The 57,671-nt window shown below is 41.0% G+C and carries 49 protein-coding genes, 5 tRNA genes and 1 pseudogene (2 of these 55 running past the window's edge); 18 read left to right on the top strand and 37 right to left on the bottom strand.

Going from position 1 to position 57,671, the window contains the following annotated elements; translation table 11 throughout:
- The 4 genes from miaB to IHV77_RS09530 all read right to left on the bottom strand — a co-directional run.
- Positions 1 to 1,166 carry the 5' portion of a tRNA (N6-isopentenyl adenosine(37)-C2)-methylthiotransferase MiaB gene (gene miaB / locus IHV77_RS09545; RefSeq protein ID WP_194811728.1) on the bottom strand. The gene continues 259 nt to the left of window position 1, outside the view, so the window shows 1,166 of its 1,425 coding nt (coding positions 1-1,166); its start codon is at positions 1,164 to 1,166; the stop codon falls past the left edge of the window.
- 225 nt (positions 1,167 to 1,391) lie between these two features.
- Positions 1,392 to 2,711 (bottom strand): exodeoxyribonuclease VII large subunit, encoded by a 1,320-nt coding sequence (gene xseA, locus IHV77_RS09540; RefSeq protein WP_194811727.1) that lies wholly within the window; start codon positions 2,709 to 2,711, stop codon positions 1,392 to 1,394.
- A gap of 110 nt (positions 2,712 to 2,821) precedes the next feature.
- The gene (locus tag IHV77_RS09535; RefSeq protein ID WP_194811726.1) at positions 2,822 to 4,033 is read right to left on the bottom strand and encodes a ribosomal protein uL16 3-hydroxylase; all 1,212 of its coding nucleotides are present in this window, start codon (positions 4,031 to 4,033) and stop codon (positions 2,822 to 2,824) included.
- A complete protein-coding gene (locus IHV77_RS09530; protein ID WP_194813273.1) occupies positions 4,030 to 4,335 on the bottom strand; it encodes an RnfH family protein in 306 nt (101 codons plus the stop codon). Before IHV77_RS09530 ends, IHV77_RS09535 begins: the two co-directional genes overlap by 4 nt.
- 94 nt (positions 4,336 to 4,429) lie before the next feature.
- Here IHV77_RS09530 and IHV77_RS09525 point away from each other — a divergent pair, with 94 nt between their 5' ends.
- The 8 genes from IHV77_RS09525 to IHV77_RS09490 all read left to right on the top strand — a co-directional run bounded on the left by IHV77_RS09525 (position 4,430) and on the right by IHV77_RS09490 (position 13,022).
- Positions 4,430 to 4,846 carry an EamA family transporter gene (locus IHV77_RS09525; RefSeq protein ID WP_194811725.1) on the top strand — a complete coding sequence of 139 codons (417 nt, stop codon included), beginning with the start codon at positions 4,430 to 4,432 and terminating at the stop codon, positions 4,844 to 4,846.
- 60 nt (positions 4,847 to 4,906) lie between these two features.
- Positions 4,907 to 5,491, top strand: a complete 585-nt coding sequence (pth, locus tag IHV77_RS09520; protein ID WP_194811724.1) for an aminoacyl-tRNA hydrolase — start codon at positions 4,907 to 4,909, stop codon at positions 5,489 to 5,491.
- Positions 5,492 to 5,542: 51 nt separating this feature from the next.
- Entirely contained in the window at positions 5,543 to 6,634 is a 1,092-nt protein-coding gene (gene ychF / locus IHV77_RS09515) for a redox-regulated ATPase YchF (RefSeq protein ID WP_194811723.1), read from the top strand.
- A gap of 62 nt (positions 6,635 to 6,696) precedes the next feature.
- Positions 6,697 to 7,596: a homocysteine S-methyltransferase family protein gene (locus tag IHV77_RS09510; RefSeq protein ID WP_194811722.1), complete on the top strand. Its 900-nt coding sequence runs from the start codon at positions 6,697 to 6,699 to the stop codon at positions 7,594 to 7,596.
- 42 nt (positions 7,597 to 7,638) lie between these two features.
- The gene (locus IHV77_RS09505; protein ID WP_194811721.1) at positions 7,639 to 8,214 is read left to right on the top strand and encodes a uracil-DNA glycosylase family protein; all 576 of its coding nucleotides are present in this window, start codon (positions 7,639 to 7,641) and stop codon (positions 8,212 to 8,214) included.
- Positions 8,215 to 8,262: 48 nt separating this feature from the next.
- Positions 8,263 to 9,678, top strand: coding sequence for a basic amino acid/polyamine antiporter (locus IHV77_RS09500; RefSeq protein WP_194811720.1), 1,416 nt, complete (start codon positions 8,263 to 8,265; stop codon positions 9,676 to 9,678).
- Between the two features lie 326 nt (positions 9,679 to 10,004).
- Entirely contained in the window at positions 10,005 to 11,387 is a 1,383-nt protein-coding gene (locus IHV77_RS09495) for a DASS family sodium-coupled anion symporter (RefSeq protein ID WP_194813272.1), read from the top strand.
- Positions 11,388 to 11,714: 327 nt separating this feature from the next.
- Positions 11,715 to 13,022: a nucleobase:cation symporter-2 family protein gene (locus IHV77_RS09490; protein ID WP_194811719.1), complete on the top strand. Its 1,308-nt coding sequence runs from the start codon at positions 11,715 to 11,717 to the stop codon at positions 13,020 to 13,022.
- A gap of 143 nt (positions 13,023 to 13,165) precedes the next feature.
- On the opposite strand, the gene IHV77_RS09485 is transcribed toward IHV77_RS09490, so the two are convergent.
- Positions 13,166 to 15,436 (bottom strand): NADP-dependent malic enzyme, encoded by a 2,271-nt coding sequence (locus IHV77_RS09485; RefSeq protein ID WP_194811718.1) that lies wholly within the window; start codon positions 15,434 to 15,436, stop codon positions 13,166 to 13,168.
- Between the two features lie 190 nt (positions 15,437 to 15,626).
- On the opposite strand from IHV77_RS09485, the gene IHV77_RS09480 reads away from it, so the two are divergent.
- The 3 genes from IHV77_RS09480 to IHV77_RS09470 all read left to right on the top strand — a co-directional run bounded on the left by IHV77_RS09480 (position 15,627) and on the right by IHV77_RS09470 (position 18,287).
- Entirely contained in the window at positions 15,627 to 16,253 is a 627-nt protein-coding gene (locus IHV77_RS09480) for a DUF1919 domain-containing protein (RefSeq protein WP_408635266.1), read from the top strand.
- Positions 16,254 to 16,393: 140 nt separating this feature from the next.
- A complete protein-coding gene (rsuA, locus tag IHV77_RS09475) occupies positions 16,394 to 17,092 on the top strand; it encodes a 16S rRNA pseudouridine(516) synthase RsuA (protein ID WP_194811717.1) in 699 nt (232 codons plus the stop codon).
- Position 17,093: 1 nt separating this feature from the next.
- Entirely contained in the window at positions 17,094 to 18,287 is a 1,194-nt protein-coding gene (locus tag IHV77_RS09470) for a Bcr/CflA family multidrug efflux MFS transporter (RefSeq protein ID WP_194811716.1), read from the top strand.
- A gap of 817 nt (positions 18,288 to 19,104) precedes the next feature.
- Here the strand turns inward: IHV77_RS09470 and IHV77_RS09460 are convergent.
- Positions 19,105 to 19,287, bottom strand: coding sequence for a hypothetical protein (locus IHV77_RS09460; RefSeq protein ID WP_194811715.1), 183 nt, complete (start codon positions 19,285 to 19,287; stop codon positions 19,105 to 19,107).
- A gap of 465 nt (positions 19,288 to 19,752) precedes the next feature.
- Positions 19,753 to 21,984 (bottom strand): coiled-coil domain-containing protein, encoded by a 2,232-nt coding sequence (locus tag IHV77_RS09455; RefSeq protein ID WP_194811714.1) that lies wholly within the window; start codon positions 21,982 to 21,984, stop codon positions 19,753 to 19,755.
- 121 nt (positions 21,985 to 22,105) lie between these two features.
- Here IHV77_RS09455 and IHV77_RS09450 point away from each other — a divergent pair, with 121 nt between their 5' ends.
- Entirely contained in the window at positions 22,106 to 22,717 is a 612-nt protein-coding gene (locus IHV77_RS09450) for a YadA family autotransporter adhesin (protein ID WP_194813301.1), read from the top strand.
- Between the two features lie 88 nt (positions 22,718 to 22,805).
- The gene (locus IHV77_RS09445) at positions 22,806 to 23,945 is read left to right on the top strand and encodes a DUF2827 family protein (RefSeq protein WP_194811713.1); all 1,140 of its coding nucleotides are present in this window, start codon (positions 22,806 to 22,808) and stop codon (positions 23,943 to 23,945) included.
- 75 nt (positions 23,946 to 24,020) lie between these two features.
- Here IHV77_RS09445 and IHV77_RS09440 read toward each other — a convergent pair whose 3' ends face one another.
- The 3 genes from IHV77_RS09440 to IHV77_RS09430 all read right to left on the bottom strand — a co-directional run bounded on the left by IHV77_RS09440 (position 24,021) and on the right by IHV77_RS09430 (position 27,452).
- Entirely contained in the window at positions 24,021 to 25,454 is a 1,434-nt protein-coding gene (locus IHV77_RS09440; RefSeq protein WP_194811712.1) for an alanine/glycine:cation symporter family protein, read from the bottom strand.
- Between the two features lie 175 nt (positions 25,455 to 25,629).
- The gene (gene nagK, locus IHV77_RS09435; protein WP_194811711.1) at positions 25,630 to 26,544 is read right to left on the bottom strand and encodes an N-acetylglucosamine kinase; all 915 of its coding nucleotides are present in this window, start codon (positions 26,542 to 26,544) and stop codon (positions 25,630 to 25,632) included.
- A gap of 242 nt (positions 26,545 to 26,786) precedes the next feature.
- Positions 26,787 to 27,452 carry a phosphatase PAP2 family protein gene (locus IHV77_RS09430; protein ID WP_194811710.1) on the bottom strand — a complete coding sequence of 222 codons (666 nt, stop codon included), beginning with the start codon at positions 27,450 to 27,452 and terminating at the stop codon, positions 26,787 to 26,789.
- Positions 27,453 to 27,573: 121 nt separating this feature from the next.
- Here IHV77_RS09430 and ribA point away from each other — a divergent pair, with 121 nt between their 5' ends.
- A complete protein-coding gene (gene ribA / locus IHV77_RS09425; RefSeq protein WP_194811709.1) occupies positions 27,574 to 28,230 on the top strand; it encodes a GTP cyclohydrolase II in 657 nt (218 codons plus the stop codon).
- Between the two features lie 52 nt (positions 28,231 to 28,282).
- On the opposite strand, the gene argG is transcribed toward ribA, so the two are convergent.
- Both argG and IHV77_RS09415 read right to left on the bottom strand, forming a co-directional pair.
- The gene (gene argG / locus IHV77_RS09420; protein WP_194811708.1) at positions 28,283 to 29,617 is read right to left on the bottom strand and encodes an argininosuccinate synthase; all 1,335 of its coding nucleotides are present in this window, start codon (positions 29,615 to 29,617) and stop codon (positions 28,283 to 28,285) included.
- Positions 29,618 to 29,802: 185 nt separating this feature from the next.
- Positions 29,803 to 30,675, bottom strand: coding sequence for a phosphoribosylaminoimidazolesuccinocarboxamide synthase (locus tag IHV77_RS09415; protein ID WP_194811707.1), 873 nt, complete (start codon positions 30,673 to 30,675; stop codon positions 29,803 to 29,805).
- 177 nt (positions 30,676 to 30,852) lie between these two features.
- Here IHV77_RS09415 and prfC point away from each other — a divergent pair, with 177 nt between their 5' ends.
- Complete coding sequence (gene prfC, locus IHV77_RS09410) at positions 30,853 to 32,436, top strand: peptide chain release factor 3 (RefSeq protein ID WP_194811706.1); 1,584 nt, start codon at positions 30,853 to 30,855, stop codon at positions 32,434 to 32,436.
- Positions 32,437 to 32,481: 45 nt separating this feature from the next.
- On the opposite strand, the pseudogene IHV77_RS09405 reads toward prfC, so the two are convergent.
- From IHV77_RS09405 to gloB, 8 genes and pseudogenes are all read right to left on the bottom strand, one after another.
- Positions 32,482 to 32,973, bottom strand: a pseudogene (locus IHV77_RS09405) (IS3 family transposase); the annotation flags it as partial.
- A 170-nt stretch (positions 32,974 to 33,143) separates the two neighbouring features.
- Positions 33,144 to 33,218, bottom strand: a tRNA-Gln gene (locus IHV77_RS09400).
- A gap of 45 nt (positions 33,219 to 33,263) precedes the next feature.
- Positions 33,264 to 33,338 (bottom strand) — tRNA-Gln (locus tag IHV77_RS09395).
- A 29-nt stretch (positions 33,339 to 33,367) separates the two neighbouring features.
- A tRNA-Leu gene (locus tag IHV77_RS09390) sits at positions 33,368 to 33,452 on the bottom strand.
- Between the two features lie 3 nt (positions 33,453 to 33,455).
- Positions 33,456 to 33,532 (bottom strand) — tRNA-Met (locus IHV77_RS09385).
- A gap of 122 nt (positions 33,533 to 33,654) precedes the next feature.
- Positions 33,655 to 34,386, bottom strand: coding sequence for a phosphodiester glycosidase family protein (locus IHV77_RS09380; RefSeq protein WP_194811705.1), 732 nt, complete (start codon positions 34,384 to 34,386; stop codon positions 33,655 to 33,657).
- Positions 34,370 to 35,692: a glutamyl-tRNA reductase gene (gene hemA / locus IHV77_RS09375; RefSeq protein WP_194811704.1), complete on the bottom strand. Its 1,323-nt coding sequence runs from the start codon at positions 35,690 to 35,692 to the stop codon at positions 34,370 to 34,372. The genes IHV77_RS09380 and hemA overlap by 17 nt, the downstream gene beginning before the upstream one ends.
- Positions 35,693 to 35,821: 129 nt before the next feature.
- Complete coding sequence (gloB, locus tag IHV77_RS09370) at positions 35,822 to 36,523, bottom strand: hydroxyacylglutathione hydrolase (RefSeq protein WP_194811703.1); 702 nt, start codon at positions 36,521 to 36,523, stop codon at positions 35,822 to 35,824.
- Between the two features lie 26 nt (positions 36,524 to 36,549).
- Here gloB and IHV77_RS09365 point away from each other — a divergent pair, with 26 nt between their 5' ends.
- On the top strand, positions 36,550 to 37,254 hold the full coding sequence (locus tag IHV77_RS09365) for a class I SAM-dependent methyltransferase (protein WP_194811702.1): 705 nt from the start codon (positions 36,550 to 36,552) through the stop codon (positions 37,252 to 37,254).
- Between the two features lie 4 nt (positions 37,255 to 37,258).
- Here IHV77_RS09365 and IHV77_RS09360 read toward each other — a convergent pair whose 3' ends face one another.
- Positions 37,259 to 37,597, bottom strand: a complete 339-nt coding sequence (locus IHV77_RS09360) for a YegP family protein (protein ID WP_194811701.1) — start codon at positions 37,595 to 37,597, stop codon at positions 37,259 to 37,261.
- 171 nt (positions 37,598 to 37,768) lie between these two features.
- Here IHV77_RS09360 and ycaO point away from each other — a divergent pair, with 171 nt between their 5' ends.
- Positions 37,769 to 39,532, top strand: a complete 1,764-nt coding sequence (ycaO, locus tag IHV77_RS09355) for a 30S ribosomal protein S12 methylthiotransferase accessory factor YcaO (RefSeq protein ID WP_194811700.1) — start codon at positions 37,769 to 37,771, stop codon at positions 39,530 to 39,532.
- 111 nt (positions 39,533 to 39,643) lie between these two features.
- On the opposite strand, the gene IHV77_RS09350 is transcribed toward ycaO, so the two are convergent.
- The 14 genes from IHV77_RS09350 to IHV77_RS09285 all read right to left on the bottom strand — a co-directional run bounded on the left by IHV77_RS09350 (position 39,644) and on the right by IHV77_RS09285 (position 55,681).
- The gene (locus IHV77_RS09350) at positions 39,644 to 41,080 is read right to left on the bottom strand and encodes an HlyD family type I secretion periplasmic adaptor subunit (RefSeq protein WP_194811699.1); all 1,437 of its coding nucleotides are present in this window, start codon (positions 41,078 to 41,080) and stop codon (positions 39,644 to 39,646) included.
- A gap of 23 nt (positions 41,081 to 41,103) precedes the next feature.
- Positions 41,104 to 43,227 carry a type I secretion system permease/ATPase gene (locus IHV77_RS09345; RefSeq protein ID WP_194811698.1) on the bottom strand — a complete coding sequence of 708 codons (2,124 nt, stop codon included), beginning with the start codon at positions 43,225 to 43,227 and terminating at the stop codon, positions 41,104 to 41,106.
- A 67-nt stretch (positions 43,228 to 43,294) separates the two neighbouring features.
- On the bottom strand, positions 43,295 to 46,327 hold the full coding sequence (locus IHV77_RS09340) for an RTX family hemolysin (protein ID WP_194811697.1): 3,033 nt from the start codon (positions 46,325 to 46,327) through the stop codon (positions 43,295 to 43,297).
- A 3-nt stretch (positions 46,328 to 46,330) separates the two neighbouring features.
- Positions 46,331 to 46,861 carry a toxin-activating lysine-acyltransferase gene (locus IHV77_RS09335; RefSeq protein WP_194811696.1) on the bottom strand — a complete coding sequence of 177 codons (531 nt, stop codon included), beginning with the start codon at positions 46,859 to 46,861 and terminating at the stop codon, positions 46,331 to 46,333.
- An 809-nt stretch (positions 46,862 to 47,670) separates the two neighbouring features.
- Positions 47,671 to 47,746 (bottom strand) — tRNA-Lys (locus IHV77_RS09330).
- Positions 47,747 to 47,928: 182 nt separating this feature from the next.
- On the bottom strand, positions 47,929 to 48,399 hold the full coding sequence (pal, locus tag IHV77_RS09325) for a peptidoglycan-associated lipoprotein Pal (RefSeq protein WP_194811695.1): 471 nt from the start codon (positions 48,397 to 48,399) through the stop codon (positions 47,929 to 47,931).
- A 20-nt stretch (positions 48,400 to 48,419) separates the two neighbouring features.
- The gene (gene tolB, locus IHV77_RS09320; RefSeq protein WP_194811694.1) at positions 48,420 to 49,703 is read right to left on the bottom strand and encodes a Tol-Pal system beta propeller repeat protein TolB; all 1,284 of its coding nucleotides are present in this window, start codon (positions 49,701 to 49,703) and stop codon (positions 48,420 to 48,422) included.
- Between the two features lie 41 nt (positions 49,704 to 49,744).
- Positions 49,745 to 50,842 (bottom strand): cell envelope integrity protein TolA, encoded by a 1,098-nt coding sequence (gene tolA / locus IHV77_RS09315; protein ID WP_194811693.1) that lies wholly within the window; start codon positions 50,840 to 50,842, stop codon positions 49,745 to 49,747.
- Positions 50,843 to 50,857: 15 nt separating this feature from the next.
- The gene (tolR, locus tag IHV77_RS09310; RefSeq protein WP_194811692.1) at positions 50,858 to 51,277 is read right to left on the bottom strand and encodes a colicin uptake protein TolR; all 420 of its coding nucleotides are present in this window, start codon (positions 51,275 to 51,277) and stop codon (positions 50,858 to 50,860) included.
- Positions 51,278 to 51,354: 77 nt separating this feature from the next.
- Positions 51,355 to 52,047 (bottom strand): protein TolQ, encoded by a 693-nt coding sequence (tolQ, locus tag IHV77_RS09305; RefSeq protein WP_194811691.1) that lies wholly within the window; start codon positions 52,045 to 52,047, stop codon positions 51,355 to 51,357.
- Between the two features lie 18 nt (positions 52,048 to 52,065).
- The gene (ybgC, locus tag IHV77_RS09300; protein ID WP_194811690.1) at positions 52,066 to 52,476 is read right to left on the bottom strand and encodes a tol-pal system-associated acyl-CoA thioesterase; all 411 of its coding nucleotides are present in this window, start codon (positions 52,474 to 52,476) and stop codon (positions 52,066 to 52,068) included.
- A 93-nt stretch (positions 52,477 to 52,569) separates the two neighbouring features.
- Positions 52,570 to 52,854 carry a cyd operon protein YbgE gene (gene ybgE / locus IHV77_RS09295; protein ID WP_194811689.1) on the bottom strand — a complete coding sequence of 95 codons (285 nt, stop codon included), beginning with the start codon at positions 52,852 to 52,854 and terminating at the stop codon, positions 52,570 to 52,572.
- A 110-nt stretch (positions 52,855 to 52,964) separates the two neighbouring features.
- Positions 52,965 to 54,101, bottom strand: coding sequence for a cytochrome d ubiquinol oxidase subunit II (gene cydB / locus IHV77_RS09290; RefSeq protein ID WP_194811688.1), 1,137 nt, complete (start codon positions 54,099 to 54,101; stop codon positions 52,965 to 52,967).
- A 14-nt stretch (positions 54,102 to 54,115) separates the two neighbouring features.
- Positions 54,116 to 55,681 carry a cytochrome ubiquinol oxidase subunit I gene (locus tag IHV77_RS09285; protein ID WP_194811687.1) on the bottom strand — a complete coding sequence of 522 codons (1,566 nt, stop codon included), beginning with the start codon at positions 55,679 to 55,681 and terminating at the stop codon, positions 54,116 to 54,118.
- 435 nt (positions 55,682 to 56,116) lie between these two features.
- Between IHV77_RS09285 and IHV77_RS09280 the strand changes: the two genes are divergently transcribed.
- The gene (locus IHV77_RS09280; protein ID WP_194811686.1) at positions 56,117 to 56,428 is read left to right on the top strand and encodes a DUF5339 domain-containing protein; all 312 of its coding nucleotides are present in this window, start codon (positions 56,117 to 56,119) and stop codon (positions 56,426 to 56,428) included.
- A gap of 226 nt (positions 56,429 to 56,654) precedes the next feature.
- Here the strand turns inward: IHV77_RS09280 and rpoH are convergent, their stop codons facing one another.
- Positions 56,655 to 57,500, bottom strand: coding sequence for an RNA polymerase sigma factor RpoH (rpoH, locus tag IHV77_RS09275; protein ID WP_194811685.1), 846 nt, complete (start codon positions 57,498 to 57,500; stop codon positions 56,655 to 56,657).
- Positions 57,501 to 57,625: 125 nt separating this feature from the next.
- Positions 57,626 to 57,671: the end of a DUF2322 family protein gene (locus IHV77_RS09270; protein ID WP_194811684.1), read on the bottom strand. 269 nt of this gene lie beyond the right edge of the window; only the last 46 of its 315 coding nucleotides appear in the window; its start codon lies off the right edge, out of view — the gene reads right to left on this strand; its stop codon occupies positions 57,626 to 57,628.

Below are 57,671 nucleotides of genomic sequence, written 5' to 3'. Positions count from 1 at the left end.
ACCAACACGCGTTGTTCCGTACCTAACATACGACGACTGAATTGTGCCGCTTGTTGGTTGATTCGTTCTTGCAACACATATAGACGTTGTTTTTTCTCTTCTTCCGTGACGTCATCCGGCATATCTGCCGCCGGTGTGCCGGGACGCGCCGAATAAACAAAACTGAAGCTCATATCAAAATTTACTTGAGCAATTAAATTCATCGTTTGCTCGAAATCTTCTGCGGTTTCCCCCGGAAAACCCACGATAAAATCAGAGCTAATTTGAATATCAGGACGGGCGGCACGTAATTTACGAATAATCGATTTATATTCCAACGCGGTATGCCCTCGCTTCATCATCGTAAGAATACGGTCGGAACCCGCTTGCACCGGTAAATGTAAGAAACTGACTAATTCCGGCGTATCACGATATACATCGATAATATCATCGGTAAATTCAATCGGATGACTGGTGGTGAAACGTAAACGATCAATACCATCAATTGATGCCACTAAACGAAGTAATTCGGCAAAACTACAAATTTGTCCGTCATAGGTCGGGCCACGGTAGGCATTTACATTTTGACCAAGTAAATTGACTTCCCGCACACCTTGTTCGGCAAGTTGTGCGATCTCAAATAACACATCATCCACCGGGCGGCTTACTTCTTCACCTCGGGTATAAGGCACAACACAGAAAGTACAATACTTGTTACAACCTTCCATAATCGAAACAAATGCGGTCGGTCCCTCGGCACGAGGCTCCGGTAAGCGGTCGAATTTTTCAATTTCAGGGAAACTGATATCCACCACAGCACTTTTACCGCCACGGATTTGATTAATCATTTCCGGCAAACGGTGTAAGGTTTGCGGTCCAAAAATAATATCGACATAAGGCGCACGGCGACGAATATGTTCGCCCTCCTGTGATGCCACACAACCGCCCACACCAATCACTAAATTCGGATTATTTTGCTTTAATTCTTTCCAACGTCCCAATTGGTGGAACACTTTTTCTTGCGCCTTTTCACGAATAGAGCAGGTATTCAACAACAACACATCCGCTTCTTCCGCTGTTTCCGTCAATTCAAGCCCATGGGTGCTTAATAATAAATCCGCCATTTTTGATGAATCATATTCATTCATCTGGCAGCCCCAAGTTTTAATATGTAATTTCTGCGTCATCTTTCTACAATTATCAATTTATCCAATAAAAACGGTCGGCTATTGTACAGACTTATCTATATTCTTACCAGTCAAAATTTAGGGAAAGCCGGCTAACGCTTATTCGGTGAAGTTGAAACAATACCAATAAAATCAAGATTTTTGATGGTGGCGTGATTTCCTCATAAAAGAGTATTATTTCTATTTTGGAGAGATGTCATATCGCCATTTTATTATCACTTAACCTTACACCACTCTACTCACAATATTTCCATCCGCTACTTTTGTGGTAAGCAACTCTCCCTGTCGTATATCTTTCACGCTTGTGATTGCTTTTCCCTCCGCATTTTCCGCAATGGAATAACCGCGAGCCATTACCTTCAATGGACTTAATCCATCGAGTTTTCCGCATAAAGCCGCCAATTTATTTTGGCGTTCGGTTACTTGACGATTTGTACTGAAATTTAACCGCACTTTAAGTTGTTCCAACTGTTGTTGGTGGCGTTGAATACCATAAGGTAGCGGATTTTGTCGTAATCGAACGGAAAGTGCGGTTAATTTTTGCTGTGTTTTTTCAAACTGACGTTGTACGGCAAAGTGTAAACGTTGAACAAGATGTTCATTTCTTTCCCATTGAATATGCAACTGATTTTGCGGATGTTGATTTTGTAAACGTAAAGTCAGTTGTTTTAATCGCTGATTTTTTTGTGTAAATAAGCGATCAAATGCCATCGCTAAACGTTGCTGTTGATAGTTCAATTGTTGTAACAGTTCATCTTGATTTCGACTGACCAATTCCGCAGCGGCAGACGGCGTTGGCGCACGAAGATCCGCAACAAAATCGGCAATGGTTACATCCGTTTCATGCCCAACGGCACTGATAATCGGTAACACGGAACGAAAAATCGCACGCGCCACCTCTTCTTCGTTAAAACACCAAAGATCTTCCAGTGATCCACCACCGCGTCCAACGATAAGCACATCGACTTCCTGCCGTGTATTTGCCAATTCAATCATCCGCACGATTTCCTCCGCCGCTTCTCTGCCTTGCACTGCCGTAGGATAAATCACCACTTTCAGACTAGGATCGCGACGTGCCAAAATATGTAAAATATCTTGTAATGCCGCACCGGTTGAGGAGGTAACAATACCCACGGCTTTACTAAAGTGCGGTAACTTTTTCTTGAGATTTTGTGCAAATAATCCCTCTGCCGCAAGCTTTATTTTCAATGTTTCGAATTGCTGCTGTAATAAACCTTCACCGGCAGGGTGCATTGATTCAATAATTAATTGATAGTCTCCACGTGGTTCGTACAAACTCACATTGGTACGAACCAGCACTTGCATTCCATTTTGCGGACGAAACGCCACACGCAAATTTTTCATACGGAACATAGCGCAGCGCACCTGTGCATTTTCATCTTTTAAAGTAAGATACCAATGCCCCGAAACAGGTTGTGTGAAATTAGAAATCTCACCGCTCAGCCAAATCTGTGAGAAATGTCCCTCTAAGATTTGGCGGGCTGCATTATTGAGTTGAGAAACGGAATAAATATTTTCTGACATAATGAGTTACGATTAAACGGTATTATGTATCACTTGCACAAAGAGAATTTTATCTCCGAGATTAGGGCAGAGTGTCGTTAGTAAAGGGAAATCAGTCCATTATTTTATTATCAGTCCATGATCACCCAACCATCATCAAGCCAGTTGCAGATGGAGTCTAGCAACAACGCCATCACCGTTTCAGGATCTTCTGCACCACTGACTAAATCGGTTAAAAATGCCCAATCCAACGCCTCGCCGTCAGCTAAACGTTTTAGCGCCTCCGTTTCAATAAGATTCAATTCATCCAACCATTCGCCGTTGGCATAAATTCGGAGGGGATTTTCAGTGTAAAGCAATTTGCAGTTGCTATCTTGAGCAAGCCATGCGCCTTCTTCTAAAATCGACCGTACTTCATCAGGATCACTTATTTCGTCAGGCACCAATAATTCATATCGGCGTGAACTCACTGCACTCGCTACCGCTTGTTTAAAGAGCAGGTCAAAAGCTTCGGAATGCGCAAGTTTATCCAGTAATTGTTGTTTCATTGCACGGATATTTTCATCGGCAAGTTTACCGGTTCGTTGCTCCGACTGAGTCAAACGAAGCGGAAAATCAAATTCGCTTAAATTTAAATCAGGATCTTGATGGCAAAAACCTTTACCAATACCCTCAATTAACTGGTTCAGATTCGGATAACGTAAGCCGAAAGAGAAAGTCAGGCAATCATTTTCCGCCACGCCGTAATGCGCCATTCGGGCTGGGATATAAAGAATATCGCCCGGATTCATCACCTCATCAATAACCAATTCCCCCATCTCATCAAAAATTCGGATCGGCTGATTCGGTTTAAATTCCGTGCTTGGATCACACCATTTACCTAACTGCCAGCGGCGTTGGCCGTAGCCTTGCACAAGAAAAACATCATATTCGTCATAATGTTTACCCACCGAACCGCCTTTCGGTGCGTAAGACACCATAATATCGTCCCGCTGCCACTGAGGAATAAAGCCGAATTTATTCCAAAGTAGCCCTAACTCCGGCGACCATTGCTCCATATTTTGAACAAGCACCGACCATTTTTCCGGCAATTTCTGAAAATCTTTTTCCGTTAAAGGGCTGAAAAATACTTTCCAATCATCTTCCCCGTAAGTTTTCACTAAACGTGCGGTAACTTCCTCATTTTGCGCCAACTCAATAATATCTTGAGGTTCAAATTGCCCGACAATTTCCGGTAAGCCATTACGAATAATCAGTGGCTTTTTCTGCCAATAATCACGCAAAAAAATTTCAGGTGTAATGTGTTCGGGTAAACAAAAATCGGTATGCGAAAGTGCGGTCATTTTTTCTCTCCTTTTTCTTTGGCGGCTTGTTCTGCCGCACGCTTACGGCGAATTTCTTTCGGATCAGCCAGTAACGGACGATAAATTTCAATGCGATCGCCCTCTTTTAATACATCGGTTAATTTTGCCGGACGGCTGAAGATCCCCACCTTATTTTCCCGCAGATCAATGTCTATAAATTGTTGCAAAATGCCCGATTGTAGAATTGCCGTTTGCACCATTGTGCCTTCATCTACTTTGAAAGATTTCAAATAATAGCGTTCCGGTAGAGCGTAGGCGATTTGAATATTAATCTGATTCATCATAATTTCTTCATACCCAAAATTTGGGCTATTATAGCGAAAAATACCGTGAGTTTTAACGATAGTGAATTAAATTTAAAAATAAGGAAACATAATGAATTGGGTACTTTTCGCCATAGGCTCGGCCTTTTTCGCAGGTCTTACGGCAATTTTAGGTAAACTCGGCGTGGAAGGAATGAACAGTAATCTTGCTACATTTATTCGCACTATCGTGATTTTATTGGTTACCGCGGGCATTCTTTCCGCCCGAAACGAATGGCAACTGCCTCAACATATCGCCGCAAAACCCTTTACCTTTTTGATTTTATCGGGCATAGCCACGGGATTATCCTGGCTTTGTTATTATCGTGCGCTGCAACTCGCCCCGGCCTCTTGGGTTGCTCCCATTGATAAACTCAGCGTTGTTATCGCCATTATTTTAGGGGTTGTCATTTTAGGCGAGCCGTTAAGTTTGAAATTAGTGATAGGAAGTTTATTGATTTTATCCGGTGTATTGGTTTTGGCGTTATAGATTGAGAATTTATCGCTTTTTCGCTACAATGCGCCACTATTTTTAACATCATTATGCACTATGTCAAAAATTAAACTCATCGTAGGCTTAGGCAATCCCGGCGATAAATATGCGGAAACGCGTCATAATGCCGGAGAATGGTTGATCGAGCGTTTAGCGCGCCGTTTTAATGTTTCATTAACCCCTGAAAATAAATTCTTCGGCAAAACCGCCCGCACTTTAATAAACGGTAACGAAGTACGTTTGCTCGTACCGACAACATTTATGAATTTAAGCGGTAAATCGGTGGCGGCATTAGCCGGATTTTATCGCATTAAGCCGGAAGAAATTCTGGTGATTCACGATGAGTTGGATTTACCGCCCGGCACGGCAAAGCTCAAACAAGGCGGCGGACATGGTGGGCATAACGGCTTGAAAGATATTGTGGCGCAACTCGGCAATAATAACAATTTCTACCGCTTACGCTTAGGTATCGGTCATCCCGGACATCGTGATTTGGTGGCAGGTTATGTGTTAAACAAACCTTCCCCGACTGATCGCGAAGCGCTTGAGAAAGCCTTAGATGAAGCAGCCAATTGCGTAGAATTAATTTTCAAAGACGGGATGGTCAAAGCCACCAATCGTTTAAACGGTTTTAAAATTTAAAAGTGCGGTCATGCTTACGACCGTTTTATTCAAAATAATTAAGGAAAAATTATGGGATTCAAATGTGGTATCGTAGGTTTGCCGAATGTAGGTAAATCCACCCTCTTTAACGCACTCACCAAAGCCGGCATTGAGGCGGCAAACTATCCGTTCTGTACTATCGAACCCAATACCGGCGTAGTGCCAATGCCTGATCCGCGTTTAGATGCTTTGGCTGAAATCATAAAACCGGAACGCGTATTGCCAACCACAATGGAATTTGTAGATATTGCAGGATTGGTTGCAGGGGCGAGCAAAGGCGAAGGCTTGGGAAATAAATTTCTCGCCAATATCCGTGAAACGGATGCTATCGGTCATGTTGTACGTTGTTTTGAGAATGATGATATCGTACACGTTGCAGGAAAAATCGATCCTTTAAGCGACATTGAAACGATCAATACCGAACTGGCGCTTGCTGACTTAGATAGCTGCGAACGTGCAATCCAACGCTTACAAAAACGTGCTAAAGGCGGTGATAAAGAGGCAAAATTCGAGCTTTCCGTTATGGAAAAAATTCTGCCGGTACTTTCAGAAGCAGGAATGATCCGCTCAGTCCCACTTGATAAAGAAGAATTGTTGGCGATTAAAAGCTATAACTTCCTAACCCTTAAACCGACAATGTATATCGCCAATGTGAATGAAGACGGCTTTGAAAACAATCCATACCTTGATAAAGTGCGTGAATTTGCCGAAAAAGAGGGTTCTGTGGTTGTCCCTGTTTGTGCCGCCATTGAAGCGGAAATCGCAGAATTAGACGATGAAGAAAAAACCGAGTTTTTACAGGATTTAGGTATTGACGAACCGGGGCTAAACCGTGTCATTCGTGCAGGTTATGCTCTATTAAACCTGCAAACTTACTTTACCGCCGGTGTAAAAGAAGTCCGCGCGTGGACGGTTTCCGTTGGTGCAACCGCACCGAAAGCCGCTGCCGTTATTCATACTGACTTCGAAAAAGGTTTTATCCGCGCCGAAGTGATCGCTTATGATGATTTCATTCAATTTAAAGGCGAAAACGGTGCAAAAGAAGCGGGTAAGTGGCGTTTAGAAGGGAAAGATTATATCGTGCAAGACGGCGATGTAATGCACTTCCGTTTCAATGTGTAAAAACATGACCAAAACCGACCGCACTTTTTAGTGCGGTATTTTTTAAATAAGAGAAAGAGAATATGTCAAACATCACTATTTTAGACGGCGGCATGGGGCGTGAACTGGCACGCCGTAAAGCACCTTTTCAACAGCCGGAATGGTCTGCCCTCGCCCTGTATCAAAAACCGACCGCCGTTCAACAAGTGCATGAAGATTTTATTAAAAGTGGCGCACGCGTAATTACCACCAACAGTTATGCCGTCGTTCCCTTTCACATTGGCGATCAACGCTTTCAAGCCGATGGCAAAATGCTTGCAGATCTTGCCGGTCGCTTGGCGAAAAGTGCGGTCAAAAATAGCCGTGTTTCCGATGTAAAAATCGCAGGCTCTATTCCTCCTCTGTTCGGCTCTTATCGTTTTGATTTATATGAACCAAAACGTGTGAAAGAAGTCGCCCAACCTATTATTAAAGGGCTTTCTCCTTATGTGGATTTCTGGTTGTGCGAAACCCAAAGCTCGGCAACCGAACCGCAAGCCATTAAACCCTTATTACCCAAAGATCATCGCCCGCTATGGGTTTCTTTCACGCTTGAAGATGATGAACCAACGGATATTCCCCGCTTACGTTCCGGTGAAACAGTGCAAAGTGCGGTAGAAAAAATGATTGAATTAGGCGTGGAAGCCATTTTATTTAACTGCTGCCAACCCGAAGTCATTCAACAAGCACTGAGGGTTACACTGGAAATCTTGAAAATAAATCAAGCGACAGAAATCCGTATCGGCGCTTACGCCAATGCTTTCCCTCCTCAGCCTAAAGACGCAACGGCAAATGACGGATTAGATGAAATTCGTGACGATCTCAATCCGCAACAATACCTCGTGTGGGCTGAAAAATGGCTGGAAAACGGCGCGACTATTATAGGCGGTTGCTGTGGAATCGGGCCGGAGCATATTCAGACTTTGGCAGAAAAATTTAAATAAATAATCAATATTGGCTACCCTAAAACAGATAATGAGAAAACGATGCAAACATTAGAAGAAATCACCGCAGCAATCATCTCTGCCCCTGAAAATGCGTCTTTCACTTCCCGTGGTATTAAACCGCTTTTTGCCGCCCCAACCACCGCACGGATCAACATTGTCGGGCAAGCTCCCGGTTTAAAAGCGGAACAAACCCGTCTTTATTGGAACGATAAAAGCGGTGATCGTTTACGTGAATGGCTTGGGATTGATCGTGAGACGTTCTATCATTCCGAATCCCTCGCCGTTATTCCGATGGATTTTTACTATCCGGGAAAAGGGAAATCAGGTGATCTACCGCCACGTAAAGGCTTTGCCGAAAAATGGCATCCGCAAATTCTCGCCAACTTGCCTAATGTTGAACTCACGATTTTAATCGGGCAATACGCACAAAAATATTATTTACCGCACAACAACTTGAATGTAACGGATACGGTAAAAAATTATCGCAAATTTCTACCGCACTTTTTACCTCTCGTCCATCCTTCCCCACGTAATCAAATGTGGTTAAAGAAAAACCCGTGGTTTGAACAAGAGGTCGTACCGGCGCTACAACAACGCATAAAAGAAATTTTGTAGTGAATTACAATGAATTAAATTTAATCAATTTTCAGGAAAGCATTAATTATGTCACACAAAAAAATCGGCTTACTATCGCTAACGGCATTAGTATTAAGCTCTATGATTGGGTCCGGTATCTTCAGCTTGCCACAAAATATGGCGGAAGTTGCAGGTTCCGAAGCTTTAATTATCGGTTGGGGCATTACCGGCATAGGCATTATTTTTCTTGGTCTATCTTTCTTTTTTATTTCTCGATTACGTCCTGAATTAGACGGCGGCATTTATACTTACGCACGTGAAGGCTTTGGCGAACTAATGGGGTTTATGTCGGCTTGGGGATATTGGTTGTGCGCAACCATCGGTATCGTAGGCTATCTGGTGGTTGCTTTTGAAGGCTTAGGAATGTTTACGGACAGTGAAAGTGCTGTCATTTTTGGGCAGGGAAATACTTTTTACTCTTTTATCGGCTCTTCGGTTATCGTATGGCTTGTGCATATTTTAATTGCCAAAGGCGTAAAAGAAGCCGCCACGGTCAATCTTATTGCGACTTTTGTGAAAGTATTTCCTCTCGTGCTATTCATCTTGCTTGCGTTATGGTATTTCAATCCCGAAACCTTTAATCACGATGTAAAAGCCACGTCATTAAACAATGGCGTGACGGATCAGGTAAAAAATACGATGTTGATTACCCTTTGGGTATTTACCGGTGTGGAAGGTGCGGCGGTATTATCGGCACATGCTAAAAAACGCTCGGATGTGGGGCTTGCCACAGTATTAGGCATTTTAATCGCGTTGACACTCTATATCGCAATCACTGTTCTTTCTTTGGGGATTTTACCCCGTGAGACCATCGCCGCAATGTCCAATCCGTCTATGGCAGGGTTATTAGAAGCGATGATCGGAGGCAGTGGTAAAGTCATTATTACAGCCTGTTTAATTGTCTCCGTACTTGCCTCATACATCAGTTGGACGATGTTTTCTACCGAAGTGCCTTATCGCGGCGCAAAAAACGGTGCCTTCCCCCAAATTTTCAACAAACTCAATAAAAACGGGACACCGATAAATTCCCTTTGGTTTACCGGTTTTGTGGTGCAATTTTGTTTAGTTTTGGTATTGCTCACAGGGAAAAGCTATAACGCTTTATTGCTTATTTCCACCTCAATGATCTTAGTACCTTACTTCCTCATCGGGGCTTATTTATTCAAACTTGCCGTACAACAAAAAGCGGCTTGGTATATCAAACTTACCGGCTTTATGGCTTCGGTTTACGGTTTGTGGATTTTATATGCCGCAGGGTTAGATTATTTGTTACTTTCCGCGTTGTTATATGTGCCGGGAATCGCGCTTTTCCTTTACTCCCGCTATCAATATCAAGGCGGAAAATTTAATCTAACCCGTTGGGAAAAAATCATTTTATTTATCATTGCCTTGCTATTTATTTGGGCAACTTATGATGCATTCACAAGTGTAACTTGGGGATAATACGAAAAAGTGCGGTCAAAAATTCCAGCATTATGTATTAGCCCACAAAGTGAAAAGTAGGGTGGTGCAACTTGTTGCCCACCATTGAAATTCACGGTTTGGAATTGGTGGGCAAAAATTTGCCCACCCTACAAAATCGTTATTTAGCAATATTTGTGCAAGTGCTACATAATATCGAAAAATCCTTGTGTTTTTTTGATCGCTTACTCTTTTGATACGAATCAATTCTTCGTCGCTTTTCCATTTCTGAAAATCTTCCCTATGCTATAATCCGCCGTCTTATCAATGAGCATTAAGGAATATTTATGCAACAAACACCGGTTACGATGAAATCGCCAAACCGTGATGTAATGAGTAAAAACACCATTATCTTTATTGCCGATGCGGTGCTTTTCTTCATTTTACTTGCAACACTCCCTTTTGAACCGGCTGCCAATAAAGGTTTAGCATTGCTCGCTTTTGTTGCGATTTTGTGGCTAACAGAAGCGGTAAACGTAACGATCACCGCACTTTTTGTTCCTATTTTGTCCGTGCTACTCGGATTAGTGAACAGTCGCCAAGCCTTAGTTGCATTTGCAGATCCGACAATATTTCTCTTCTTTGGTGGTTTTGCCATTGCGACAGCCCTGAATATACAAAAAATCGATCAAATGATTGCCAATAAAATTATGCAATTGGCGAAAGGTCGTTTATTTCTGGCGGTACTTTATCTTTTCCTCGCCACGGCATTTCTTTCAATGTGGATGAGTAACACGGCAACCGCCGCTATGATGATTCCGCTTTCGATGACCATCTTAAGCCAGCTTGATCGAAACAAAGAGCGTAATACCTATATTTTTGTGTTACTTGGTATTGCTTATAGTGCTACCATCGGAGGTATGGGAACACTGGTAGGTAGCCCGCCAAATGCCATTGCTGCCTCTCAGTTACACTTAGATTTTGCCGCTTGGTTGAAATACGGCACTCCGGTGATGACTCTCCTATTTCCACTTGTTATCGGCTGGCTCTATATTATTTTCAAACCAAAATTAAATTTACATTTTGATGCACAATTCGCCAAAATCAAAATGAATAAAAAACGCTTCCTCACCCTCATCATTTTCTTTATTACGGCATTTTTATGGGTTTTCGGCGGTTATATCAATCCGTTTATCTCAACGCTATTAGGATTGCCTACCATTATCGGTAGCTTTGACAGCATGGTCGCCCTAACCGCAGCAATAGCCATTTGCGTAACCGGTATCGCCAGCTGGAAAGAAATCCAAGAAAACACGGAATGGGGCGTATTATTCCTATTCGGCGGCGGCTTAACATTAAGTGCCGTATTAGAAAGCTCGGGCGCAAGTAAAATTATGGCTGAGGGGATCGTGTTTATTATTGAAGGCGGTCACTACTATGTGATGGCATTAATTGTTGCCGCATTTATTGTGATTCTAACGGAATTTACTTCAAATACGGCAAGTGCCGCTCTCCTTGTGCCGATTTTTATTTCTATCGCACACGCCTTAAATATGCCGCCATTAGGTTTCGCGCTCACGATTGGTCTTGGCGCATCTTGCGCATTTATGATGCCGGTGGGGACACCGCCGAATGCCATTGTGTATGCAACCGGTAATGTAAAGCATTCGGATATGATCCGCGTAGGTAAATATATCGATGTAACCTGTATGTTTGTCATTGCAACTATTGCATATATTTTCTGGATGTAGATCTTTTTTAAATTCAAAGAGCGGTCAAAATCATCGGTATTATGTATTAGTTAAACAAAGAGAATTTTATTTCTGATATTTCTTGGGGTAGGTGTGTTAGCCGTAGGCATAACGCACCTTTCTATTAATTATCAATAAATCAATCCATTACGGTGCGTTACGACTTCGCCTAACGCCCTCTACGATATTTTGTGCAAATGCTGCATAATCCCCGAAAATCATCATCTTTTTTGACCGCACTTTCTTTTCAACTCGCTATCGCAAACGATTGCCTTCACAGCAATTTTACGTATAATTCGCGCTTTCTTACTAACTTAAGGTTCCGTTATGAATAATCAACTCCTTTACTCTGTTGAAGACAAACCGCCCTTTGGGCTGAGTTTGTTGCTTGCCGCACAGCATCTGTTAGCGGCTCTTGGCGGTATTATCGCCGTTCCTTTAGTCATCGGTAATGTGTTAAAACTCCCTACCGAAGATACCATTACATTGGTCAATGCCGCACTGTTAATTTCCGGTGTGGTGACGGTAATTCAATGTCGTGGTTTAGGTCCGATTGGCATCCGTTTACCAAGTGTGATGGGAACAAGTTTCACCTTTGTTGCTGCGGCACTCGCCATCGGCTTTAGCGAATATGGTGTTGCGGGGATTCTAGGGGCTTCTTTGGTGGGATCTTTGGTGATGATTATCGGTAGTTTCTTTATGCCGTACATTCGCAAACTTTTCCCACCTGTGGTAACAGGTACCGTGGTTATGATGATTGGTTTAAGCCTTATTCCTGTTGCCGTAGATTGGTTTGCCGGCGGGCAAAGGGGGGATGCCGATTATGCCACCCCTGAAAACTTAATGATGGCAAGTTTCGTATTGGTCATCGTCGTAATATTGGTACAATGGGGTAAGGGAATTTTCTCTGCTGCAGCAATTGTTATCGGAATGATGGCTGGTTATCTACTTTGCCTCATTCTCGGTTGGGTAAATTTTGACGGCGTAGCAAACGCACAAACTTTTGCCGTTCCACAACCACTACATTTCGGCTTAACCTTCCCAATCTCCGGTATTATCGGAATGTCAATTGCTTACTTAGTCACAATTGTGGAATCAAGCGGTAATTTCCTTGCTTTAGGCAATGCAACCAATACCGAAATCACCGGTAAACATTTACGTGGAGGAGTATTAGCGGATGGCTTAGGGTCTGCGCTTGCCGCCATTATGTCCACAACACCATTTTCTTCTTTCTCGCAAAATATCGGTGTCATTTCCTTAACCGGCGTGGCAAGCCGCCACGTGGTAGCCCTCACCGGCGTATTACTCGCACTGGCAGGGTTATTCCCCGTATTCGGCGCCTTAATCGTTTCCATTCCATTGCCGGTACTTGGCGGAGCAGGCTTGATGATGTTCGCGATGATTATTGCAGCGGGAATTCAAATGCTGGATAAAGTAGAACGCAGTAAACGCAATGGTTTAATCATTGCCATTTCAATCGGTTGCGGCTTGGCTGTTACAACCCGTCCGGAACTCCTTGATAAATTACCGCACTTTTTTAAAGAAGTTCTCGGTTCTGGTATCACTGTCGGCTCATTATTCGCATTAATTTTAAACCTCATCTTACCGGAAGATAAAAGCACGGCAGAAGAATAAGCAAAACGAAAAACATTCCAAAAACAGACCGCACTTATGCGCTAAATCAAAAGTGCTCCGCACCAAAAAATCCGAACAGATAACCTAACGATTGAGTCCTGTAATCTACAGGACTCAAATTTTTTAAATTAAATTCACAATAGCTAATCTTGTTGTGCTTTCACCGCCGCATAAGCAATCATATTGATGATACGGCGAACGGAAGCTGTCGGATTTAAAATATGAGCGGATTTATTTACTCCCATCAAAATCGGCCCTACCGTGATCGCTGTCGTTGTGCCTCGCAACAGGCTATAACTAATACGTGCGGCGCTTAAATTCGGAAATACAAGCAAGTTTGCCGAACCTTTTAACGGACTATCCGGCATAATGTCACGGCGATGCTCTTCATTCATTGCCAAATCACCGCGCATTTCACCGTCAATCATTAATTTCGGATTACGTGCTTTCACGAGTTCTAACACTTCGCGCATTTTCGGTGCGCCCAATTCATTTGATGAACCGTAATTTGAATGAGAAAGTAAAGCGACGGCAGGCTCAATACCGAAACGATGCACTTCCTCTGCTGCCATTAAGGTAATTTCCGTTAATTCTTCCGCAGTCGGATCGGTATTCACGTGAATATCCGTCAAAAATACGTTACCGCTTGGCAGAACCAAACTCTGTAAACTCGCCGGCACTTTCACATCGTCTTTTAATCCGATGATGTCTTGAATTGATGCTAAATGTTTACCGTAAGAACCGAATAAACCGCAGATTAAACCGTCCGCATAGCCGAGATTAACCAAAATAGAGGCAAGCACGGTGGTATTTGAACGCACTACACGTTTTGCTATCGCCTGAGTAATGCCTTTACGTTTGGTTAATTCATAGTAATGTTTCCAACATTCTTCATAGCGCGGATTGTTTTCGTTATCGACAATCTCAAAATCAACGCCCGGTTGTAAACGTAAACCAAGTTTTTTAATTTTGCTTTCAATCACAGCTTCACGACCGATTAAAATCGGTTTTGCCAACCCCATAGAAATCACTTCTTGTGTTGCGTGTAAAGCGTTGGTTTCCTCGCCTTCTGCAAGAATAATACGCTGTGGCGCTTGTTTCGCCTGATGGAAAATCGGGCGCATAAAGAGGCTTGTTTTATAAACAAATTGCGTTAATTTTTCGATGTATTCGTTCCAATCCGAAATCGGACGGGTTGCCACACCGGATTCCATTGCGGCTTTTGCCACCGCAGGGGCAATACGCACGATTAAACGCGGATCGAACGGACGCGGGATCACATAATCGGCACCGAAAGTCGCCCCTTCTCCGCCATAGGCGGAAGTAACCACTTCATTTTGTTCTTCAAGGGCAAGATCCGCAATGGCATAAACCGCCGCACGTTTCATTTCTTCATTAATGGCGGTTGCTCCCACATCTAATGCACCGCGGAAAATAAATGGAAAGCAAAGTACGTTATTCACTTGATTCGGATAATCGGAACGACCCGTACAAACGATCGAATCAGGACGAACGGCTTTGGCTTCAGGCGGCGTAATTTCCGGGTTCGGATTGGCTAATGCAAGAATAATCGGATGCGCCGCCATGGATTTCACCATATCTTGAGTTAATGCTCCCGCCGCCGAACAACCGAGGAAAATATCCGCATTCGGCATTGCATCAGCCAATGTACGCCAGCCGTTGTCATCAATGGCATAATCTTTTTTGGTTTGATCCATTCGATCATCACGATTTTTATACACCACACCTTTAGAATCACAAATGGTGATATTTTCTCGTTTCATTCCTAATGATAAAAGCAAGTTCAAACAAGCAATGGAGGCAGCACCGGCACCGGATGCCACAAGACGAACCTCTTCAATTTTCTTACCGACAATGCGAAGTGAATTGATAATCGCCGCAGCACTGATAATCGCCGTACCGTGTTGATCATCATGAAATACGGGAATATTCATTCGTTCACGCAGTTTTTGCTCAATATAGAAACATTCCGGAGCTTTAATATCTTCAAGATTAATACCGCCGAAAGTCGGTTCAAGAGAAGCGATAATATCGACCAGTTTATCCGGATCACGCTCGTTAACTTCAATATCAAACACATTAATACCGGCGAATTTTTTAAATAATACGCCCTTTCCTTCCATAACGGGTTTACCCGCAAGCGCACCGATATTACCTAATCCTAGCACCGCCGTGCCGTTTGAAATTACCGCCACTAAATTTCCACGAGCCGTATATTTATAAGATGCCAAAGGATCTTTCTCTATTTCCAAACAGGGTTCCGCCACGCCGGGAGAATAAGCGAGTGCTAAATCGCGCTGGGTTGCCAGTGATTTTGTTGGGGTAACTTCAATTTTTCCCGGAATAGGAAATTCGTGAAAATCCAATGCCGCTTGGCGTAATTGTTCGCTCATATAAATAATTCTCCATTGTAGTGGTACGAAACTCGATTCCTGTGAATCGAATTGAAAAGATGCGCCGATTATACTCTCTCTTTACAGATAAATTTGTGATGAAGCGCAAATTTTCACAAATTTGTTACAAAAATTAATGATTGAATTAATGGATAGAAAAGCGATAGCATAGACGGACTAAGGAGAAATTATGCTATTTTCAAAATTAAAAAATGCGGTTAATCAGTGGCAAAGAAAATCCATTAATCATCAGCTCAAATCAAGTTTACAAAATCACGGAATGACGGTGCTTTCCGCCAACTGTGTCGGTGCCTTTATGCTGCACGATCTAAACGAGCCCTTTAATTCACCTTTTGTAAACCTTTATCTTAGCCCGAAAGACTTCATTCGTTATCTTCAAAATATCGAATTTTATCGACAACAGCGCCTTGAGTTTATCCCTTCGGAAAAAAATTACCCCATTGGCAAATTGGCGGATATTACTGTTCACTTTATGCATTATCACAGTGAACAAGAAGCCGGCGAAAAATGGCAGATTCGCACCGCACGAATGAATTTTGATAACTTATTTATTATTATGACGGATAAAGACGGTGCGCAAGGCATTGCTTATGAAGATCTTGTGGCATTTGATCGGCTTCCGTTCAAAAATAAAGTCGTTTTTACTCACAAGCCTTACCCGGAATTACAATCCGCCTTTTATATCAAAGGATTTGAAAATCAAAACCAAGTGGGCGATATTTTTACGTTCTCCGGTTGGAATGGCGCGAAATATTACGATCAATTTAATTATGTAAAATGGTTTAATCAAATTTAGTCATTGAAAACCGAATGCAACACCAAATGACCTCGATGGCGTTCAGGGTCTGCCCCCAGAAAAATTATTTCCTGTATTCATCAGCCAATATCTCTGCCATCGTGTAAAATATGCCCTAACCCAAAAGAAAGAGATACCCTATGCGATTAGATAAATTCATTGCCGAAAATACCGGTTTAACCCGCTCTCAAGCGACCAAAGCCATTCGCCAAAGTGCGGTCAAAATTAACGGTGAAATTGAAAAAAACAGCGCCCGTCAAATTTCACAAGATGACGAAATTTATTTTGAAGATCAACAACTCACTTGGTTCGAAAGCGGACAATATTTTATGCTCAATAAACCGCAAGGCTGTATTTGTTCAAATGATGACGGTGATTACCCCACCATTTACCAATTCTTTGACTATCCCCTGTCCGGCAAGCTCCACAGCGCAGGGCGTTTGGATGTCGATACCACAGGGCTTGTCTTATTAACCGATGACGGACAATGGTCTCACCGTATTACTTCGCCAAAACATCATTGTGAGAAAACCTATCTTGTTACCCTTGCCGATCCAGTGGAAGAACACTACGTACAAGCCTGTGCAGCAGGCATTTTATTACGGGGTGAAAAATCGCCCACTAGGCCTGCAAAACTTGAAATTTTAGATGATTACAATGTAAACCTCACGATTTCAGAAGGGCGTTATCACCAAGTAAAACGAATGTTTGCCGCTCTCGGCAATAAAGTGATCGGTTTACATCGTTGGAAAATCGGTGCGGTTGAATTGGATAACACCTTAGAAGAAGGCGGATACCGCCCCCTCACTCAAGCAGAAATTGACAGTTTGGTAAAATAATATGACACAAAATATAAAACCCACCTTTATTTTTATCGCAACACTCGGCATTTTATCTATGCTGCCGCCTTTCGGCGTGGATATGTATTTGCCATCATTTTTAGAAATCGCCAAAGATCTTAATATCAGCCCTGAGCAGGTACAATATACGCTCACCGCATTTGCTTATGGAATGGCATTCGGGCAATTATTTTGGGGGCCTTTTGGCGACAGCTTCGGACGCAAGCCAATCATCTTACTTGGTGTGATTATCGGTGCGATTACCGCTCTCATTCTGACGGAGATAAATTCTATCGGAAATTTCACCGCACTTCGTTTTATACAGGGCTTCTTCGGTGCTGCCCCCGTTGTACTTTCAGGTGCGCTGCTGAAAGATTTATTCAGTAAAAACGAACTTTCCAAGGTGATGTCCAGTATTACGCTCGTCTTTATGATTGCCCCTTTAATCGCACCGATTATCGGCGGCTATATTGTGAAATATTTTCACTGGCATGCGATTTTTTACGTAATCGCCATAATGGGCATACTCTCCGCTTTGCTTGTTTCAGTCATCATTCCGGAAACACACAAAAAGGAAAATCGTATTCCACTTCGCCTCAACATTATCGCACGTAATTTTATAAGTCTATGGAAACGAAAAGAAGTACTAGGCTATATGTTCGCCGCCTCCTTCGGTTTTGGCGGTTTATTTGCTTTCGTAACGGCAGGCTCTATTGTATACATTGGAATTTATGGCATTGCAGTAGATCAATTCGGTTATTTCTTTATGCTAAACATTGCAATTATGACTTTCGCCTCTTTCTTGAACGGACGCTTCGTGACGAAACTTGGTGCAGAAACGATGTTACGCATTGGTTTAACCATTCAATTTTTATCCGGAATATGGCTGATTTTGACCGCACTTTTCGATTTCGGTTTTTGGTCTATGGCACTTGGTGTCGCATTCTTTGTAGGGCAAAATCCGCTTATTTCTTCTAATGCAATGGCCTCCGTACTGGAAAAATTCCCGAATATGGCAGGTACAGCCAATTCTCTAATGGGGAGCGTACGCTTCGCAGTGGGGGCAATAATGGGCTCACTCGTTGCAATGATGAAAATGGATACTGCCGCGCCAATGTTACTTACTATGGGCGCTTGCGTGATCATTGCGGTGTTAGCCTATTATTTTCTGACTTGTCGAAACTTGAAAGAGTAAAAGTGCGGTCTTTTTTCTTACTTTTATGTAAAAAGAATGTAAATTTTTGAGAAAAAACAAAAAATCGCACTAATTCAACCTACTCATATATAGCCAAATATCGATTTATCTATATAATGAGCCGGTCCTAAGACATTGTCACTTATATCCTTTTTTTCAATATTTTATTGGAGCTTATTTTTATGAATCAAATTTTCAAGGTTATTTTTAGCCGTGTAACACTATCCTTTGTGGTGGTATCGGAGTTAAGTCGTTCAAAAGGGAAAACAAAATCCGTTAAAACGGCATTAGCAACCTCCGTAACGGTATTATCTTTAGGCTTAGCAAGCAATACGATAGCAGGACCAGGTACAGAACTAGGCGCCGGAGCAAATACAGCAATGGAAAACTCTGTTGCCCTCGGTAAGGGGGCTCAAGCACAGGGAGGAGAAAATCCCACAAATAAGAAGATTGGTTCTATTGCTATTGGTGCAAATGCTACAACAAATCAGATGGGGTCTATTGCGATCGGTTCAAATGCTACTGGTACGCTGGGTACAGCTTACACAACCATTGTAATTGGTTCTAATGGGGTTGTAAGCGGTGCTGGAGGTCTCGGTGTGGGAGATAGAGTTGTAGTTAATGCTACAAGAGGTGTTGCATTAGGCGAAGGGGCGTTTGCAACGCATGATGATTCTGTTGCTTTAGGTGCAAAATCAAAAACATCCGGTGGTAATCAAGTTTCAGTTGGTAGCGATTTAATAAAACGTACTATCGTTAATTTAGCAAACGGAGCGGTTAACTCAACGTCGAACCAAGCCATTACAGGAGCACAGCTTTATGTAACAAATGCCGCTGTATCAACCGCACAATCAACAGCTACCGCAGCTTCTACAGCCGCAAACAATGCACAGAGAACAGCAACGGCAGCCTCAACCGCAGCCGCTACAGCGCAAACAACTGCGAACGCCGCCTCAACTGCAGCAATTAATGCACAAAATACAGCAAATAATGCCTCCACTGTTGCTACCGCGGCACAAACTACCGCCAACTCGGCATCAAGCGCAGCAGCAACCGCTCAAACAACAGCAAATACGGCTTCAACGATAGCCAGTACGGCACTATCAACCGCTAATCAAGCCTCTACCGCAATTAGCAAAATTGATGTGGATAATCGCAACTACAAATTTACCATAGAAAATGGTGCGGCTTCAACAACATCGACTTCTGGGGATGCAAAATCTTGGAAATTAACCGAAGATAATTCAGTTGCGTTTGCGGCAACCTCAGAGCTTTCCGTCACAACAGACGGAAATGGCAAGATCATTTACGGTTTATCTAATGCAACCAAACAAACATTAACCGCTGCAAGCACCGCCGCATCAACCGTAACGGCGAAATTAAATGAAATCAACACAGCAGTAAACGAAGCAAAACAAGCAGCAAGCAATGCAGCAAGTTCTGCAACAGCTGCCGATAATTCAGCTCAATCGGCTGCAAATTCAGCAACGAAAGCAGAACAAGAAGCCAATAAAGCGGCAAATTCCGCTACCGAAGCGAACAACTCAGCAACAGCAGCAAGCACCTCTGCAAATGCCGCAAGCACGTCAGCAAGCAATGCGGCAAGTTCTGCAACCGCTGCAAGTAGTTCGGCAAGTGCAGCTGAAAGCTCTGCGACTAAAGCAAGTACATCAGCAAGCAGTGCTGCAAGCTCAGCAACAGCAGCAAGTACCTCAGCAAGCAATGCGGCAAGCTCCGCAACCGCTGCAAGTACCTCAGCAAGCAACGCGGCAAGTTCAGCGACAGCAGCAAGTACATCAGCAAGCAACGCAGCAAGTTCTGCAACTGCGGCTGATAGTTCTGCAAACAATGCCGCAAGTTCAGCAACCGCTGCAAGTAGCTCGGCAAGTGCAGCAGACAGTTCAGCGACTAAAGCAAGCACTTCAGCAAGCAGTGCTGAAAGCTCTGCAACTAAAGCAAGCACCTCAGCGAGTGCAGCTGATAGTTCTGCAAGTGCCGCAAGCACTTCAGCAACCAACGCAGCAAGCTCCGCAACCGCTGCAAGTACCTCAGCAAGCAATGCGGCAAGTTCTGCGACCGCTGCAAGCACATCGGCAAGCAACGCGGCAAGCTCTGCGACCGCAGCAAGTAGCTCGGCAAGCAATGCAGCAAGTTCGGCAACCGCTGCAAGCACATCTGCAAGCGGTGCTGCAAGCTCAGCAACAGCAGCAAGCACATCTGCAAGCAACGCAGCAAGTTCTGCAACCGCTGCAAGTAGTTCGGCAAGTGCAGCTGAAAGCTCTGCGACTAAAGCAAGTACATCAGCAAGCAGTGCTGAAAGCTCCGCAACGGCGGCAAGCAGCTCGGCAAGTGCTGCAGATAGCTCTGCAACTAAGGCAAGCACCTCAGCAAGCAATGCGGCAAGCTCCGCAACCGAAGCAAGTACCTCAGCAAGCAATGCGGCAAGCTCCGCAACCGAAGCAAGTACCTCAGCAAGCAATGCGGCAAGTTCTGCAACCGCTGCAAGTAGCTCGGCAAGTGCAGCAGACAGTTCAGCGACTAAAGCAAGCACTTCAGCAAGCAGTGCTGAAAGCTCTGCGACTAAAGCAAGTACCTCAGCAAGCAATGCAGCAAGTTCTGCGACCGCAGCAAGCACATCGGCAAGCAACGCAGCAAGTTCTGCAACCGCAGCAAGCACATCAGCAAGCGGTGCAGCAAGCTCAGCAACAGCGGCAAGTACCTCAGCAAGCAATGCAGCAAGTTCTGCAACCGCAGCAAGCACATCGGCGAGCGCAGCTAATAGCTCTGCAAGTGCTGCAGATAGCTCAGCAACTAAAGCAAGCACCTCAGCGAGCGCAGCTGATAGTTCTGCAAGTGCCGCAAGTACATCAGCAAGTAGTGCAGCAAGTTCTGCGACCGCAGCAAGTAGCTCTGCAAACAATGCGGCAAGCTCAGCAACAGCGGCAAGTACGTCAGCAAGCAATGCTGAAAGTTCTGCAACCGCTGCAAGTAGTTCTGCGACCGCAGCAAACACCTCTGCAAATAATGCTGCAAGCTCTGCGACCGAGGCAAGTACATCAGCAAGCGGTGCGGCAAGTTCAGCAACCGCAGCAAGTAGCTCTGCAAACAATGCGGCAAGTTCTGCAACTGCAGCTGATAGTTCAGCAACTAACGCTGCAAGTTCTGCAACAGCGGCTGATAGCTCTGCAACTAACGCTGCAAGTTCTGCAATGGCGGCTGATAGCTCTGCAAGCAACGCAGCTAGTTCTGCAACTGCAGCTGATAGTTCAGCAAACAATGCCGCAAGCTCAGCTACCGCAGCCGATAGCTCCGCAAGTAATGCAGCAAATTCCGCAAGTGCAGCAAGCACCTCTGCAAATAATGCGGCAAGCTCTGCGACCGAAGCTAGTACATCAGCAAGCGGTGCAGCTAGTTCTGCAACTGCAGCTGATAGCTCTGCAAACAATGCCGCAAGCTCAGCTACCGCAGCCGATAGCTCTGCAAACAATGCTGCAAGTTCTGCAACGGCGGCTGATAGTTCAGCAAACAATGCCGCAAGCTCAGCTACCGCAGCCGATAGTTCAGCAAATAACGCTGCAAGTTCTGCAACGGCGGCTGATAGCTCTGCAAACAATGCCGCAAGCTCCGCTACCGCAGCCGATAGCTCTGCAAACAATGCCGCAAGCTCCGCTACCGCAGCCGATAGCTCTGCAAACAATGCCGCAAGCTCCGCTACCGCAGCCGATAGCTCTGCAACTAACGCTGCAAGTTCTGCAACGGCAGCAAGTAGTTCTGCAAGTAGTGCTCAGGGTGCCCTTCAAAAAATTGAAAATTCAGGCTTGATCAGTAAAGACGGTAAAACATCGTTCTCAGCGAATAATGCGGATAATGATGCGAGTGCTAAAGCAGCAGGTAAAAACTCAACCGCTTTAGGTTACGGTGCTGAAGCAACGGCTGAAAATACAACTGCGATTGGTAATAAAGCGAAAGCGACCGCGAAGAATGCAACCGCATTGGGGCAAAATTCACAAGCTACCGCAGAAAACTCTGTCGCACTTGGTACAAATTCTGTTGCTAATGAAGCAAATACCGTATCGGTCGGTAGTGTTGACAACGAACGCCGTATAACCAACGTTGCCCATGGTGTGAAAGGCACTGATGCTGTGAATGTAAACCAGCTAAATGAAGTAAAACGTGATATCAGAAAAACGGATAAAAAACTTCGTGCGGGTATTGCGGGCGTCACTGCAATGGCAAATATTCCACAAGTTACTCAAGCCGGTGCGAACTTAGTCGGCGTTGGTGTAGGTAACTTTAAAGGTGAAAATGCAATCGCTGTCGGTTACTCCAAATTAACAGACAACAATAAAGTTATTTTCAAAGTAAGCGGTGCGGCAAATACACGTGGCGATTACAATGTCGGCGCAGGTATTGGCTATCAATGGAAATAATTGATTAATCAATAAAGTTATAAAATCACTTAGGTATAACGCCTAAGTGATTTTTTATATGAAAAACTAATATTGGAGAGAAAGGGAAATGCGTAAATATAAGATTGGAATTACTTTTAATTTAGAAGCAAAAATTACGGATATTTGGGCAAACGGAGCAAACCAAAATGTGATCCATCTTTTTACGCTTTTTAAACATTCTGAAATTGTAGAAGATGTTGTGCTTGTTTCTTGGGGACCCGAAAAACGCACCACTCCGCCAGAAAGCTTTATGCTTGATGATTTGGGGTTGAAATTTGCTTATATTGATGATGTGGTTGACGAGCTTGATTTATTGATTGAAGGAACATTAGTCATTGAACCCTCTCATCGCAAAAGAATGCACGCTCATAATGGTAAAATCGTCAATTATAAAATTGGTAATGATTTTGTGATGGATATGGAATATTTTCTTTTTGATAAGCCATCAGGGAGAACATTTAATGGTACTACATTTGATGCGGTTTGGATGATTCCACAACATGAAAATACTTGCCGTTCCTACTTCAGTATTATGTATCGTTGTGAGAGCTATGTTGTCCCTGCAATTTGGTCGCCTATTTTCTGTGATAAAGTCATTAAACGTATTAAGGAGCAACATAACTTAACTTTCGGCTATCAACCCACCCCTGAAGAGAAAGGAAAACGAGTTGCTTGCTTTGAAGCCAATATTAATGTGGTAAAAACCAGTTTTATCCCGATTTTAATCTGTGAACAAGCTTACCGCTTAGCACCGGAAAGGCTAAAACATTTTTATGCTTGTAATACTTATGATAAAAAAGACAACCCGACCTTTTTTAATTTTATTGGGCGTACGGATATTGTGCGGAATAATGTCATGACCGTTGAAGCTCGCTATCAAATGCCCGATTTTCTTTCTCGTTATGTCGATATCGTGTTGAGCCATCAATGGGAAAATGGGCTGAATTATGCTTATAACGATGCCTTATATGGTGGCTATCCTTTTATTCATAATTCTAAATTATTACCAAAAGGTGTCGGTTATTATTACGATCAATTTGATGCCTTTGAAGGGGCAAAAGTATTGTTAGATGTGATTGAAAACCACGATAAAAATCACGAAGCCTATGTGAAACGAGCGAATGAATATTTAGATTCGTTGTTACCAACAAATCCGGTCAATATTTATTTATACGAAAAAGAAATTAAACGATTATTTGAACAATAGATTTAGATTTCATTATAAGTCGCTCAGTTTTTTTGGGAAAAACCAAAGTGCGGTCAATTCTGACCGCACTTTTTGTTATTTCCAAGTTTGCTGTTCAAGCACACGTTTTCTTAATTCCGGATAATTTTCAATTTTAAACTCCGGCGTTTTGCCCGATTTTAATTGGCGTTGATAATCTTTCATTAATTTCCATACAATCGGGGAAAGTATGATAATCGCCACTAAATTGATAATCGCCATCACAGCCATCACCGTATCGGCAAAATTCCAAACCACATTGCCGGAACGTACCGCACCGAAATAGACGAAAAATAATACGACTAAGCGAAACACAAACACAAACCAAGGTTTATTTTTGATAAAACGGATATTGCTTTCGGCATAAGCATAGTTACCGATAATTGAAGAATAAGCGAAAAGCAATAGGATAAATGCAAGAAAATGTACGCCGAACTCCCCTACGTGGTATTGCAACGCATTTTGGGTGAGAGAAATGCTTTTCAGCTCTTCGCCGCCATAATTGTTCGATAATAAAATAACAATTGCCGTGCAACTACAGACTATCATGGTATCCACAAAAACGCCGAGCATCTGTACCAACCCTTGGCTAACGGGGTGTTTAACATGCGCTGCGGCGGCGGCATTTGGTGCGGATCCCATACCGGCTTCGTTTGAAAATAATCCCCGTTTAATCCCCATCATCATCGCTTGTGATATCATTGCACCGAAAAAGCCGCCGGCAGCCGCATCAAAAGTAAAGGCACTAGTGATGATATTGCGAATAACGTTCGGCACCATCTCGATATTCATGCCAAGAATAATCACCGCCATAATCAAATAAAATAATGCCATTATCGGCACAAGGCTACTGGAAATAATGGCGATACGCTTGATTCCGCCGAAAATAATCGCAGCCGTTAAGATGACTAATACAACGCCCACATATTCACCTTTCCAATTCCAAGCATTGCTTGTCGCCTCGACAATCGAGTTTGATTGCACGGAATTAAATGCAAAACCGAAAGTGAAAATTAAAGCGATGGCAAAGGCTGCCGCCATCGTACGAGATTTCAAACCTTGTACGATATAATATGCAGGCCCACCACGGAACGAACCGTCTTTATCCTGAATTTTGAATAACTGCGCAAGAGTAGATTCCGCAAAAGCGCTCGACATACCGATAAATGCAGTACACCACATCCAAAATACCGCGCCTTCACCGCCTAACGCAATAGCCGTTGCTACACCACCAATGTTGCCGACACCAACACGGCTGGCAAGCCCCGTTGCAAACGCTTGGAATGGAGTTAAAGAATTACCTTCCGCCGCACGTCCGAACCACATTTCACGAATACTTGCCGGGAAAAGACGTAATTGCACAAAACCGGTAGTAATCGTAAAAAAGAGACCTACACCCAGTAAAATAACAATGGTGAGATTCCATAACGGTCCATCAAAATGATCGACAATCCAAGTGAGCAATTGCTCTAAATAACCAATTAATTCCATCCGTTCCTCCCAAATAGTGAAAAAACAAGATTGTAGAGGAAGAAAAAAATGAAGGCGATATTTATCGGAAATGCTTGAAAATAAAAGACATTAGAAAAGATTTTCTCTAATAAAAAAGGCATATAACTAAATAAAATCTAAAAGGCGTGTAAAAAATTGACACGCCTTTAAAAGATTATTTAGCTAAAAATAAGGCGGCGGCACCGCGCACACCACCTGAATCACCATGTTTGGCTTTTTTAATCGGCGGTACTTTCGCCGTGCGCATTAAATGAGCCGGCAATGCCTTCGGTAAAGCTTCATACAGATAATCAAAATTGGATAAACCACCACCAAGCACGATCATATGCGGATCAAATGCGGTGATGATGTTACCGATAGAAATGGCGGTCAGTTCCACAAAAAGTTTCACAAAATCGACCGCACTTTCTTTCCCACGATAGAAAGCATCAATAATTTCACGGGCAGAAAGCGTTTCGCCTTTTAAATCCCGATATAGCATTTCAAAACCGCGGCCGGAAAGGTAAGTATCCAAACAGGCTTTATTGCCGCAACCACATTCATAAATCGGTGCGTTATCCCAGCCAAGCAATTTTAACGCATGGTAATTAAGCTGCAAATGACCTAACTCCCCCGCCATTCCCACTTGTCCGGAATGCACTTTGCCGTTTAATACGAAGCCACCGCCAAAGCCTGTTCCCAGAATTAACCCTAGCACCGTTGGATATTGCTGATTTTCTTCGTCCCAAGCTTCTGATAGCGCAAAGCAATTAGCGTCATTTTCAGCCCGCACTTCACGCCCTAAACGTTCTGAAAGATCACGTAAAATAGGCTTGTTATCCGCCACGCGAATATTAGTGATTTCCGCTAAACCGGTTTGTTGATTAACAAAGCCGGGAACCCCCATTCCCACCGAACCCGGTTCACCAAATCGTTCATCGGCACGTTTCACTAAATCGACTATTGTGTTTAGCCATTCGTCATAATCCGTTTTTGGAGTAGGTACTCGCTCGGAATACAGTTTTTCTAATTTTTCATTGAATACGGCAAGCTCAATTTTCGTACCGCCGATATCTAAACCATAATACATAATCAAACTCCTTGATAAAAAGTGCGGTTAAAATTTTCGGTATTATGCAGCAAATGCACAAAGCGAATTTTATATCAAATATTTATTAGGTAGGGTACCGTTAGCCGAGGCGTAACGCACCATTTCATCATTAAACAATTGTTAATTGGTGCGTTACGGCTTAGCCCAACACAGCCTACAATGATTTGTACAACTGATAGAGACATAATGGTGAAAATTTTAACCGCACTTAACCCTTTATTTTATGACGAAGATCGTTTTTTCTGTAAAAAACCGAAAATAATCATACTGATTACCCACGCCGAAAGGATCGACACCAAAAGATCAATGGGGTAATGCATTCCCAAACGAACACGGCTAACGAGCATCAATAGGCTCCATACTGCCATTGCCCCCATCAATAATTTCGCCTTCCACGAACGGTTTCCCAATAATTGTGTAAAACCTGCCGCCAGCATCAACCAAGTCGCCGCAAAAATAGCATGACCGGATGGAAAGGAATAACCCGTTTCATTTTCATAATGTTTTACAAGCCAAGCCGGTGTGTCGGTTTGGGTGCTATAAAAGTCTCTTGCGATCAGCGCACGTTGTGAACGATCATTTTTATAGAAATTTTCTGCATTTGTGTGTGTTTGCTCCGCTAAATAGACGGTGAATGGGCGAGGTTCTTTAAACACTGCTTTCAAACCGGTTTTCAACGCTTGGGTAGCAACCACTGCAAAAGCCATCACCATCACGCCTAAGAACCATTGTTTGCGGTTTTTAAATAAAAACCCCAAAATTAAGGCAAACACCGCACAGGTAATCAATGCATAAGGGACACTACCGGTTTCGGTGAGCAAATAAAGCCAGTAATCGGCTTCGATTAATTGGCTATTACCATTCCATTGATAAGAAAACCCCCACATAAAAAATGGTACAAGACAAAGTAATAACGTATATAATGACAGCCTTTTAAACACATTCGCTCCTTGATAATAAGAATGAAGTGCGCATTTTAGCAGAAATGAAATGAATGAGGATAACTTTATGGCAAAAATCCAGTTGGTTGCCCAAGCCGATTTACCCACTGAATACGGTATTTTTAAAATGGTCGGTTTTGAATTTCCCGATACCAAAAAAGAACACGTGGCATTAGTGATGGGCGATATTTCAAACGATGACGAACCGGTTTTGTCACGTATTCACTCCGAATGTTTAACCGGTGATGCGCTCCACAGTTTAAAATGCGATTGCGGATTTCAGCTTGCTACGGCACTTCATCAAATTAAAGAAGAAGGTCGCGGTGTATTAATTTATCACCGTGAAGAAGGGCGTGGCATAGGGTTAATTAATAAAATTCGTGCCTATTCCCTACAAGATAAGGGAATGGATACCATTGAAGCGAATCTCGCCCTAGGCTTTAAAGCCGATGAACGAAATTTTGAAGTCTGTGCGGATATGTTTGAATTATTAGGTGTGAAAAAAGTGCGCTTAATGACCAATAATCCGGAAAAAGTGGAAACGATGAAAAAAGCGGGAATTAATGTGGTGGAACGCGTTCCCCTCAATGTCGGCGAAAACCGTTATAACACCAAATATTTGGATACCAAAGCCAAAAAAATGGGGCATTACATTGTTCATAATAATGAAGAACATTTAATGAATTGTCCCCATTGTCAGGAAGAAGTGATTCGAGGTAAGTAAAAACATTCAAAAAAATAACCGCACTTTTGTGCGGTTATTCATTTCAACTTAATTATTTTTTACCTAATTGCGGTAACACAGAATCCTTACCAACCAAAAGCAACCCGGTTTCAGCATAAATGCCTAATTTGCCGCGCGTATCTGCGACATCCAAGTTACGCATAGTTAATTGACCGATACGATCAATCGGATCAAACGGCGCATCTTCTACTTTTTCCATACTCAAGCGTTCTGCTTCATAGGTTAAGTTCGGCGACTCGGTATTTAAGATTGTAAAATCGTTACCGCGGCGTAATTCTAAGGTTACCGTGCCGGTAATCGCTTTTGCGACCCAACGTTGTGCCGTTTCACGCAACATTAAAGCTTGCGGATCAAACCAACGGCCTTGATACAATAAACGCCCCAAGCGTAAACCGTTAATGCGGTATTGCTCGATCGTATCTTCATTATGAATACCGGTTAATAGACGTTCATAAGCGATATGTAGCAATGCCATTCCCGGCGCTTCGTAAATACCGCGGGATTTTGCTTCAATAATGCGGTTCTCAATTTGATCCGACATACCTAAACCGTGGCGACCACCGATACGATTTGCTTCAAGCATCATTTCTACGGCATCATCAAAACGTTTACCATTGAATGCGACCGGTACACCTTCTTCAAAAGTAACCGTAACGGTTTCAGGTTTAATTTCTACACTTTCATCCCAGAATGCGACACCCATAATCGGTTTCACAATCTTCATACCGGTACTTAATTCTTCTAAATCTTTAGCTTCGTGGGTTGCACCAAGCATATTTGAATCCGTTGAATAGGCTTTTTCTACCGACATTTTATAGTCGAAACCATTTTCAATAAGGAATCGGGACATTTCAAAACGGCCACCCAATTCGTGAATAAATTGATCATCTAACCAAGGTTTGTAGATTTTTAATTTCGGATTGGTTAATAGGCCGTAGCGATAGAAACGTTCAATATCATTCCCTTTAAAGGTAGAACCATCACCCCAGATATTGACATCATCTTCTTTCATTGCCGCCACCAGCATTGTACCCGTTACTGCACGACCAAGCGGCGTTGTATTGAAATAAGGGATACCGCCTGTAGAGATATGAAATGCACCGCATTGAATCGCCGCAATCCCCTCGTGAACCAATTGCGCACGACAATCAATTAAACGCGCATTTTCCGCACCGTAAGCCATCGCTTTTTTCGGAATAGCATTGTAATCATCTTCGTCCGGTTGCCCTAAATTCGCGGTATAGGCATAAGGCACCGCACCTTTTTGACGCATCCAAAGTAATGCCGCACTAGTATCTAAACCGCCGGAGAAAGCAATCCCCACTTTTTGACCTTTAGGTAAACCTTGTAAAATAGTATTTGACATATTTTTTCCTTACTGACTGTGAATTTGAATATTTAATCACTTTATATGAATAAAAACTCGGAAAAATATAACCGCACTTTTTGTATTTGTCTAGTGATTTCCGTATTATGCTCACAATTTTTATTCATCATTACTTTCTCTTTCACTCGTAAAAATCCCTGCCTTTTTCGCAGGGATTTTATCGCTTATCGAGTTAAAAGATCTAAGGCTTCTTGATATTTAGCCACGTTTTTTTCAATCACATCCGCCGGTACTTTCGGAGCCGGTGGTTGTTTGTTCCAACCGCTGGTTTCTAACCAATCGCGTACAAACTGCTTATCAAAAGACGGGGGGTTAATTCCCTCTTTATAAGTATCAATCGCCCAAAAACGGCTTGAATCCGGCGTAAGCACTTCGTCCATTAAGGTTAACGTACCCTTTTCATCTAAACCGAATTCAAATTTGGTATCACAAATAATGATGCCTTTGGTTAAAGCATATTCCGCCGCCGCCGTATAAAGCGCAATGGCTTTTTCTTTCACTTGAGCCGCTAAATCCGCACCGATTAATTTTTCACATTCCGCATAACTAATGTTGATGTCGTGATTACCCACTTCTTCTTTACTGGATGGGGTAAAAATCGGTTCCGGTAATTTACTCGCTTCAACTAAACCTTCGGGTAATTTCAAACCGCAGATTGTACCGGTTTGTTGATAATCTTTTAAACCGCTGCCCGTTAAATAACCACGCACAATAGATTCGATTTTTATCGGATTTAATCGTTTACACACTACCGCCCGATTTTTTACTAAATCCGCCTCTTCTTCTGGCAGCACATCATAAACGGAATCGCCGGTGAAATGATTCGGCATAATATGTGCCAATTTATTAAACCAAAAATTAGAAATTTGCGTGAGAATTTCACCTTTTCGAGGAATAGGTTCATCTAAAATCACATCAAACGCAGATAGGCGATCTGTCGCCACCATCAACATACGCTTATCATCAATTTCATAAAGATCCCGTACTTTTCCTGAATAAATTTTTTTAAGACTCAATGTCGGATTATTTTGTGTCATTGGTTTGCACCTTTTTATCGCAATAAAAAATCGTTGCGTATTGTACCGCACTTTTGGGGCAAACGTTTGCTATTTTTGTAAAAACAACGAAATTTGTTGTTTTTCCCAATTTGATTTGAGCAAAATCTCAAAATCAGCGAAAATAGCCCGCATTTTTAATTGAACGAAGAAAAAATCATGAGTTATCCTTTAGAAGAAGTAAACAAACGCCGCACTTTTGCGATTATTTCCCACCCGGATGCGGGTAAAACAACCATTACCGAAAAAGTGCTTTTATATGGAAATGCGATCCAAACGGCGGGAGCAGTAAAAGGCAAAGGTTCTACCGCCCATGCAAAATCCGACTGGATGGAAATGGAAAAACAACGTGGAATTTCCATTACCACATCCGTAATGCAATTCCCTTACAACAATTGCTTAGTGAACTTACTGGATACTCCGGGGCACGAAGATTTCTCGGAAGATACCTACCGCACTTTAACCGCAGTAGATAGTTGTTTGATGGTTATTGATTCCGCAAAAGGGGTCGAGGAACGCACCATTAAATTAATGGAAGTTACCCGTTTGCGTGATACACCGATTATCACTTTTATGAACAAACTCGACCGGGATATTCGCGATCCGATGGAATTATTGGATGAAGTGGAAAACGTATTACAAATCCGTTGTGCCCCCATCACTTGGCCAATCGGCTGCGGCAAATTATTCAAAGGTGTGTATCACATCAGCAAAGATGAAACCTATCTCTATCAATCAGGACAAGGCTCAACCATTCAGGAAGTACGTATCGTTAAAGGCTTGGATAATCCTGAATTAGATGCGGCAGTGGGTGATGATTTAGCCCAACAGCTCCGTGATGAATTGGAGTTGGTGCAAGGCGCAAGCAATGAATTTGAACACGATGCTTTCATTAAAGGCGAACTCACCCCCGTATTCTTCGGAACCGCATTGGGTAACTTCGGTGTCGATCATTTCCTTGACGGATTAACGGAGTGGGCACCTAAACCGCAACCTCGCCAAGCCGATACCCGCACGGTAGAAAGCTCGGAAGAAAAATTCTCTGGTTTCGTATTTAAGATCCAAGCAAATATGGATCCGAAACACCGAGACCGTGTTGCTTTTATGCGGGTAGTATCCGGTAAATATGAAAAAGGAATGAAGCTTAAACACGTTCGTGTCGGTAAAGATATCGTCATCTCTGATGCGTTAACTTTTATGGCGGGCGATCGTTCACACGCAGAAGAGGCCTATGCCGGCGATATTATCGGTTTACACAATCACGGTACAATCCAAATCGGCGATACCTTCACCCAAGGTGAAATGTTGAAATTCACAGGAATCCCGAACTTTGCACCGGAATTATTCCGCCGTATTCGTTTGAAAGACCCGCTTAAACAAAAACAATTGCTAAAAGGGTTGGTACAACTTTCAGAAGAAGGTGCGGTACAGGTGTTCAGACCGTTAATAAATAATGATTTAATTGTAGGTGCTGTGGGTGTGCTACAGTTTGACGTTGTCGTTTCCCGCCTAAAAACGGAATATAACGTAGAAGCGATTTACGAAAATGTCAATGTCGCCACGGCTCGTTGGGTAGAGTGCAGCGATGTGAAAAAATTTGAAGAATTTAAACGTAAGAACGAACAGAATTTAGCCTTAGACGGTGGTGATAACTTAACCTATATCGCTCCAACAATGGTTAATTTAAACTTAGCGCAAGAGCGTTACCCTGATATAGTATTCTTCAAAACAAGAGAACATTAACTTAAGAATAAAAGTGATCTGCTCCCTAAAATCTGGACAGATAATTTAACTTAAATATTGAGTCCTGTAATCCACAGGGCTCAAATTTTTTAAACCTAATTTAATCCGTTCCTCATTGTAATAACGAATATACTCATTCACGGCTTGAGCGATATCATCGGCATTGTCAAAATCTTTACCATAGATACATTCGGTTTTCATTCGACCGAAAAAGCGCTCCATCTTGGCGTTATCAAGACAATTCCCCTTTCTCGATATACTTTGCACAATGCCGTTTTCTTGTAGTATCCGTTGATACGCCCGCATTTGGTATTGCCAACCTTGGTCCGAATGCAGTATCGGTTCGGCATTTTCCGGCAACTTTTCAATCGCTTGTCGTAACATTGTCTCCACTTGTTTCCAATTCGGACTTCGAATGATGGCGACACTGATTATCTCTGAGTTGAAACAGTCTAATATCGGTGAAACATAACACTTACTGCCGTCTTTGGCTTTGATTTCCGTGATGTCGGTAAGCCATTTTTCGTTCGGTCGGGATCAAGATAAAAATTGATGACTTGTTGTTTGAATGCTTGATTGTATTTGGTCATAAAAATCTGCCCCTGACTGAGTTGGCTTATTGAGTCCAACTTTTTGGGGTCAGATCAAAAATTCTCTTTGTGAAAGTGATACATAGTACCGCAAAAACGATTTATAAGAAAATAAGATGGCTGGGGTACTAGGATTCGAACCTAGGGATGCCGAGATCAAAACCCGGTGCCTTACCGCTTGGCGATACCCCAACAAGAATTCTTCTATAAGAATGTGAGAAAAGTTTTAGGATAGTATGGCTGGGGTACTAGGATTCGAACCTAGGGATGCCGAGATCAAAACCCGGTGCCTTACCGCTTGGCGATACCCCAACAACTATTTTGAATTACAAAGCGATAAATGGTGCGGGACGAGGGACTTGAACCCACACACCTCTCGGCGCCAGAACCTAAATCTGGTGCGTCTACCAATTTCGCCAGTCCCGCAAATGGTGGCTACAGCGAGATTCGAACTTGCGACCCCAACATTATGAGTGTTGTGCTCTAACCAACTGAGCTATGTAGCCATTTATTGCTAACCATATCGGCTTTGCGGGGCGTATTATGCGGATTTGACTTTATCTCGTCAATCATTTTTTTCAAAAAATCTAAATTTCAGGTTTATTTGCTTATAAAAAAAACGCTTTTGTTATTTTTTATGCATTTCCGTTACAGAAATCATTCCGACAAAGTAATGCCAATGGAAGCTGTTAAATGCATTGGGAATATACCAATTCGAAATCGTACCATCTAAATAGAGTGCATTATAACAACCGATTTTTTGCAACCCTCGACTCAAAGTATAGAGATTCGGCTGACCTTGTACGGTCAAAATAAAAAATAATTGATTTTGCTTATCCAAACACACGGCATTGCGTTTATGATAGCTTTCTAAAGTCGGTTTAAATTGATGATTAATTTTTCCATTAATCAATAACATCGGGCCGGATTGCACTGCAAATGTCGGCTTTAAGTTTTTCTGTTGATAGACTTTGGTCGTAAGAATATAAGGTTGTTTTCCAACCAAAGCAAACACGCCGTTCGGCTGAACGTGAAAATTACCACTCCCCCGCCGCGTATTTAACGGGTTTAAGATTTTACTATTTTCAATCCATAATCCCGCCGGCTCATTCTTTTTACTATAAATACCGGCATTCATAATCATCTTTACTTGATAATCCTTTTCCAACGCACGCTTTAAATTTGTCAGCGAACGATAGGCTTTCCCCTCACTATCCCGCCAGTGAAAACGCACTTCTTCCGGTTTTGCGTGAAAAACCCCATAAGTAACATTATCATCGGTAAAGGTTCGATATTCCGCCGATACGAGGAAAGGGAGAACGCCACAAAGTGCGGTTAAAAATTTAGGTGTTTTTATCATCAAAAGAAGAGGGGAAATTTAGCGTACTAGAAAATAAATGCAATCCTTCCGCATTACCGGCTTTCATCATTGATTGCATTGTTTGCGTTGGGGTATGAATCAATTTATTCATTAATTTATAGCTTAGTTCTTGCAAGACGACCTCTGCATTCCCCCCCTGTTGTAAATGCTGTAATGCTTTTTCTAACAAATCTTGGCGTGTATGTTCGGCATTTTCACGATAATGTCTAATCAAATTGGAAAACTGGCGTACCTTCAACCACTCAAAGAAATCCGCACATTCCTGAGCAATGATTTTCTCAGCCTGTATAGAAGCCTCTTCCCGTTGGCTTAAATTCCGCCGGATAATATCTTGTAAGTCGTCCACCGTGTAATGATAAACGCTATCCAGTTTCGCCACTGTTTCATCAATATCACGCGGAACAGCGATATCGACCAACAACATCGGCGCATAATGGCGTTTTTTCTGTGCCGTTTTCACCATTTCTTGACCAATCAACACATTCGGGCTGCCTGTTGAACTGATAACAATATCCGCTTGATTCAATGCCTCTTGCAAAGTATCTAAGGAAAACACATCAATAGGCGTATCCGATGCAAGTTTTTCTACCAATTGTTCGGCTCTTGCCAAAGTGCGGTTGGAAATCATCAATTTTTTTACGCCATGACGCAATAAATGGCGGCTGACCAACTCAATGGTTTCTCCCGCTCCCACTAACAAGATATTTAAATCACGTAATGATTCAAAAATTTGACGGGCTAAGCTACAAGCGGCATACGCAACAGATACCGCACTTTCGCCGATATTGGTTTCGGTACGTACCCGTTTTGCTGTCGAAAAGGTTTTTTGGAACAATCGGGAAAGTTCACCGGAAAGGGATAAATGCGCATTTTGATAATGCTCTTCCGTAATCTGAAAAGCCTGTTTTACTTGCCCGAGAATTTGAGGTTCTCCCAAGATCAATGAATCTAAACCGCATGCCACCCGCATTAAATGCTGTGCGGCTTGCTGATTTTGATGCGCATAAATACAGGGAGCAAGCTCCGTCAAAGGAAGCTGATGAATCTCGGCAAACCATTTTTCCACCCTTTCCCGCCATTTATCACATTCTTGAGGGGAAATCTGACGATGATGTAAATACACTTCCGTACGATTACAGGTTGAAAGAATGACCGCTCCTTCCGCAAGGTTTTGCACTTGAATTTGTTGCAAAGCGAGATTTCGCTTTTCATCTGAAAAAGCGACCTTTTCACGAACGGCAACAGAAGCGGTTTTATGATTAATACCAAGAACAAGAAGGGTCATAAATAGGTTCAAAAATAACCGCACTTTTTTTAGTACGGAGAAAAATAAAAAACTGTGCGCTATTTTAATGAATTGCGGTCCATTGAGCAAATCAAGGCGAAACAATCCTTTAAGAATAACCTGAAAGGGTTAGAATATATCTTTAGCCTTTCGCAGTGCCGTAAAGATTTCTAAATCTTTTGCCTGTAAAAAAGGATTAATGCGTTTTTCCAATTTCAATGTGCTTGGTAAACTCGGTTTTCCTTTCTCAAGTAAACTTTCCACCAAAACACGGTGATTTTTAACCGCACTTTTATCAATCACTACGGTTTCTGCAAAATCCAAATTGCTCAAAGTATATTCATGTCCCGAGCAGATGAGGGTTTCATCAGGCAACATATTTAAACGCTGTAATCCCTCAAACATTTGTTCATAATTCCCGGTGAACACCCGACCGCAACCGGCAGAAAATAACGCGTCACCACAAAATAAATGATTATCCAGTAAAAAACTCACGTGTTGGGCGGTATGCCCGCCGGTTGGAATAACCTGAATATGATAATTCGGTGTAATAATATCTCCCTCATTTACAATGTGTGTCGCCCCTTTTTCCGCACATTCTTGAGAACCGTAAATCGGTACGTTCGGATAACGCGCCTTAAATACCGCCACACCTTGCGTGTGATCATGATGTTCGTGAGTAAGTAACACCGCTTCAATCGGCAAATTATGGTTATCAAGCCACGCAAAGAGCTTGTCCGTTTCGGGTAAATCGACAATAATGAGGGGAAAATTTTCTCGTTGATAAAGCCAAATATAGTTGTCATTCAACGCAGGCAAAGCGACCAGCATACTTCCTCTTTCAATTTGGATATTCAATGTTTATTAATTTACAAGCAAAAGCAAAACATACATTTTTCACCCCGACAGGTTGGCAACAGTTGCCACAAGGTGAGGCATATTGTAACGCATTACAACGGGCTTTTGAGCCTTGGTTAGCAAAAATTTTAGGTTGCCAAATTTTAAAACTGGGCGCATTAAGTGCGGAAGTACAAACGCCGTTACCTATGCGTCATCAAATACTTATCAGTGAAAAAATATCGCCGAATTTAACCGCACTTTTAACGCATAGTGATAGTTTAATTCAAGCCGAATTAACGGCACTTCCATTGATTCAAGAGGAAATTCACGCCTGCTTTCTAGCAAATACGCTCAATTTCGCCCAAGATCCCCATCAAATGCTAAGAGAGGTACATCGCGTATTAAGCGATGACGGTTGGATTTTTCTTTCCTTATTTAATCCGATAAGCCCATTGATTTTTAAACGAAAACTTGGCGATTTCCCTTTTCGGAAATATCCTATTTGGCGAATAGCAGATTGGTTGGAACTGCTCAATTTTGAAATTCTAGAGCAAAAAAATCTTTCTATTAAAGAAACTTATTCAACCTTATTTTCCCCCTTAACCCTAATTGTGGCACAAAAACGCCTCACCCCTCTCACATTCAATACAGAAAAAGTGCGGTCAAAAATGCCGGCATTTTTAGAGCCGGCAAGTGCGTTTAAAGAAATCAAGGGTAAATAACCCACTATTCTTCGACTTCTTTAATCGTTTCAGAGGAAGCGTTATTTATGACAGATTCAACGCCCTTCTCTGCGGCGGCTTGTGAAGAATAATACTGGCTGCGACCAATTTCTTGATGGTTTGCCGCTTTCAAAACGAAATAAGGTTTTTCATTTTTAGCAACACGATATTCAAAATTCTTTGCTTCAATACCATTCTTTTGTACGGAAGCAATCCCATTTAATGCAGAGGCTTTTGTTTTATAAAGCTCACTGGTCAAAATAATTTGTCCGTTTGTCGCTTTCAAATTAAACATAAATTGACCGTCTTTTGCTGTTTTTAATTCATAAAATCCTTGCGCCATCATCTCCTCCTATTCGGATTAATATTTCATCATCGGGTCGTTTGTCGAAAATCATTTCGGACAGGGACAATTTACGCTTAAATCCGCCTGAAAACAAGTGATAAACTTTAAGCTTGATAACCCCGAGAAACTTCCCTATTATGCTCGTTCTTTTTCTGATAGAGATCCATTATGAGCGAACAAACTTTTATTCCAGGTAAAGATGCCGCATTGGAAGACAGCATTTCAACATTTCAACAAAAATTGACCGCACTTGGTTTTAATATAGAAGAAGCCTCTTGGCTCAACCCTGTGCCGAATGTATGGTCGGTACATATTCGTGATAAAAATTGCCCGCAATGCTTTTCAAACGGTAAAGGGGCAAGCAAAAAAGCCGCCTTAGCCTCTGCCCTTGGCGAGTATTTTGAACGCCTTTCCACCAATTATTTCTTCGCCGATTTCTATTTGGGGCAAAGCATTGCAAACGGCGATTTTGTACATTATCCGAATGAAAAATGGTTTCCGATCAAAGATGACTCGATGTTACCGGAAGGCATTTTAGACGATTATTTATTGAACTATTTCGATCCCAACAGTGAACTCACGCCGGAATTATTAGTAGATTTACAATCCGGTAATGATGCGCGCGGTATTGTGGCATTGCCTTATGTGCGTCAATCCGATAGCCAAACCGTTTATATCCCACAAAGCATCATTGCAAACCTTTATGTCTCTAACGGAATGTCTGCCGGCAACACCAAATTTGAAGCGCGTGTGCAAGGTTTGTCCGAAGTGTTTGAACGTTATGTGAAAAACAAAATCATTGCAGAAGCAATCAGTTTGCCTGAAATTCCCACCGATGTGATGGCTCGCTTTCCGTCCATTCAAGCCTCAATTACAAAATTGGAAGAAGAAGGCTTTCCGATTTATGCCTTTGATGCTTCATTAGGCGGTAAATATCCGGTCATCTGTGTTGTGTTATTAAACCCAAATAACGGTACTTGCTTTGCTTCTTTCGGTGCGCATCCTAATTTTCAAGTGGCCCTGGAACGTACGGTAACGGAACTTTTACAAGGTCGTAGCTTGAAAGATTTAGATGTGTTTTCACCACCGTCTTTCAATAATGATGATGTTGCCGATCATGCCAATCTTGAAACGCACTTTATTGATTCAAGCGGCTTGATTTCTTGGGATCTGTTCAAACAAGAATCAGATTATGACTTTGCCGATTGGGACTTCAGCGGCACAACTCAAGAAGAATATAACAACCTTATGGCAATTTTCCGTGGGGAAAATAAAGAAGTGTACATTATGGATTATCAACATCTGGATGTGTATGCCTGCCGTATTATCGTGCCGGGTATGTCCGATATTTATCCCGCCGACGATCTTATTTATGCGAATAACAATATGGGAATGGACTGGCGCGAAATTTTACTTGATTTACCGAATTGGCATCATGATGCGGAAACTTACCAAGAACTGTTGGAAGAATTGGACACACAAGGTATTGATGATGCAACCCGTGTTCGTGAATTTATCGGTATCGTTGCCCCTAAAAACAGTGGTTGGACAACCTTGCGCATAGGCGAACTAAAATCCATGCTTCATCTCGCTGTGGGCGAATTGGAACAAGCACTTGACTGGGCAAATTGGACATTGAATATGAATAGTTCCGTATTCACCGCAGAACGTGTCAATTATTATCGGGCTTTAATCAGTGTTATTGAGTTACATTTGGACGAAAATCGCAAACCTGCGCAATATCGCCCCGTATTTGAAAAAATGTATGGCAAAGATGCCGTGCAACAGGCTTGGGCTGCCGTTGCTGAAGAAGGCAATCCGTTCTATAACTTATCCGCAAGCGATGAAGAATTGAAAAATTTCAAAGAACATCAAGCCTTACTAAATGCTTACGAAAAGTTACAAAAAGCCAAGCGTGAAAATTGGAAATAAAAAAAAATCAGGGCAAGTAAAAACTTGCCCTTTTCTATAATAATCAATGGATCAGCATTTGTGCTAACAATTTATTTTGCTTCAACAAGTTATCTGAAATGACCTTAGAGCCTAACGCTCACGCAGCCCCTCACTAAAGGACTCTTCTAATGGACTAAGTAGGTAACTAATTACTGTGCGCATACCTGTTTTTATCTCTGCGGTTACAGCCATCCCGGAGGTTAAAGCAATTTCTTTATCTTTTGCAAATAAAGTATTTTTATCAATACTAATAATTGTACTGAACACTAATCCAAGCTGTTGATGTTCAATCGCATCTAAATTGATATTTTTAACTTTTCCCGTTAAATAGCCATAACGCGTATAAGGAAATGCTTCTAACTTTATAATAGCCTCCTGGCCTTGATTCACAAACCCAATATCTTTATTTGGAATTAAAGCAACAACTTCTAAGGTGTCCTCTTCAGGTACAATAACCATTAGAGTTTCTGCAGTGGTTACCACGCCTCCTTCAGTGTGTGTTTTAAGTTGTTGGATTTTGCCCGATACAGGCGCCTTAATTACGGATGCTTGTTGGCGCTGTTTATTTTTATCTAACTCCAGCCTTGAGATTTTTATATTATCTGTTACCTGACGTAATTTATCCAATACTTCATTTTTGAATAATTGCGTAACGAGCTCATACTCTTCTTTCGCCAATAAAATTTCATTTTCTATTTGCTGTAACTGAGATTGATATACAGCAAGCTCGTTAATGGCTTCTAGATACTTATTCTCTTGTTCAAGAACTGCATGTTTAGAGACTGATTTTTCTTTTAATAGAATTTTGAAATCATTTAATCGACTTTTTTCAATTTTTGATACTCCTTCGTAACGCTTTATTCTTGCTAAAGCGGTAAGTTTTTCAGCTTCTTTTTTTGTTAAATTTAACGCTTTTTGGCGTTTTTGTTTTTGCCAAGTTGAAAATTGTTCTTCAACTAAGCTTTTCAAGCTTAACTTCGTATTTTCATCAAGATCTTCAAATATTCTCTCTTTAGGCAATTCAAAAGGGGGAAGGTAACCTTTTTCAATTGCTTGGGATAAAAGCTGATAACGATATTGTTCCAGCTTCATTTGTTGTAAAGAGGAATGTGTTTTTAGGGCATCTGCATCTGCACCAAGTGCGGTTAATTTTAGGAGTATATCTCCTTGTTGCACTTTATCCCCTTCTTGAACCAGAATCTTATCGACGATGGCATTTTCAATCGGCTTTATTTCCTTACTATGCCCATTATAAACAAGCTTTCCTCCTGCCGTTGCAACGATTTCAACTTTCCCCCAAATAGATAAAATGAGTGCAAGTACTAAAAAAGCCATAATAAAATAGGCTATTGCCCTTGGTTTTTTTGAAACCGGTGTTTCAATTAATTCCAAATGAGCAGGTAAAAACTCATGTTCATCTTTTTCTCGAATCGGGCTATCAAGTTCATGCCGAATTTTCCAAGTATCACGCCATATGCTTCTATAACGTAAGAAAAATTCATAAACGCCCATTAGCCATGTTTTCATGTTTCTCCTCTTTATAATATATTTTAATCTGATTGTAGTTGATATAAATAATGGTATAGGCCTTCAGGATTTAATAATAATTCTTTATGTTTACCTTGCTCTACAATTTGTCCTTTTTCCATTACAATGATCCGATCTGCGTTTTTTACTGTGGATAAACGATGTGCAATAATAATCACCGTTCGATTTTTACAAATCTGATGCATATTACGCATAATGATATGTTCTGATTCATAATCTAAGGCACTTGTCGCTTCATCAAAAATCAGAATTTTAGGGTTATTAACCAATGCTCTTGCAATGGCAATGCGTTGTCGTTGTCCGCCAGATAAGCCGGCACCTTGTTCTCCAACTAAAGTGTTGTATCCTTCTCTCAGTTCTGAAATAAATTCGTGAGCTCCGGCTAATTTTGCTGCACTGATAATTTTTTCCATCGCCATTCCGGGATTGCTCAAGGCAATATTGTCACGAATACTGCGATTCAGAAGTACGTTATCTTGTAATACGACACCAACTTGTCTGCGTAACCAGTTTGGATCAGCAAGGGCTAAATCATGTCCATCAATCAATACTTGACCGTTTTCAGGAATGTAAAAACGTTGAATTAACTTTGTGAGTGTACTTTTTCCGGAACCGGAACGCCCGACAATTCCAATTACTTCCCCTTGTTGAATAGATAAATTGACATTATTTAGAATTAAAGGGGCATCGGGTTTATAACGAAAAAGAATATTACGAAATGTGATATCGCCTTTAATTTCCGGTAAAGCAAGTTTTCCTTGGTAACTTTCTGTTGGTGAATTAAGAACATCTCCTAAACGGCTAACGGAAATACCAACTTGCTGAAAATCTTGCCATATTTGAGCCAATCGTATTACCGGTGCAATAATCTGCCCGGCAAGCATATTGAATGCAATTAATTGACCGATACTCAGATCACCGGATATTACTAAATGAGCGCCTAACCATAAATTAATGACCATTACAGCTTTTTGAATTAATTGGATTCCTTGCTGCCCGATAGTTGCTAATGTCGTTACTTTAAAGCCTGCGGCAACATAGCCCGCTAATTGTTTATCCCAAATTTGAGTCATTTGAGGAGAAACCGCCATTGATTTGATCGTATTTATCGCAGTAACGGACTCTACTAAAAAAGATTGGTTATCTGCGTTTCGAGCAAATTTTTCATCTAAACGACGACGTAAAATAGGACTAATAAAAATAGACCAACCTGCATAAAAAGGTAAAGAAAATAAAATAACAAGTGTTAATTTGGGGCTGTAATACCACATTACGGCAAAAAATATGAAGGAAAACAGTAAATCCAAAATAGAAGTTAGTGCTTGTCCTGTCAGAAAATTACGAATTTGATCTAATTCCCTGACTCGAGCAACGGTATCTCCAACACGACGATTTTCAAAATACGATATGGGTAATGCGAGTAGGTGTCGAAAAAGTTTTGCTCCTAATTCAACATCAATTCGACTGGTACTATGAGCAAAAATATAAGTGCGTAAACCATTTAATACAATCTCAAATAATACGACGATTGCCAGTGAGAACGTAATGATATTCAGGGTAGAAAACCCTCGATGAACAAGTACTTTATCCATTACCACTTGGAAGAAAAGCGGTGTAATTAATGCAAATAATTGTAAGAAAATAGAAACAACGAGCGTTTCTATAAATATCTTTCGATATTTAATGACAGCTGGAATAAACCAAGTAAAATCAAATTTTGCTAATTTTCCGATTATTGAGGCACGAGAAGTAATAAGAATTACATTTCCCTCATAAGCTTGCTGAAATTCCTCTTTTGTAAGTATCCTAGCATTATGTTGTACTAAATCAAAAATCAGATATTGATCCGTTGCCTTATTAATTTTTGTTAGAATAAAGTGCTTACCGTCATTTCGCCAAATTAATGCAGGTAAATAAATAAAGTCTAAGCGCTCTATAGATTTCTTTACTTTTTTGGCTCTAAGTTCTAAAGATTTAGCCGCTAATAACCAAGCCGTAATATCTAAACCTTTCCCATCAAGATCAAATTTATGTTTTATTTCTTCCGGATTAATTGCAATATTATGATATTGAGCTAAAATTTGTAAGGCATATAATCCGCAATCTTGCTGTTCAGTAAAATTCATTATGTCTCCCTAAACAAATAAAAGGGCAATCCTATCTAAAACAGGATTGCCTTTATTTAACAAAAGATTAAGCAGCCGAAGCAGCTAAGGTATTATTATAAGTATTAAATGGTGTTGGCATAGAAGAGTACAGTGAAGCCGCGACCGGTTTAGCTGAATCGCCTCCAAAATTGCCGACTGAAGAAATAATTTTTTGAATATCATTTCCTAATGAAGTCAAAGCTTCTTGTTTTGGGTATGTATAATACCAGGAAAAATGCGTATCACTACCTCCTTTAGCTTTAGCACTATCATTAATAAACTTATCAAGCTCCTGATGAGTCAAAACTCTTCCGTCTTTATCAATAATTTCTTCGATTTTATTGTCTGAACTATCTCCGTCTGGTTTTTTAAACCAATTTTTAAATGTAATGGTAGATCTAGATTGTGTCATTGTAGTCATAACTAGATTATCTCCATCTCTTTGGAAATACACATCTCTGAAAGTGAGGTTAGCTAAACTCAATTTATCATAACCACCATTATCTTCAATAATATGATTTCCATAACCATCCTTATAACGGTAAATATCATTACCCAAACCACCATACATGATATCATTACCAGTTCCACCATCTAATAAATCATCGCCGGTACTACCGTATAATTTATCATTACCGGCTCCACCTAGTAAGATATTTTTATCATTCTTACCACCTAGTGTTTGTAACTCATCGTCACCATCTCCTCCGTCAAGAAAATCGTTTCCTTGTCCTCCGAACAATTTATCATTACCTTCACCACCGGAAAGACGGTCATTACCATTTCCACCTCTGAGGATATCATCACCACTATCTCCATAGAGGCGATCATCGCCGTCATTTCCTTCTAGCACATCATTACCTTTACCGCCGTGGAAAATATCATTAAATTTACTACCATAGAAAGTATCGTTCTTCATTCCACCGAAGATCTCTTCTACAGAGTTTAATTTATCTACAGCTTTTAAATAATGGTTATGACTATGTGTCATTTCATAATGACGATATTGTAAGGTCTCAGTTGATTTTCCTCTTCTAACTTTTTGCTCTTTAACAACCTCTTGCAGAATTTTTACATCTCCTCCCAACCCTTTTGATACAGTATAATTCCCCGCTTGAGTAGCATTTCGACCATCAACAGTTAAATAGCCTGTTTCCGTTTTATTATAATAAACGGTATCATGTCCTTCCCCTGCATTCACTTCTGATGAACCGGCTCCAAGAAAAACCGTATCATTTCTTTTTCCTAGATTTGATACAATTTTGAGCTCGCGATATTGTCGCCCCCCCTTGGTTAAATCCGAATAACCTGCATACATAAACTGTATCAAATTAGCATAATCGTAAACACCGGCTGCACTTTGAACCCCGGTAACAACCCATCTATCAACCCCCTTAACGAGCAGGCTTGTCATATACTCATATTTACCTTCTTGTTTTCTTGAACGAATTTCTTCACCCGGTGTAAAGGTTGGTCTTACAAAGGACAGGGAAGTCGATTTATCACTATCCGGTAAGGCAATATTTCCTTTTAATGGATCAAAAACAACTTGTTTATACTGATCTATATTCATACTTTTGATTTTTCCGTCTTCATATAATTCAGCATATCCTTTGCCACTTTTGATCCGTGCGCCATTTCGACTAACTCCTGCTAGTTCTCCTATATTTTCATCCCAATGTTGCTGAATAATGGCAAGGGAGCGCTGAGTCTTATATTCCTTCGCAAGCTCTGAGAATTTTTCTAAAGCCTTTTCCGCTATATATTCGGCATGTCGAGAATCATACCCGTTCTCAAAATAATTTTTACCGCCATTTTTCTTCTCCCATTCAGCAATTTCACTTGCTAACTTATCTGCAACATGCTCAAACATTGCTTGTTTTGATGCTTCAAGGATACCGGAAATAATACTTGTGATCGCACCAACTAATAAGCTAACAGGAGCACCAACTAAAGAAGCTGCTGATGCAGCACTTACTCCTGCCGAAATAGCATTCATTACAGTATTAATGGTTGTTAAGGCTGCTTCTATTGTTCCGGATTCTCTGTAAAACGAGGCAAGTAAAGCATCTCCTTCATAGCCAAATTTCTTAAAGCGTTGCGAAAGTTTTTCTAATTCTTTAGCTCGATCAAATTGGTTGGCTACATTGAGAAAAGAAAGAGGACTAATAGCCAAAGTCACCATTGAAGCAATTAACCCGGCACTCGCAGCACTGGTAGATAATCCTCTTGCTACACGATAGGCAATAATATATTTAGATACCGCCTTACCTACATTACCTAATACTTTAGCTGATAATTCAACACCTGCTGCCGCTTGTGCGCCTTTATCTCCTTTTTTATCGGCAAGAATAAAAGCTGCAGAAACCGCTGATAAAACACCGGATAATGCTTCAATCCCTGAACCTACATTGCCAAAATTGGGTAAATTTTTCAATTTATTACCAACATTACCTAAATGCTTAGTTTGAGATAGCGCATCGCCTAATTTGTTTAGTTGGCTTGAAAAAGAATCAAGATTACTCACAATACTAGAAGCGGTATCAACAAGCTGATTGATTAAATCTATGCTTGCTTTTGCCAATTCTTCGTCGCCTATTTTTTCACCATTTTTGCGTCGTTGAATTAGTTCATCAAGATCCATACTTGATAACGCAGTTCCTAAGAAATTTTGTAATGTAGATAATACGCTTGCAGCTTTTGAGGTATGGTTAGCAAGGTTCCCAGCACTATTAGAAAATTTATATTTACTCAATAATTTATCTATTGTAGGGGCAAATAACGCTAAACCACGTTCAGTTAACCCTAATAATTGTTCGCCGGTGCCAAAAATTTCTTTAGCTAAAGCGGTTGAATTTTTTTCTGAACGATGAACTTCAATACCTAAGTCATCTGCAGCCTTAACTAATTCATTTAGGCTGGATCCTTGTCCTTCATAATCTTTTGGAACATATAAAATGAGTTTTTTTCCGGCTTGCTTAGCACGTTCTGCCGCTTTTTGTAGTGCTTGTTTAGTTGCTGCAGCTTTTGCTGCTGCACTTTGTTTGACATTAGCGAGTTTTGATTGTAGATTCGCCATATACTATTCTCCTTCTTTAAGAATTGAAAATTTAAAATCCGGTTTTGTTTTTAGCTCACTCATTAGCTCAAAGTGATATTGTTGAAAAATTTTACTTGCTAGTTTTTTGTCAATTTTACCTCCATGAAACTCGACTATTTTTCCTGTTTTACCATTAGGTTCTATCCTGATAGCACGAAATACATCATGTGCAAAAAGCTTGCGCATGTGTTTATATAACGCCCCGTTATCACCAAAAGGAGCGATCCAATCGATAAACCATTTTCTATCGCCGGAATTCCAGTCTTCTGCAGATAATGAAGCGACATCATCAAGATATTTCACTTCATTTTCTAAACTTAGATTTGCCCAGCTACAAAATGCAACAGGAAAATTATTACGCATTAATAAAACGTATTGATTATGATGAATAGCAGGCAATGTATTAATTGCGAGTAAAGAAAGTGACCAATTTCGGTGTAGTGGGGAATTTGCCCACAGCCAAGCGATATGCCCTAAGGTCTCAAATGGGGCATTTATGTTATTAACACTCAATGATTTATCTCCTTTTAAAAATTTTAGATTACTTAAATGACAGTCTAAACTTGTTAAACTATTATATTGAAAATTACGAAATAATAGTTTTTTGTCTGTTATATAGAAATCAAATCGATATTTAACACCGAAAATTCCTATTTTTATAATATTAATAACTATTAAGAAAGTGAAAACGCCGTGCAATCTACAGAAATAGTTCAAGAAAAGGAAGCTTTTTTATTAGTTAAAAGAATATAAATAACTTTTTTTTGATATATATCAAAAAGTGGAATTGATTATGATTAACATTTAAGCTAAAAGTTAGCATCTATAGAGTAATAAGAATGATCGAAGATGCATTTTATCGTTTGAAAACTGGAGTTGAGCCTAACTAGACCAAGATTGTTGAATGCCTAATATCAAAAATCAGATCGATGAAAAATTGAACAGATGGTAATTAAATTTGTGTTGAATTACTCATTTATTGGCAAGTCAGTGCTAGTAATGAATATTTCGTAAACAAAAACATTTTTTATTCGCAGTCAGTGGGGGTCTTGTATGATTTAGCAACGTTAAATGAGGTGTTTAAAAGGCTTTTGGTTAAAAGCATTATTCCGAGTGAAAGCTAAATCGTAATAAAAGGAGATTAACTTACCTGTGGCGAAATTAAAACGGTAAATCCTGATGAATTTGATTAAATGAAACTCAAGTTTTAAGAATAGATATTTTTTGAAATAAAAGACAAGCCTATAATTCTCGCCTGATAATAAAATAAACTTAAAGGAATATCGGGCTTTGATAAAAGGATGGAAGTTGAATTGAACAATTGGTGGGTCGTGAAGGATTCGAACCTTCGACCAACGGATTAAAAGTCCGCTGCTCTACCGACTGAGCTAACGACCCATATCGTCTTGACATGGTGCGTATAATACTGATTTTATTTTCTGACGCAAGTAGAATTTTGCATCTTTCTTATTAATTGAGTGAATTACAAACAATTTAATTACTCAACATTCGATAAAACTAAAAAAGCAGCATTTATTTTTAAACGCTGCTTTTAGTGATAAAAACCAAAAAGTTTAAGATTAGTACGCTAACACTGCACGACGGTTTTTAGAGTATGCCGCTTCGTCATGACCTAACACAGCTGGTTTCTCTTCACCGTAAGAAACTGTTGATACTTTGCTACCTTCTACGCCTTTACCCGCTAAGAAAGATTTAACCGCATCAGCACGACGTTGACCTAAAGCGATGTTGTATTCCGGCGTACCACGTTCGTCAGTGTTACCTTCAACAACAACTTTAGATGCAGGTGTTGCATTTAAGTATGCTGCATGTGCATCTAAGATTTGTACATATTCACCTTCGATGTTGTATTTGTCAAAACCGAAATATACGGTATTGTAACGTTGTTGAAGATCTTCAACAGAATAACCACCGAAAGTTTGACCGTTATTATTTGCACCGTTACCGGCTGCATCGTTGCTGGAAGAGCTACACGCTGCCAATGCAGCCACAGAACCGGCAACTAATAATGATTTAACAAATTTGTTCATTAGATTCTCCTAATTACATTTCACTTAGTTAAGTATGGTGACCAAGCCGGAAATTTAACTTGCCCACTACTTCCTGGAAGACTAGCCTTAAAACGACCATCTGCAGAAACCAATTGTAGCACCTTTCCTAAACCTTGGGTAGAACTATAAATAATCATAATACCGTTAGGAGAAATGCTCGGACTTTCACCGAGGAAAGAGGTACTTAAAACTTCAGAGGCACCAGTTGAAAGATCTTGTTTTACCACGTTATTATTGCCATTAATCATAACAAGTGTTTTCCCATCAGCACTTATCTGCGCACTACCACGTCCACCAATCGGGGTTGCCCCAGCTCCGTTGGCACTCATACGATAAATTTGAGGTGAACCGCTTCTATCCGAAGTAAATAAGATTGAATTTCCATCAGGAGACCATGAAGGCTCGGTATTGTTGCCGGCTCCTCGGGTTAATTGTGTTGGTGTTCCGCCATTTGCGCCCATCACATAAATATTTAATGTTCCATCTTGTGATGAAGCAAAAGCCAAACGCGAACCGTCCGGAGAAAAAGCCGGAGCGCCGTTATGACCAGGGAACGATGCAACAACTTTACGAGCACCGGAACCTAAATCTTGCACGACTAACTGTGATTTTCTATTTTCAAACGATACGTAAGCTAAACGCTTACCATCCGGTGACCACGCCGGCGACATAATAGGTTGGGAACTACGATTCACTACAAATTGGTTATAACCGTCATAATCCGCTACACGCACTTCATAAGGTTGTGAACCACCGTTTTTTTGTACCACATAAGCAATACGAGTTCTGAAAGCACCACGAATACCGGTTAATTTTTCAAAAACCTCATCACTTACAGTATGTGCGCCATAACGTAACCATTTGTTGGTTACCACATAACTATTCTGAGCCAATACAGCCCCTGCCGAACCTGATGCACCAACAGTATCAACAAGCTGGTAAGAAATATTATAGCCGCTACCGGTTGCAGTTATCTGCCCTACTACAACGGCATCAATCCCTAATGCAGTCCAAGCCTCAGGATTAACTTCAGAGGCTGAAGTTGGCCTTTGAGGCATTTGACTTACTGAGATAGGGTTAAATTTACCGCTATTACGTAAATCATCAGAAATGATCTTAGCCATATCCTCCGGTGCCACACCGGCAAAAGGTACGACTGCGATCGGACGGGCTCCGTCCACCCCTTCATCAATCACAATGCGAACCTCATCTTCCGCAACGGCATAACTTACGACGGCAAATACAACCGCAAACACGCCTACAAGCTTTTTAATTAATTTCATTTTGTTCCCTTTGAGTAAACTCATTTATTATTTCAAGCCCATTATTTAATGTCAAAATCAATAATCGGAGCTTTGTATTTATTGTACACAGCATCAGAGGGCGCAGCAGGAACTTTTTTTGTTCTTGCAACCGCACTTAATGCGGCGGTACAAATATCTTCCGGTCCCGATATTTTCTGATAACCTAGAATTGTGCCATCGCGACCTAACTGAATTTTAATACGACACACCTTACCGGCAAAGCTCGGATCCTTCAAGAAACGACGTTGAATTTCTTTTTTAATCACACCGGCATATTGATCACCGACTTTACCGCCATCACCGGCACCTAATCCCGCTCCATGACCTTGAGAGCCTCCCTTGTTGCCATTACCGCCTTTAGAAGCACTACCACCACCGATATCACCACCATTTAAGAAATTATCCAATGCTGCCTGATCAGCCTTACGCTTTGCAGTAGCTTCAGCTTTGGCTTTTGCCTCAGTGGCAGCTTTTGCTTTAGCTTCCGCCTCGGCTTTTGCTTTCATTTCTGCCGCTTTTGCCTTAGCTTCCGCCTCGGCTTTTGCTTTTTCTTCAGCTTGTTTCTTTGCTTTCTGAGCGGCTTCGGCAGCTTTCGCTTTTGCTTCTTCTTCCGCTTTTTGGGCGGCTGCCAAACGTTTTGCTTCCGCCTCGGCTTTCAACTTCGCTGTTTCAGCCTCTTGCTTCGCTTTAGCTTCTTCAGCACGTTTTTGCTTTTCCAACGCTTCTTGACGGGCAATTTCTTGCTGTTTTTGTTTTTCTGCGATTTCTTGTTTCTGACGCTCAATTTCTTTTTGTCGTTGAAGTTCCTGTTGGCGTTTTAATTCTTCTTGCCGGAGAACGTCTTCTTGTTCTACAGGTTTTTCTTCGACAACAGGTTCAGGCTTTTTCTGCTTATCCGCTTGACCTTTTTTCTGTTGTTGAATCCGCCCCCACTCTTGTGCGGCATTTCCAGTGTCAACCATCACTGCGCCTAACGCATCACCATCGCCTTCACCACCGCCCATTATTTCAACGGTTTGATAGAAAGAACTCCAAATCAACAACCCAAACAGGGCAAGGTGCATAAAAATCGAAATGACAAACGCATTCACACCTTTTTTTTGTCGATTATTCTGCACGTTTTACCTACCCCACTAAATCGGATTTGTCATTAAACCGACGGATTTAATGCCTGCCAAATGAAGTAAATTCAATGCTTTTATCACTTCTTCATAAGGCACTTCTTTTGCTCCTCCAACAAGGAACATTGTATTATTATCTTTATCAAATTCTTGCTTTGATAGCTGCGTTACCATCTCTTCCGTTAAACCTTCTTGACGCTCTCCGCCAATGGAAAGTGCGTATTGTCTCACTCCTGATACTTCCAAGATAACCGGAGTTTTATCTTCATTCGACACATTCTGACTTTGCACGGAATCCGGCAGTTCAACTTGAACACTTTGGCTAATAATCGGCGCTGTTGCCATAAAAATAAGCACAAGTACGAGCAACACGTCTAAAAACGGCACAATATTGATTTCAGATTTAATTTCTTTACGTGAACGACGAGTCATATTTTCCTCTAAAACTTCACTAAAAATGACCGCACTTTATGTGAAGTATGAAGTGCGGTTAATTCTCCGATTATTTTTTAATGAGAATGCGGAGCTTTACCAAAGGCTTGACGATGTAAAATTGTGGTAAATTCATCAATAAAATTGCCATAATTTTGTTCAATAGCATTCACTCGTAAACTTAAACGGTTATAAGCCATTACTGCCGGAATCGCTGCAAATAAACCGATTGCCGTTGCAATTAATGCTTCTGCAATACCCGGGGCGACCATCTGTAACGTTGCCTGTTTCGCACCACTTAACGCCATAAATGCATGCATAATCCCCCATACCGTACCGAATAAACCGATATAAGGACTTACCGATGCAACGGTTGCCAAAAACGGAACTCGGCTTTCAAGGCTTTCTATTTCACGGTTCATCGCAAGATTCATCGCACGTGTCGTTCCCTTAATAATCGCTTCAGGCGCATCGGCATTCACTTGTTTTAAACGTGAAAATTCTTTAAATCCTACAAAGAAAATCTGCTCGCTCCCGGTTAATACATCACGGCGATTTGATAAACCTTCATATAATTTATTGAGATCTTCACCTGACCAAAAACGATCTTCAAAAGTGTTTGCTTCTTTTAACGCGGCGGTTAATATGCGGCTACGTTGAATAATAATAGCCCAAGAAATAATTGAGAATAAAATTAAAATCACAATTACAAGTTGGACGACAATACTTGCTTTTAGAAAAAGATCTAAGAAGTTCAATTCTGCAGTCATTACCTACTCCGAGAAAGGTTACATATTGTTTGAAAAAGTGGCTTTTATTTCAGCCGGAATCGCTATCGGTTTCATTTTACCCAGATCAACATAGGCTACCTTAACAGTAGCCTTTGATAGAATTACTGTCTCTCGCAGTAGTCGTTGCTCAAAAAGAATCGTTGCCCCTTTTATTGCGGTAACTTCTGTTTCAACAATAAGATAGTCATCCAGTTTTGCCGGAAAGCAATAATCAATCGCCATCGTTTTGACAACAAATGCCGCTTGTTGTTCCTGCAATAATTTTTGTTGAGAAAACGCTTGTTTTCGCAGATATTCCGTTCTTGCCCGCTCATAAAAATGCAAGTAGCGCGCATGATAAACCACACCACCAGCATCCGTATCCTCATAGTAAACTCGCACCGGTAAACGAAAAATCTTTGAATCCATTTCATTTTCCTTCTTCAACAGTTTGAAGTTGCGTATTCTAGAGTCAGTTCTTACTCTACGCAAGTACTTTCAAATCAACCGAGATTTAATTAATTATAAATAATGCTCAATAATCGCAAATAAAAATGCTAAATAACCCAAATAAGGGAAAAATACCAACTGCCAAAAAGTGCGGTTGATTTTAAAGCCGATTCCATGAATCCATAAAATAACCAAACCCCATAAAATGAAGAGTATGAGAAATGGATTTGCCGTTCTTAATTGAGTAGAAAACTGATTGATATTAAAGAAAAAAGCAAAGGTTAATACAACTGCCAAAATAAATGAAAGGGTTCTTAATGAACCCTTATTTACATATTGATAGAGAGATTGAATCATTACTCGTCAAATTTCCCTAAATTGTCTTTGTTTGTTGTAACTTTTACGCTGGCAAAAATTGCGGCTAAAACACCCACTACCCAAATTGCGTATAACATACCATATCTCCTTTAGTATAATGAGTTTTTATTTTCTTCCACAAAGTTTTCATCCAAACGACCAAACATTTTAATGTATGACCAAATGGTGTAAGCAAGAGAAATCGTTACGAATACAAGTGATAACCCTAGCATTAAGGTTAAGGTTAATTCGCTTGATGTCGCATCCCACATTAACAGACTCTGTTCCGGGTGTGAGCTTGAAGGCATTACAAATGGGAACATAGAAACTGCTGCCGTAATAATTACACCAGCCATGGTTAACGATGAGAAGAAGAAAGCAAAACCACAACGATTTGCTTTTGATGCCGCCACATTTAATAATGCACCAAACACTGCTAATGCAGGGAAAACCCATAAAATCGGCATTTCACTAAAGTTTCTGAACCATGCACCGATCTCAGCCGAAACCTCTTTCCCCATCGGAGAAGAAGGGGCAAAATGATCAATCGTACTAGTTACGATATAACCTTCTTTGAAATATAACCATATACCTGCCAACACGAATGCGATCAAGGTAACAAATGCACCGACTTGAGTAATTGCGCGTGCGCGATCTCTTAATTCGGCAGTGGTTTTCATTTGCAGCCAGTTCGCACCATGCGTAACAAGCATTGCTAAGCTAATCACACCACATAATAATGCAAATGGATTTAATAATGCGAAGAACGAACCGGTGTAAGTGATTTGTGCAATCTCATTAAATTCGAACGGAACACCTTGCAACAAGTTACCAAAGGCAACTCCGAACACTAATGCAGGCACAAAACCACCGGCAAATAATCCCCAATCCCATACGGCACGCCAAGTCGGATTATCAATTTTAGCACGATATTCAAAGCCGATAGGACGGAAGAATAAAGCCGCTAAAACCAATACTAAAGCAATATAAAAACCGGAGAAAGATACCGCATAAACAATCGGCCATGCGGCAAACACCGCACCACCGGCAGTTAATAACCAAACTTGGTTACCATCCCAGTGAGGTGCAATTGAGTTAATCATAATACGGCGTTCTACCTCTTTTTTACCGGCGACGGGTAAAAGTGCGGTCACCCCCATATCAAATCCGTCAGTTACAGAGAAACCGATCAGCAATACAATGACTAACACCCACCAAATAAAACGTAGAAATTCATAATCAATCATAATTCGTCCCCTGCTTATTTAGATGATTGTTCAAAATAGTATTTGCCGGTTTTCAATGAACTTGGACCTAAACGCGCATACTTAAACATCAAATACATTTCAGCAATAATAAATGCTAAATAAAGCACACAAATTAAACCAATAGAGAACCAAAGATCACCTACACCTAAATTTGAGGCGGACACCCCTACCGGTAATACTTCATAAATCGCCCATGGTTGACGACCGTATTCAGCTAAGAACCAACCGCATTCAATAGCAATCCAAGGTAACGGTAAACCCCATATTAGTGCTTTTAACAATAATGGACTTTGGGTTACTTTATCACGCAAGTTCTGAACAAAAGCACCAAACGCCAATAATACGATTAAACCACCTGCCGCAACCATTGCGCGGAATGCCCAGAAGTTAGGACCTACGTTTGGAATAGTATCACGCGCAGCCTGCTTGATTTGTTCTTCTGTCGCATCAACGACTTTATCGGTATAAGGTTTTAATAATAAACCAAAGCCTAAGTCTTGTTTCACTTCTTCAAATTTTGCTTTTGTTTCAGGGTTTACTTGACCTAATGCTTTTTTCTCAGCTTTTAATTGAGTGAAAAGCTCATAAGCGACGATACCGTTACGAACTCGAGTTTCATTTAATGTCTGAAGATCTTTTAAACCGACAATTTCTTTATCAAAAGAACGGGTTGCCACAATACCACCAATTGCAGGAATTTGAACAGCAAACTCATTACGCATTTCGGCTGAATTCGGTAATGCAATAACATTGAACGCCGCCGGAGCAGGATGAGTTTCAAATTCTGCTTCCATTGCCGCCAATTTCACAGGCTGCGCTTTACCGATGTCATAACCGGATTCATCACCAAGAATTAACACCGCAACAGATGCAATGAACCCCCAAGTTGCTGCAATCGAAAAAGAACGTTTCGCAAAACCTAGATCGCGACCTTTTAATAAATAAAACGAACTAATTGCCAATACAAAGAATGCACCTGTTACATAACCTGCAGAAAGCGTATGCAAGAATTTACTTTGTGCAACCGGATTTAACCATAAATCCATAAAGCTGGTCATTTCCATACGTACGGTTTCAAAATTGAATTCTGACGCAACAGGATTTTGCATCCAACCGTTTGCGACTAAAATCCACATCGCAGAAAGATTTGAACCGAATGCTACACAGTAAGTTGCGAGTAAATGCTTACCTTTGGTTAAACGATCCCAACCAAAGAAGAACAAACCTACAAAAGTAGATTCTAAGAAGAATGCGAGTAACGCTTCAATGGCTAATGGCGCACCGAAAATATCACCTACATAATGAGAATAATAAGACCAGTTAGTACCGAATTGGAATTCCATAATAATACCGGTCGTTACACCAAGGGCAAAGTTAATACCAAATAACTTACCCCAGAATTTTGTCATATCTTTATAAACTTCTTTACCTGTCACAACATAGGTTGTTTCCATTATTACTAAAACAAAGGATAAACCTAACGTTAGAGGTACAAAAATGAAGTGATATAACGCAGTTAAGGCAAACTGCAAGCGAGAAAGTTCAACAACGTCTAACATCTCAACCTCTTGTAAAAATTACAAGTCATTCACTATGATTAATAAAGGTCTCCCTTAAATAACCACCCCCAAATACTTAATCGGATCATTTGAACAAATTAAGTAAATACTGAATCACCACACATAACAAATCCTTTTGAAGTGATAACAAAATGATGAATTATGAAACTGGTAACTCAAGAACGTTGCTATTTTACTACTAATCATAAGGATAAAAAATACAAAAAACGTTATCTGGATCACATTTTTGATATAAACTAATAAATAACTCCCGCGAGTTATATCCCCACAAATTGACGCAGATCAATTTCATTGATTTTACTATTAAAATCAAATACTCGCCAAAATACAAGAAATAATACCTAGACATTTACCGCATATTTTGTTATCTTCGCCCCAATTTTATTTGGAGAATAATCACTAAAGGATTCCACAATGAAAAAAATTTCGCTTATTTTGACCGCACTTTTTTCTACGATGTCATTCTCCGTCGTTATTGCAGCACCGCAAAAAAATAAAGAGATATTACCGGAACAGTGTGCGCAACTATTTAAAGAAACGGAAACCTTAATAGCCCAAGCGGAAAAACAACCGGGAACTCACATACAGGTGAGTAAAATCAAAAACAAACTTAACCAAAGTAAAAAGCAGATCCTTGAAATGGAACTCGCAACCCAGCTAAAAAGCTGTAACATCGGTTTAGCAAAATTAAACAATATGAAAAATTATATAGAGGAAACTCACTAATTAGCTTTTTAGAGATCAAATTCGAAAGCTTTATTGAGGTTATGAATAAGGGGAGCTTTGGAAACAAGTTGGTCAAGACTGAATTCAGATTGGGGGAAAGAGAACTTTTGAGCAGCAACTTTCCTTTTTTGATAGACCTATTAGATCAAACCTCTAGCTCAATATCTAGAGGTTTATTCAAAAGTTTGAAAACCTGTCAATCGACAGGTTTTCTTTTTTAAATTCGCTAAAAACTCACCGCACTTTTCAGTTTTTTAAGTGCATTCGTTTCAAGCTGGCGAATTCGTTCTGCAGAAACATTATATTTTGCTGCCAACTCGTGCAACGTCGCCTTATTATCATCCAACCAACGGGCTTTGATAATATCTTGACTGCGCACATCTAAACTTTGTAATGCGATACCTAATTGCTCGGTAGCCTGACTTTCAAAATTTTCATCTTCAAGTTCAGCGGCAAAGTTAGAACCCTTATCTTCCAAATAAAGAGATGGGGAATAGCTTTCCGTTTCACTATTATCTGTTGGTAAATCAAAGGCAACATCGGCACCTGTCATACGGGATTCCATTTCAAGCACATCTTCTTTAGAAACCCCTAACTCGTTCGCCACCATATCTACTTCGTTTTCATTAAACCAACCAAGACGTTGTTTAGTTTTACGTAGATTAAAGAATAATTTTCGCTGTGCTTTAGTCGTTGCGACTTTCACAATACGCCAGTTACGAAGTACATACTCATGAATTTCCGCTTTAATCCAATGTACTGCAAATGAAACTAAACGCACGCCTACTTCAGGATTAAAACGTTTTACGGCTTTCATTAAGCCGATATTACCCTCTTGGATTAAATCTGCTTGCGGCAAACCATAACCGGAATAGCCACGAGCTACGTGAATCACAAAACGAAGATGAGACAAGACTAATTTTTTCGCCGCCTCAATATCTCCGCGATAGTATAAACGCTCTGCCAATTCCTTTTCTTCCTCTGCGGTCAGCATCGGATACTCATTTGCCGCACGGATATAACCTTCGATACTACCCTGAGGAATCAACATCATTTGTGCTTCTTTATCCATTCTTTTCCTTCTTTATTTTGGTGATAACCAATCAATTTAGCTCAGTTATAACACAATAAGCCGTCTTATTGAATCAATTTGTTTAATAAGACAAGTTTTACCGATTAAAAGTTCGATTTTATTAATTATTTCTTTAAAGCCTCAATATTGAATACCAAATTATTATTAATG

Origin of the sequence: Rodentibacter haemolyticus (assembly GCF_015356115.1) — a bacterium.
Classification (GTDB): domain Bacteria; phylum Pseudomonadota; class Gammaproteobacteria; order Enterobacterales; family Pasteurellaceae; genus Rodentibacter; species Rodentibacter haemolyticus.
Note: the sequence above shows the minus strand (reverse complement) of the source record. Positions and strands in the feature narration are given on the sequence as shown.

Bases quoted from the DNA above. Each gene is read 5' to 3' on its own strand.
- ribA (WP_194811709.1), top strand. From the start codon at position 27,574: ATGGCAAAAATCCAGTTGGTTGCCCAAGCCGATTTACCCACTGAATAC.
- IHV77_RS09285 (WP_194811687.1), bottom strand. From the start codon at position 55,681: ATGTTAGACGTTGTTGAACTTTCTCGCTTGCAGTTTGCCTTAACTGCG.
- ybgC (WP_194811690.1), bottom strand. From the start codon at position 52,476: ATGGATTCAAAGATTTTTCGTTTACCGGTGCGAGTTTACTATGAGGAT.
- prfC (WP_194811706.1), top strand. From the start codon at position 30,853: ATGAGTTATCCTTTAGAAGAAGTAAACAAACGCCGCACTTTTGCGATT.
- IHV77_RS09480 (WP_408635266.1), top strand. From the start codon at position 15,627: ATGCTATTTTCAAAATTAAAAAATGCGGTTAATCAGTGGCAAAGAAAA.
- IHV77_RS09490 (WP_194811719.1), top strand. From the start codon at position 11,715: ATGAATAATCAACTCCTTTACTCTGTTGAAGACAAACCGCCCTTTGGG.
- IHV77_RS09485 (WP_194811718.1), bottom strand. From the start codon at position 15,436: ATGAGCGAACAATTACGCCAAGCGGCATTGGATTTTCACGAATTTCCT.
- IHV77_RS09470 (WP_194811716.1), top strand. From the start codon at position 17,094: ATGACACAAAATATAAAACCCACCTTTATTTTTATCGCAACACTCGGC.
- IHV77_RS09525 (WP_194811725.1), top strand. From the start codon at position 4,430: ATGAATTGGGTACTTTTCGCCATAGGCTCGGCCTTTTTCGCAGGTCTT.
- IHV77_RS09505 (WP_194811721.1), top strand. From the start codon at position 7,639: ATGCAAACATTAGAAGAAATCACCGCAGCAATCATCTCTGCCCCTGAA.
- cydB (WP_194811688.1), bottom strand. From the start codon at position 54,101: ATGATTGATTATGAATTTCTACGTTTTATTTGGTGGGTGTTAGTCATT.
- xseA (WP_194811727.1), bottom strand. From the start codon at position 2,711: ATGTCAGAAAATATTTATTCCGTTTCTCAACTCAATAATGCAGCCCGC.
- IHV77_RS09365 (WP_194811702.1), top strand. From the start codon at position 36,550: ATGTTTATTAATTTACAAGCAAAAGCAAAACATACATTTTTCACCCCG.
- IHV77_RS09280 (WP_194811686.1), top strand. From the start codon at position 56,117: ATGAAAAAAATTTCGCTTATTTTGACCGCACTTTTTTCTACGATGTCA.
- nagK (WP_194811711.1), bottom strand. From the start codon at position 26,544: ATGTATTATGGTTTAGATATCGGCGGTACGAAAATTGAGCTTGCCGTA.
- IHV77_RS09500 (WP_194811720.1), top strand. From the start codon at position 8,263: ATGTCACACAAAAAAATCGGCTTACTATCGCTAACGGCATTAGTATTA.
- IHV77_RS09380 (WP_194811705.1), bottom strand. From the start codon at position 34,386: ATGATAAAAACACCTAAATTTTTAACCGCACTTTGTGGCGTTCTCCCT.
- IHV77_RS09360 (WP_194811701.1), bottom strand. From the start codon at position 37,597: ATGGCGCAAGGATTTTATGAATTAAAAACAGCAAAAGACGGTCAATTT.
- IHV77_RS09415 (WP_194811707.1), bottom strand. From the start codon at position 30,675: ATGACACAAAATAATCCGACATTGAGTCTTAAAAAAATTTATTCAGGA.
- pth (WP_194811724.1), top strand. From the start codon at position 4,907: ATGTCAAAAATTAAACTCATCGTAGGCTTAGGCAATCCCGGCGATAAA.
- IHV77_RS09530 (WP_194813273.1), bottom strand. From the start codon at position 4,335: ATGAATCAGATTAATATTCAAATCGCCTACGCTCTACCGGAACGCTAT.
- ycaO (WP_194811700.1), top strand. From the start codon at position 37,769: ATGAGCGAACAAACTTTTATTCCAGGTAAAGATGCCGCATTGGAAGAC.
- ychF (WP_194811723.1), top strand. From the start codon at position 5,543: ATGGGATTCAAATGTGGTATCGTAGGTTTGCCGAATGTAGGTAAATCC.
- argG (WP_194811708.1), bottom strand. From the start codon at position 29,617: ATGTCAAATACTATTTTACAAGGTTTACCTAAAGGTCAAAAAGTGGGG.
- gloB (WP_194811703.1), bottom strand. From the start codon at position 36,523: ATGCTGGTCGCTTTGCCTGCGTTGAATGACAACTATATTTGGCTTTAT.
- tolB (WP_194811694.1), bottom strand. From the start codon at position 49,703: ATGAAATTAATTAAAAAGCTTGTAGGCGTGTTTGCGGTTGTATTTGCC.
- tolR (WP_194811692.1), bottom strand. From the start codon at position 51,277: ATGACTCGTCGTTCACGTAAAGAAATTAAATCTGAAATCAATATTGTG.
- IHV77_RS09440 (WP_194811712.1), bottom strand. From the start codon at position 25,454: ATGGAATTAATTGGTTATTTAGAGCAATTGCTCACTTGGATTGTCGAT.
- IHV77_RS09495 (WP_194813272.1), top strand. From the start codon at position 10,005: ATGAAATCGCCAAACCGTGATGTAATGAGTAAAAACACCATTATCTTT.
- rpoH (WP_194811685.1), bottom strand. From the start codon at position 57,500: ATGGATAAAGAAGCACAAATGATGTTGATTCCTCAGGGTAGTATCGAA.
- rsuA (WP_194811717.1), top strand. From the start codon at position 16,394: ATGCGATTAGATAAATTCATTGCCGAAAATACCGGTTTAACCCGCTCT.
- IHV77_RS09345 (WP_194811698.1), bottom strand. From the start codon at position 43,227: ATGAATTTTACTGAACAGCAAGATTGCGGATTATATGCCTTACAAATT.
- IHV77_RS09350 (WP_194811699.1), bottom strand. From the start codon at position 41,080: ATGAAAACATGGCTAATGGGCGTTTATGAATTTTTCTTACGTTATAGA.
- ybgE (WP_194811689.1), bottom strand. From the start codon at position 52,854: ATGATTCAATCTCTCTATCAATATGTAAATAAGGGTTCATTAAGAACC.
- hemA (WP_194811704.1), bottom strand. From the start codon at position 35,692: ATGACCCTTCTTGTTCTTGGTATTAATCATAAAACCGCTTCTGTTGCC.
- tolQ (WP_194811691.1), bottom strand. From the start codon at position 52,047: ATGACTGCAGAATTGAACTTCTTAGATCTTTTTCTAAAAGCAAGTATT.
- IHV77_RS09535 (WP_194811726.1), bottom strand. From the start codon at position 4,033: ATGACCGCACTTTCGCATACCGATTTTTGTTTACCCGAACACATTACA.
- IHV77_RS09445 (WP_194811713.1), top strand. From the start codon at position 22,806: ATGCGTAAATATAAGATTGGAATTACTTTTAATTTAGAAGCAAAAATT.
- pal (WP_194811695.1), bottom strand. From the start codon at position 48,399: ATGAACAAATTTGTTAAATCATTATTAGTTGCCGGTTCTGTGGCTGCA.
- IHV77_RS09510 (WP_194811722.1), top strand. From the start codon at position 6,697: ATGTCAAACATCACTATTTTAGACGGCGGCATGGGGCGTGAACTGGCA.
- IHV77_RS09340 (WP_194811697.1), bottom strand. From the start codon at position 46,327: ATGGCGAATCTACAATCAAAACTCGCTAATGTCAAACAAAGTGCAGCA.
- IHV77_RS09430 (WP_194811710.1), bottom strand. From the start codon at position 27,452: ATGTGGGGGTTTTCTTATCAATGGAATGGTAATAGCCAATTAATCGAA.